37 protein-coding genes, 3 tRNA genes and 1 pseudogene (1 of these 41 only partly in view) are annotated in these 43,703 nt (G+C 34.6%); 27 read left to right on the top strand and 14 right to left on the bottom strand.

What is annotated here, in order from left to right; genetic code table 11:
- The first annotated feature begins 102 nt into the window (after nt 1–102).
- The 3 genes from ACGH6Q_RS05230 (at nt 103) to ACGH6Q_RS05220 (ending at nt 736) form a co-directional block, all read left to right on the top strand.
- Nucleotides 103–179 (top strand) — tRNA-Asp (locus tag ACGH6Q_RS05230).
- A gap of 8 nt (nt 180–187) precedes the next feature.
- Nucleotides 188–263, top strand: a tRNA-Trp gene (locus ACGH6Q_RS05225).
- 134 nt (nt 264–397) lie between these two features.
- Nucleotides 398–736, top strand: a complete 339-nt coding sequence (locus ACGH6Q_RS05220; protein ID WP_034914792.1) for a DUF413 domain-containing protein — start codon at nt 398–400, stop codon at nt 734–736.
- A gap of 5 nt (nt 737–741) precedes the next feature.
- Here ACGH6Q_RS05220 and ACGH6Q_RS05215 read toward each other — a convergent pair whose 3' ends face one another.
- From ACGH6Q_RS05215 to znuC, 3 genes are all read right to left on the bottom strand, one after another.
- Nucleotides 742–2,265, bottom strand: coding sequence for a YifB family Mg chelatase-like AAA ATPase (locus ACGH6Q_RS05215; protein WP_411592195.1), 1,524 nt, complete (start codon nt 2,263–2,265; stop codon nt 742–744).
- A gap of 123 nt (nt 2,266–2,388) precedes the next feature.
- Nucleotides 2,389–3,189 (bottom strand): zinc ABC transporter permease subunit ZnuB, encoded by an 801-nt coding sequence (znuB, locus tag ACGH6Q_RS05210; protein WP_085166028.1) that lies wholly within the window; start codon nt 3,187–3,189, stop codon nt 2,389–2,391.
- The gene (znuC, locus tag ACGH6Q_RS05205) at nt 3,182–3,964 is read right to left on the bottom strand and encodes a zinc ABC transporter ATP-binding protein ZnuC (RefSeq protein WP_411592194.1); all 783 of its coding nucleotides are present in this window, start codon (nt 3,962–3,964) and stop codon (nt 3,182–3,184) included. The genes znuB and znuC overlap by 8 nt, the downstream gene beginning before the upstream one ends.
- A gap of 93 nt (nt 3,965–4,057) precedes the next feature.
- Here znuC and znuA point away from each other — a divergent pair, with 93 nt between their 5' ends.
- The 8 genes from znuA to ACGH6Q_RS05165 all read left to right on the top strand — a co-directional run bounded on the left by znuA (nt 4,058) and on the right by ACGH6Q_RS05165 (nt 13,033).
- The gene (gene znuA / locus ACGH6Q_RS05200) at nt 4,058–5,008 is read left to right on the top strand and encodes a zinc ABC transporter substrate-binding protein ZnuA (protein WP_411592192.1); all 951 of its coding nucleotides are present in this window, start codon (nt 4,058–4,060) and stop codon (nt 5,006–5,008) included.
- A gap of 28 nt (nt 5,009–5,036) precedes the next feature.
- Nucleotides 5,037–6,386 (top strand): murein DD-endopeptidase MepM, encoded by a 1,350-nt coding sequence (mepM, locus tag ACGH6Q_RS05195; protein ID WP_034914784.1) that lies wholly within the window; start codon nt 5,037–5,039, stop codon nt 6,384–6,386.
- Between the two features lie 128 nt (nt 6,387–6,514).
- Nucleotides 6,515–8,848 (top strand): bifunctional glycosyl transferase/transpeptidase, encoded by a 2,334-nt coding sequence (mrcB, locus tag ACGH6Q_RS05190; protein WP_411592190.1) that lies wholly within the window; start codon nt 6,515–6,517, stop codon nt 8,846–8,848.
- Between the two features lie 11 nt (nt 8,849–8,859).
- Nucleotides 8,860–9,669: a bifunctional DNA-formamidopyrimidine glycosylase/DNA-(apurinic or apyrimidinic site) lyase gene (mutM, locus tag ACGH6Q_RS05185; RefSeq protein ID WP_411592189.1), complete on the top strand. Its 810-nt coding sequence runs from the start codon at nt 8,860–8,862 to the stop codon at nt 9,667–9,669.
- A 415-nt stretch (nt 9,670–10,084) separates the two neighbouring features.
- Complete coding sequence (gene tolB, locus ACGH6Q_RS05180; RefSeq protein ID WP_085166026.1) at nt 10,085–11,380, top strand: Tol-Pal system beta propeller repeat protein TolB; 1,296 nt, start codon at nt 10,085–10,087, stop codon at nt 11,378–11,380.
- Between the two features lie 160 nt (nt 11,381–11,540).
- Complete coding sequence (pal, locus tag ACGH6Q_RS05175) at nt 11,541–12,020, top strand: peptidoglycan-associated lipoprotein Pal (protein ID WP_034914778.1); 480 nt, start codon at nt 11,541–11,543, stop codon at nt 12,018–12,020.
- A 67-nt stretch (nt 12,021–12,087) separates the two neighbouring features.
- Nucleotides 12,088–12,825 (top strand): tol-pal system protein YbgF, encoded by a 738-nt coding sequence (gene ybgF, locus ACGH6Q_RS05170; protein WP_034914776.1) that lies wholly within the window; start codon nt 12,088–12,090, stop codon nt 12,823–12,825.
- A gap of 132 nt (nt 12,826–12,957) precedes the next feature.
- Nucleotides 12,958–13,033 (top strand) — tRNA-Lys (locus ACGH6Q_RS05165).
- A gap of 401 nt (nt 13,034–13,434) precedes the next feature.
- On the opposite strand, the pseudogene ACGH6Q_RS05160 reads toward ACGH6Q_RS05165, so the two are convergent.
- Nucleotides 13,435–13,641 (bottom strand): annotated as a pseudogene (locus ACGH6Q_RS05160) (IS3 family transposase); the annotation flags it as partial.
- Between the two features lie 15 nt (nt 13,642–13,656).
- Nucleotides 13,657–14,487, bottom strand: coding sequence for an IS3 family transposase (locus ACGH6Q_RS05155; protein WP_411592199.1), 831 nt, complete (start codon nt 14,485–14,487; stop codon nt 13,657–13,659).
- A gap of 262 nt (nt 14,488–14,749) precedes the next feature.
- Here ACGH6Q_RS05155 and ACGH6Q_RS05150 point away from each other — a divergent pair, with 262 nt between their 5' ends.
- Entirely contained in the window at nt 14,750–15,001 is a 252-nt protein-coding gene (locus ACGH6Q_RS05150; protein ID WP_034911286.1) for a YfhL family 4Fe-4S dicluster ferredoxin, read from the top strand.
- Nucleotide 15,002: 1 nt separating this feature from the next.
- Here the strand turns inward: ACGH6Q_RS05150 and ispH are convergent, their stop codons facing one another.
- The 5 genes from ispH to folE form a co-directional block, all read right to left on the bottom strand.
- Nucleotides 15,003–15,950 carry a 4-hydroxy-3-methylbut-2-enyl diphosphate reductase gene (gene ispH, locus ACGH6Q_RS05145; protein ID WP_065589775.1) on the bottom strand — a complete coding sequence of 316 codons (948 nt, stop codon included), beginning with the start codon at nt 15,948–15,950 and terminating at the stop codon, nt 15,003–15,005.
- A gap of 1 nt (nt 15,951) precedes the next feature.
- Complete coding sequence (gene lspA, locus ACGH6Q_RS05140; protein ID WP_411592187.1) at nt 15,952–16,437, bottom strand: signal peptidase II; 486 nt, start codon at nt 16,435–16,437, stop codon at nt 15,952–15,954.
- 90 nt (nt 16,438–16,527) lie between these two features.
- Nucleotides 16,528–19,335, bottom strand: a complete 2,808-nt coding sequence (gene ileS / locus ACGH6Q_RS05135) for an isoleucine--tRNA ligase (protein WP_411592185.1) — start codon at nt 19,333–19,335, stop codon at nt 16,528–16,530.
- Entirely contained in the window at nt 19,322–20,311 is a 990-nt protein-coding gene (ribF, locus tag ACGH6Q_RS05130; protein ID WP_174799196.1) for a bifunctional riboflavin kinase/FAD synthetase, read from the bottom strand. Before ribF ends, ileS begins: the two co-directional genes overlap by 14 nt.
- Nucleotides 20,312–20,490: 179 nt before the next feature.
- A complete protein-coding gene (folE, locus tag ACGH6Q_RS05125) occupies nt 20,491–21,150 on the bottom strand; it encodes a GTP cyclohydrolase I FolE (RefSeq protein ID WP_034911276.1) in 660 nt (219 codons plus the stop codon).
- 202 nt (nt 21,151–21,352) lie between these two features.
- Between folE and polA the strand changes: the two genes are divergently transcribed.
- The 6 genes from polA (at nt 21,353) to asnB (ending at nt 30,001) form a co-directional block, all read left to right on the top strand.
- Nucleotides 21,353–24,124: a DNA polymerase I gene (gene polA, locus ACGH6Q_RS05120; RefSeq protein ID WP_085165603.1), complete on the top strand. Its 2,772-nt coding sequence runs from the start codon at nt 21,353–21,355 to the stop codon at nt 24,122–24,124.
- Between the two features lie 281 nt (nt 24,125–24,405).
- Nucleotides 24,406–25,836, top strand: coding sequence for a glutamate--tRNA ligase (gene gltX / locus ACGH6Q_RS05115; protein ID WP_174799202.1), 1,431 nt, complete (start codon nt 24,406–24,408; stop codon nt 25,834–25,836).
- 54 nt (nt 25,837–25,890) lie between these two features.
- Nucleotides 25,891–27,504 carry a YdbH domain-containing protein gene (locus ACGH6Q_RS05110; RefSeq protein ID WP_296302897.1) on the top strand — a complete coding sequence of 538 codons (1,614 nt, stop codon included), beginning with the start codon at nt 25,891–25,893 and terminating at the stop codon, nt 27,502–27,504.
- A gap of 11 nt (nt 27,505–27,515) precedes the next feature.
- Complete coding sequence (locus ACGH6Q_RS05105; protein ID WP_034911268.1) at nt 27,516–27,701, top strand: YnbE family lipoprotein; 186 nt, start codon at nt 27,516–27,518, stop codon at nt 27,699–27,701.
- A 102-nt stretch (nt 27,702–27,803) separates the two neighbouring features.
- A complete protein-coding gene (locus tag ACGH6Q_RS05100) occupies nt 27,804–28,148 on the top strand; it encodes a YdbL family protein (protein ID WP_411592182.1) in 345 nt (114 codons plus the stop codon).
- A gap of 179 nt (nt 28,149–28,327) precedes the next feature.
- Nucleotides 28,328–30,001, top strand: a complete 1,674-nt coding sequence (gene asnB, locus ACGH6Q_RS05095) for an asparagine synthase B (RefSeq protein ID WP_034911264.1) — start codon at nt 28,328–28,330, stop codon at nt 29,999–30,001.
- A gap of 80 nt (nt 30,002–30,081) precedes the next feature.
- Here the strand turns inward: asnB and satP are convergent, their stop codons facing one another.
- Nucleotides 30,082–30,660, bottom strand: coding sequence for an acetate uptake transporter (satP, locus tag ACGH6Q_RS05090; protein ID WP_411578771.1), 579 nt, complete (start codon nt 30,658–30,660; stop codon nt 30,082–30,084).
- Nucleotides 30,661–30,889: 229 nt separating this feature from the next.
- Between satP and dnaK the strand changes: the two genes are divergently transcribed.
- Together dnaK and dnaJ are read left to right on the top strand one after the other, a co-directional pair.
- Nucleotides 30,890–32,806, top strand: coding sequence for a molecular chaperone DnaK (gene dnaK / locus ACGH6Q_RS05085; protein ID WP_065559975.1), 1,917 nt, complete (start codon nt 30,890–30,892; stop codon nt 32,804–32,806).
- Nucleotides 32,807–32,931: 125 nt separating this feature from the next.
- Nucleotides 32,932–34,059: a molecular chaperone DnaJ gene (gene dnaJ, locus ACGH6Q_RS05080; RefSeq protein ID WP_411592180.1), complete on the top strand. Its 1,128-nt coding sequence runs from the start codon at nt 32,932–32,934 to the stop codon at nt 34,057–34,059.
- A 202-nt stretch (nt 34,060–34,261) separates the two neighbouring features.
- On the opposite strand, the gene ACGH6Q_RS05075 is transcribed toward dnaJ, so the two are convergent.
- Entirely contained in the window at nt 34,262–34,465 is a 204-nt protein-coding gene (locus ACGH6Q_RS05075; protein ID WP_411592179.1) for a hypothetical protein, read from the bottom strand.
- Nucleotides 34,466–34,596: 131 nt separating this feature from the next.
- Nucleotides 34,597–34,833: a hypothetical protein gene (locus ACGH6Q_RS05070; protein WP_411592178.1), complete on the bottom strand. Its 237-nt coding sequence runs from the start codon at nt 34,831–34,833 to the stop codon at nt 34,597–34,599.
- 699 nt (nt 34,834–35,532) lie between these two features.
- Between ACGH6Q_RS05070 and ACGH6Q_RS05065 the strand changes: the two genes are divergently transcribed.
- The 5 genes from ACGH6Q_RS05065 (at nt 35,533) to csdE (ending at nt 40,921) form a co-directional block, all read left to right on the top strand.
- Complete coding sequence (locus ACGH6Q_RS05065; RefSeq protein ID WP_411592176.1) at nt 35,533–36,618, top strand: hypothetical protein; 1,086 nt, start codon at nt 35,533–35,535, stop codon at nt 36,616–36,618.
- A gap of 699 nt (nt 36,619–37,317) precedes the next feature.
- On the top strand, nt 37,318–38,313 hold the full coding sequence (locus tag ACGH6Q_RS05060) for a peptidase U32 family protein (RefSeq protein ID WP_065590577.1): 996 nt from the start codon (nt 37,318–37,320) through the stop codon (nt 38,311–38,313).
- Nucleotides 38,314–38,398: 85 nt separating this feature from the next.
- Nucleotides 38,399–39,277, top strand: a complete 879-nt coding sequence (locus ACGH6Q_RS05055; protein ID WP_065590578.1) for a U32 family peptidase — start codon at nt 38,399–38,401, stop codon at nt 39,275–39,277.
- On the top strand, nt 39,246–40,457 hold the full coding sequence (gene csdA / locus ACGH6Q_RS05050) for a cysteine desulfurase CsdA (RefSeq protein ID WP_065590579.1): 1,212 nt from the start codon (nt 39,246–39,248) through the stop codon (nt 40,455–40,457). The genes ACGH6Q_RS05055 and csdA overlap by 32 nt, the downstream gene beginning before the upstream one ends.
- Before the next feature lie 68 nt (nt 40,458–40,525).
- Nucleotides 40,526–40,921 (top strand): cysteine desulfurase sulfur acceptor subunit CsdE, encoded by a 396-nt coding sequence (gene csdE, locus ACGH6Q_RS05045; protein ID WP_174799211.1) that lies wholly within the window; start codon nt 40,526–40,528, stop codon nt 40,919–40,921.
- 42 nt (nt 40,922–40,963) lie between these two features.
- Here csdE and dolP read toward each other — a convergent pair whose 3' ends face one another.
- Complete coding sequence (gene dolP, locus ACGH6Q_RS05040; RefSeq protein WP_174799212.1) at nt 40,964–41,542, bottom strand: division/outer membrane stress-associated lipid-binding lipoprotein; 579 nt, start codon at nt 41,540–41,542, stop codon at nt 40,964–40,966.
- Nucleotides 41,543–41,782: 240 nt separating this feature from the next.
- Between dolP and ACGH6Q_RS05035 the strand changes: the two genes are divergently transcribed.
- On the top strand, nt 41,783–42,481 hold the full coding sequence (locus ACGH6Q_RS05035) for a DUF1266 domain-containing protein (protein WP_065590581.1): 699 nt from the start codon (nt 41,783–41,785) through the stop codon (nt 42,479–42,481).
- A protein-coding gene (locus tag ACGH6Q_RS05030) for a hypothetical protein (RefSeq protein WP_411592173.1) crosses the window boundary here: on the top strand, nt 42,478–43,703 show its beginning. It continues 1,498 nt past the right edge of the window; only the first 1,226 of its 2,724 coding nucleotides appear in the window; its start codon is at nt 42,478–42,480; its stop codon lies off the right edge, out of view. The genes ACGH6Q_RS05035 and ACGH6Q_RS05030 overlap by 4 nt, the downstream gene beginning before the upstream one ends.

Here is a 43,703-nt window from a genome sequence, read left to right as displayed (position 1 = left end):
AGAAGTGAAACGCCGTAGTGCCGATGGTAGTGTGGGTATTACCCATGTGAGAGTAGGGTGCCGCCAGACTTTTAAATTTAATATATACATACCAAATACGGTGGAGCGGTAGTTCAGTTGGTTAGAATACCTGCCTGTCACGCAGGGGGTCGCGGGTTCGAGCCCCGTCCGTTCCGCCACCTTATTTAGGGGCGTAGTTCAATTGGTAGAGCACCGGTCTCCAAAACCGGGTGTTGGGAGTTCGAGACTCTCCGCCCCTGCCAAAAAAATAATTGTTCTGTTTTAAATTTAATCATTTAGTCATTTTTGATAGAACAAATAAAAGAATTCTATTTACAGATTAACTTAGTCAATTATAATTCCTGCCCAGATACTTTTACAACCTAGAGGATAGAACATGGCTGAGAGTTTTGTAAGTCAACAACGTTTTTTTGATAATAAGAATTATCCAAGAGGATTTTCTCGTCACGGAGACTTTACTATTAAAGAAGCTCTTATTTTGGAAAAACATGGGTGTGCTTTTAAAGATCTTGATACAGAAGTTAGAAAACCTACTACAGCAGAAGAAAAATCATTTGTTGCCGTTTGTAAAGGTAAAAAGGAACCATCAACTGATTTCGAAAAAACTTGGCTAAAATATCTTTCTCGTATAAATAAGCCTAAACGCTTTCATACATTATCCGGCGGGAAGCCTCAAGTTGATACAACTGATGATTTTGTCGATAGTGACGACTAATTCTTTTAACCGATATTTTTGTGTAATTGAATTAATAATCGATCCATAGAACGATAACTTAATGCTTCTGAAATATGTTTTCGTTCTATATTTTCTGACGAATCTAAATCTGCAATTGTACGCGATACTTTTAATATACGATGCCACGCCCTAGCAGAGAGTCCTAATTTAATCAATGCTTGTTCTAAATATTCATTATTTTCATCTGATAATTTACAATAACATTGTATTTCATTTGCACTTAACTGACTATTTAATTTATTGTTTCTTTTAAACTGAATATTTCTTGCTTGTAAAACTCGCTGTTTTACCGTTTCGGTTGATTCATCGGAAGTCTTTTTTTGACTTAAGGTGCCTTTAGGCAATAAAGGTACTTCAATAGAAATATCAAATCTATCGAGAAATGGTCCTGAAAGTCGATTTAGATAGCGAATTGTTTGCTGGGGTGTTGTTCTATTGTGTGTTCCTTGATAATGTCCTGTAGGGCTTGGATTCATTGCTGCTATTAATTGAAACTTAGCAGGAAATTTTATTTTTGCGTTTGCTCTCGAAATGATAATTTCACCTGACTCAATTGGTTCTCTAAGAGCGTCTAATACTTTTCGGTTAAATTCTGGTAATTCATCTAAAAATAAAACCCCATTATGTGCTAGTGATATTTCTCCTGGTTTAGGTATTGTTCCTCCGCCAACCAATGCTGCTGCTGATGCGCTATGGTGAGGTGATCTAAACGGCCTCTTACGCCAGTTTTTAATTGATCCATTTGGACTAACTAGACTAGTTATTGCCGCACTTTCAAGTGCTTCTTGATCAGATAATTGAGGTAACAGGGAAGTCAAACGAGTTGCTAACATAGTTTTACCTGTTCCAGGAGGTCCAATTAATAGTAAATTGTGACCTCCTGCGGCTGCAATTTCTAATGCTCTTTTGGCTTGTTCCTGTCCGATTATATCTTGTAGGCTTGATAAATTATTATCAATATCTTTGTATTCACGATATTGGACTGCTGGCAAGTCAATTTCGTTATATAAATATTGGCATAACTCTAATAAGTTATTGGTGATTAAAGTATTGTTTTGGTGAATTAAAGAAATTTCAGATTGATTTTCTGCTGAAATAATTAGTGTGCGATTTTTCTTTTTAGAAGAAATAGCTGCCGGAATTGCTCCTTTTACTGCTCTAATATTACCTGAAAGAGCTAATTCTCCCAAAAATTCATAATGTAATAGATTATCTGTTGGAATTTGCTCTGTAGCGGCAAGAATAGCGATAGCTATTGGTAAATCAAAGCGACTTCCTTCTTTTGGAAGATCTGCAGGAGATAAGTTAACAGTTATTTTTTTTGAAGGAAAAGTAAAACCACTATTAATAATAGCACTTCTAACTCGATCTTTAGCTTCTTTAACCGTTGCTTCAGGCAGACCAACTAAAACAAAACCAGGTAACCCGTTACTAATATGAACTTCAACGTTTATCAACGGTGCTTGTATTCCAATAGATGCTCGAGTATAAATAATTGCAAGTGACATAGTTTTTAATTATCAACATATTGAATTGTACTATTATAGTATTAGAAATAGTTAACTGATTATTAAAGTCATTTTTATTAATGGGATATGTCACGCAATAAATAATCTAATTTTGCAATAATCTTAATTTTTTTTGTTTAAAGTTAATTTTGAAATAAATAATGATATAAAAAATAAACAAGTATTACTTAATACAATTGATGGCCCTGTTGGTGTGTCGTAAATAAAAGAAAATATTAGTCCTGTAATCACTGATAACATACCAATTATTATAGCAATTATTGCCATTGCCTCGGGAGTTTTTGAATAATATTTGGCTGTTGCGGCAGGGATGATAAGTAAAGATGTAATAATCAGAGCTCCAACAAATTTCATTGATAGACCTATTGTTAGCGCCAACAGTAGAGTTAAAAGCAATTTTGTTATTTGAACATTAATACCGTGACTAAAAGCTAACTCTTCACTTACAGTAATAAATAAAATGTCATTCCATCGCCAAAGCAATAAGGCACCAATAAATGCTACACAAGTAGTAATTTGATAAAGATCAGAATATGTTACTGATAATAGATCACCAAATAAGTATCCCATTAGATCGATTCGGATATTATTCATTAAACTAATTACAACTAAACCAAGAGATAATGCACTATGAGCTAAAATACCAAGTAAACTATCAATTGGAAGTTGTTTTTGAGCTTCTAACCAAAGTAATCCTAAGGCCAGTAAAAGAGTTACACAAATGACTGCATAAAATAAATTGATATTCAGTAAAAAACCAAAAGCGATACCAAGTAAAGCAGCATGGGATAGGGTATCACCAAAATAAGACATTTTACGCCAAACAACGAAAGTACCTAAGGGACCAGTTATGCTTGTTAAGCATAAACCAGCTAATAAAGAAGGTAATAGTAACTCAATCATTATTTTTTTTTCCATAACTAGACATAGCAATTTGCTTATGTTGATCAATAGTAGAAGTGCAGCAATCATGTTGATGATTATGATGATGTTTATAAACAGCGATTTGTGAAGCCCCATGTCGTCCAAAGAGAGAAATAAACTCAGGATCATTAGATACAATAGCAGGTGTGCCTGAACAACAAATATGATGATTTAAACAAATTACTTCATCTGTTTTTGCCATAACTAAATGAAGATCATGAGAAACCATTAATACACCGCAATTAAACTGTTTTTTTGCATCAGCGATTAGATCATATAATAATACTTGACCATTAACATCCACGCCTTGAGTTGGTTCATCAAGAATCAATAATTGAGGTTGCTTTGCTAAGGCTTGAGCTAATAATACGCGTTGCAATTCCCCACCTGATAATTGATGCATAGATTTATTAATCAAATATTCAGCTTTTACCATTGATAACGTATTAAAAATCTTTTCGGTATTTAATTGTTTATTTAAGTGCATAAAACGTTTAACAGTAATAGGCAGAGTGGTATTTAAATTAATTGATTGTGGTACATAACCAATTGTTAAATTGGTTGAACGCTTAATTGTCCCTGAAGTAAATGGAATTAAACCTAAAATGACTTTTACTAGAGTTGATTTACCTGCACCATTAGGACCAAGTAATGTAATAATTTGATTAAGATGTATTGCTAACGAAACGTCATATAATATTTTTTGATGGTCAATTTCTACTGAAACACTATCAAGAGAAATTAGTGGTGTCATATCGATAAGAGCCCTTGCCTACAATAATGTTATGTTATATTATAACAATTAATGTTTTTATTCTATCATACTTTTAAATATAGGATATATGGTGTGAAAAAATATATTGCACAAAATAGTAAACAATTAATCTGTTCTTTAATGATATTTTGTTCATTAATATTTATGCAAACTATCACTAACATAGCTAATGCGACAGTTATTTCATCTGTAAAGCCCATTGGGTTTATTACTGAAGCCATTGCTTCAGGAGTAACTGATAATGATATTTTACTTCCTGATAACGCATCTCCACACACTTATTATTTAAAGCCCTCTGATTTAGCAAAACTTAAATCAGCCGAACTTGTGGTTTGGGTCGGTGAAGATATGGAAGCTTTTATGCCAACAATTTTAAAAAATATAGATAAGCAAAAGCAAATTGAATTAATGGCTGTACCAGAAATCAAATCGTTACTTAGAACCAGTCATGATGATCACGAAGATGATCATTCTCATGATGAGGTCAATCAAGATCACCATGGTGAATATGATGAGCATATTTGGCTTTCACCTAAAATTGCTAAAATTATCGCACAATCAATTCATGATAGACTTGTTACGCTTTATCCAGATAAAAGTATATTAATTGATGAAAATTTAAACGAATTCATTATTAAACTCACAGAAACAGAACAAAACATTGCAAAAAAACTAATTACCGTACAAAATAGAGGGTATTTTGTGTTTCATGATGCTTATGGGTATTTTGAGGCACAGTTCGGATTAAAAAAACTAGGCAGTTTTACTATAAATCCAGCAGTTCAGCCCGGTGTTCAAAAAGTTTATGCTATTCAACAGGAGCTCAAAGAGCACCAAGCAGTATGTGTATTTCGTGAGCCACAGTTTAGCCCTGCAGTTATTGAAAAATTAGTGAGTGGAACAGATGTTCGAATTGGAGAATTGAATCCATTAGGAACGAGTATAACACCTTCAAAAGGTGCATATTTACAATTTTTAACAAATTTAACACAGCAACTGTTGGATTGTTTAGATAAAAATTAGTTTTAGTAATAAATAGTTAAGGTTAATTTTGGCAAGAAAAATAAAATCCTTCAGTATTGAAAAAAATAATTTTAAAATTCCCTATTTTTCAATATTGGGCGTTCTTTTTATTGTTATTTTATTTACTGCTCTGTGGCGTCCGCTCAATTTGGATCGAACAATTTATGTTCCTTTAACTCCTCAAGTTGAAACTACTGTAAATGATAATTCCAGCTCTATTGATGGTGATGGAAAAGTCGAGATAGTAAATGGGAAAATGGCTACCGTTGCTGAATCATCTGATGTTCCTGAAGATGAAATTGTTAAAGATGAATTAGATGATATCGTTGATGGTAAAGATAATGCAGTACAATATACTATTGTTCGTGGCGATACTTTGCATGATATTCTAATTCGTTATAATGTTAATAAAAATGATATCTATCAATTAACAACAAAATTTAAGCAACTTGCAAATCTACGAATTGGTCAACAAATTAGTTGGACAACTGATGATAATCATAATTTGCAAACTTTTAGTTGGACAATATCAAGCAATAATATTCGAATCTATGAAAAATCGGGTGATAAATTTATAGAAAGTTCTGAAACTGCTGAAGTCATCCCACAAAATATTGTTATAAAAGGTGACATTAAATCTAGTTTTGTTGCCGATGCTCGAAAAAGTGGGTTAACTAGTAATGAAATAGGTATTATTACTCGCGCTTTACAGTGGCGCTTAGATTTTCGTCGATTACAAGTTGGTGATAAATTTTCAGTTGCTCTAACACGGGAAATGCATGGTAAAAGCTTATCTAATAGTCAGTTGTTAGGTATTCGAATTAAAAATGGAAATAAGGATTATTATGCTATTTTAGCTGATGATGGTAAATATTATGATATTAATGGTAACAGCTTATCGCAGAGTTTTTTCCGTTATCCTTTAGCGAAAAAAGCACGTGTTTCTTCTGGATTTAATCCACGTCGTTTACACCCTGTTACAGGACAAATAGCCCCTCATAATGGGGTTGATTTTGCTGTATCACGTGGTACTCCTGTATTATCCGTTGGTAATGGTGAAGTAGTAATTGCAAAATATAGTGGTTCAGCGGGTAACTATATTGCTATTCGGCATGGTCGTCAGTATATGACAACTTATATGCACTTGGATAAAATTTTAGTTAAACCAGGTCAACAAGTTAAGCAAGGCGATAAAATCGGCCTATCGGGAAATACAGGGCGTTCTACTGGACCTCATCTTCATTTTGAATTACATATTAATAACAAGCCAGTTAATCCATTAACAGCAAGTTTACCTATTTCAGAAGGATTAACAGGTAAGTCGAGAAAGGCATTCTTTTCAAAAGTTAAAAGTATTAGCTCTCAACTAAACTTTTAAGTTTATATATTTGTTTTTATATTTAAACCTTTACTTACCTGGCCTTTTTAAAAAAGGTGGTCAAGGTGCCCTTAAAAATTATGTTATCATAAGCTAATTATTATTTAATAATAAATGTTAGGTGCAGTTTGAAAACATCAGCTAAAACAGAAAAAAAACGCTCTTCTAAAAAGGCCAGAAAAAATAAAAAGACTACACTTTGGCGACGATTTTTGACACTACTATTTAAGTTGTTTCTTGTCTTTGCTGCAGTGGCTATTATTTATGGTGTTTATCTTGATCAACAAATTAAAGAACGGATTGATGGAAATGTATGGGAGTTACCGGCTGCAGTTTATGGACAAATTATTGATCTTGAACCAGATAGTGAATATAGTCTAAATGATGTGGTAACAATATTAGTTGGTGCGCAATATCGTCAACAAGATACCAAAGCTACTCGTCCAGGCGAATTTATTGTAAGAAATGATGCGGTTGAAATTTATCGTCGACCTTTTACTTTTCCTGATGGTGAAGAGCAAGCTTTTAGAGTTAGAATAACTTTTTATGAAAATCGTATTGATCGTATTACTAATATAGATTCAGGTCGTGATTTTGGATTGCTTAAGATTGATCCTAAATTAATTACTATGATGCATTCTCCAAATGGAGAACAACGGCTGTTTGTTCCATTAAAAGAGTTTCCTGATTCATTATTACAAACATTAGTCGCAACGGAAGATAAACGTTTTTATGATCATCATGGCGTAAGTTTATATTCTATTGGTCGTGCGATTTTTGTTAATTTAACAACAGGTCGTACTGAAGGTGGAAGTACATTAACTCAGCAAACAGTCAAAAACCTTTTTTTAACTAACGAACGTAGTTTAAGTCGCAAAATACGTGAAGCTTATATGGCTCTTATTTTGGATGGACGCTATAGCAAAGAACGTATTTTAGAGCTTTATTTAAACGAAGTTTATTTTGGGCAAGCGGGTAGTGAAGAGATCCATGGTTTTCCATTAGCAAGTCTTTACTATTTTGGTCGCCCAGTTAATGAACTGACATTAGATCAGCAAGCGGTACTTGTTGGCATGGTAAAAGGAGCTTCATTATATAATCCTTGGACACAACCTCAACAAGTTATTGAACGTCGTAATGTTGTTTTAAAACTTGCTCAGCAGCAAGGTATTATTGATGATGAGTTGTATAATTTATTAAGTCAGCGCCCACTATCAGTTTTGCCCAAAGGTGGTGTAATTTCGCCACAACCAGCATTTATGCAAGTTGTGCGTAGTGAACTTAGAAAACAATTAGGCGATAAGGCAGAACATCTGTCTGGTATGAAGATTTTTACTACCTTTGATCCTATAGCTCAATCAGCTGCAGAGCAAGCGGTAACTAACGTAATTGAGAAACTGCGAAAATCAACTAATAAAGAATTACAAACAGCAATGGTTATAGTTAGCCGAGAAACTGGAGAAATTCGCTCTATCATTGGTAGTGCTGAACCTCGTTATCCAGGATATAATCGTGCTTGGTTAACTCAGCGAGCAATTGGTTCATTAGCTAAACCGTCAACTTATTTAACTGCACTAGGGCAACCCGACCATTACCAACTTAATACTTGGCTTGATGATAAACCTTTATCAATAAAGCTTGATGGTAATGGTTATTGGGAACCGAAAAACTATGATCGTAAATTTCGTGATCGTGTTATGTTAGTAGATGCTTTAGCACTTTCGCTTAATGTGCCAACAGTTAATCTAGGAATGGCATTAGGGCTTGATGCAACAAGGAATACTTTACAATCATTAGGTGTATCAACAGACCGTATATCTAATTTACCATCAAGATTACTAGGTGCTTTAGAATTAACACCGTTAGAAACGGCGCAGATGTTTCAAACGATAGCTAATAATGGTCAACGATCTCCACTTTCTATTTTAAGATATGTATTGACCGATAAAGGTGAGCTAGTTTATCAAAGCTACCCACAACAGCTTCAGGCTGTATCTCAACAATCGGCTTATTTAACCACTTATGCTATGCAACAAGTTGTTAACACGGGGACATCTCGTTCATTAAAAGCTAAATATGGTTCATTTAATTTAGCAGCTAAGACAGGAACAAGTAATGATTCTCGTGATAGTTGGTTTACAGGGATAGATGGTAAAAATGTTGCTGTTGTTTGGATTGGTTTAGATGATCATTCTCCAATGAAATTAACAGGAGCAACTGGCGCCTTAAAAATTTATAGTGAATATTTACAAAATAATCCACCAAAGAAATTAGTATTGCCACTACCTCAAAATATTTTTATGGTACCTATTGATAGTGATGGACAGTGGCAATGTGATGGAAGTGGTATTCGCTCTTTACCAGTATGGACAATTAACCCTCATAGCTTATGCTCAGCGAATAACCAGCCTAGGTCCGTTCAGCAGGCACCAACTTGGGTTACTGACCTATTAAATAACTAAATGGAAATTATATGCCTGAATTACCAGAAGTTGAGACAAGTCGTCGAGGTATTTTGCCGTATTTGAAAGGACAGATTATCGATAAAATTATTGTTCGACAACCTAAATTACGTTGGTCCGTTGATAAGGCTATAAGTAATGTGCACGGGCAAGTTATTTTAGATATAAAACGTCGTGCAAAATATTTATTATTACAGTTACCCAACAATTGGATCGTAATTCATCTAGGAATGTCTGGAAGTTTACGTATTTTAAAAAATCCACAAAAAGCAGAAAAGCATGATCATATTGATTTAGTTTTAGAAAACGGCGTTACTCTACGTTATACCGATCCTAGGCGTTTTGGATCTTGGCTTTGGGCAAATTCGCTAGACGAAATATCTCAATTACAACATTTGGGACCAGAGCCTTTAAGTGACGAATTTTCAGCTGAATATTTATTTGAAAAAGCAAGGAGTCGAAAAATTCCCATAAAAAGTTGGATTATGGATAACCATATTGTGGTTGGGGTTGGTAATATTTATGCTTCTGAATCGTTATTTATGGCAAAAATCAACCCTACTCGAAAAGTAAACTCCTTACAATTAAATGAATTTGAAAGGCTTGTAGCTGCTATTAAGCAAGTTCTTACTAAATCAATTAAACAAGGAGGAACAACACTCAAGGATTTCCTGCAGTCTAATGGTAAACCTGGATATTTTGCACAGGAGTTACAAGTTTATGGACGCGAAGGTGAACAATGTCTGATTTGTGGTACAGAAATAAAATCACAAAAAATTGGACAGCGTAATACTTTTTATTGTGAATTTTGTCAAAAATAGAAATACTTATTAAGCCAAAATTATCACTTTTGGCTATTTGTCAAATGGCTTTAACATTTTTAATACATCCCTTCTACCGCTTATATAAAAATATCTTATGAAACTCTTTAATCCTTACCTAAATAGGATTAGTATAAGCAATTAGATTTAGAATAATTATTTTTAATATCACTTTGATTATTATATATAATCAAACAATTAAATGATAAAAATCTTTTTATTTTAAAGGCTATAGACTTGTGACTAGATATCGACTATCTTTCTCAGGGTATAATTGTTAATGGTTTGTAAAGCTTAATATATGGAATTAATTAGAGACAGCATATGAATTCCTAAAAGCTTGGTTTTCTGTTTTTTATGATTTTATATTTTATTCAACTCTGTGTATCTTATTTTTATTAAGGAATTTAAGATGATCAAATTCGCCTCCCGCTTTTTGGCAACTTGTTTTATTTTACTTTTTACCTCAATGGCTAATTCTGAAGTTAGAATTATTATTACTGATGGAGTGAGCTCAGCTAAACCTATAGCTGTTGCCCCATTTAAATGGACAGGTGGTGGAGAACCGCCACAAGCCATTGAAGAAATTATTGCTTCTGATTTGCGTAACAGTGGTAAGTTCAATCCTATTGACGTTAATCAAATGCCTCAGAAACCGACAACAGCTTCAGAGGTTACTCCAACTGTATGGAACAAAGTTGGTGTTTCAGCTGTTGTTGTTGGCTCAATACAACCTGATGCGTCAGGAAAATATCTTATAAATTATCAATTAGTCGATACAGTTAATCGACCAGGTACAGTTTTAGCTCAAAATCAATTCTCTATTGAAAAGCGTTGGGTTCGTTATGCAGCTCATACTGCAAGTGATGAAATCTTTGAATCACTAACTGGTATTAAGGGAGCATTTAGAACACGAATTGCTTATGTTGTAAAAATGACTAAAGGGCCGTTTTCGCACGAATTAAGAGTGTCTGATTATGATGGTTATGATCAAATTACTGTTCATCGTTCTAAGGAACCATTAATGTCTCCTACTTGGTCACCAGATGGGAAAAAAATAGCTTATGTAACTTTTGAAGGGGGGCATTCTTCATTAGTGTTAAAAACTTTGGATAGTGGTGCTGTACAAACAATTGCATCTTTTCCTCAGCATAATGGGGCGCCGGCATTTTCTCCGGATGGTAGTAAATTAGCATTTGCTCTATCTAAAGGCGGTAGCTTAAATTTATATATGATGACATTAAGTAACAAACAAATTACTCAAATTACTTCTAGCCGTAGTAATAATACAGAACCATCTTGGATGCCGGACAATCAAACTATTGTTTACACTTCTGATCAAGCAGGTCGCCCGCAGTTATATAGTATTAATATAAATACAGGTGAATCGCAGAGGGTGACTTGGGATAATACGCAAAATCAGAATGCCAGAGTGTCACCTGATGGTTCGTTTATTGCAATGATATCAAGCAATAATGGCGAACAACATATAACTCGATATGATATGGATACAAAAACCTATCAACGTTTAACTGATACTTTTTTAGATGAAACGCCAAGTATTGCACCAAATGGTACAATGATCATTTATAGTTCATCTCAAGGGTTAGGTACAATTTTGAACCTTGTTTCTACAGATGGTAATTTTAAGGCAAGGTTACCAGCTACTGATGGGCAAGTAAAATTCCCTGCATGGTCACCATATTTATAAAGACAGCTTAAAAAAACAACTACATTGCAATTATTAAAATTGTGTAAAGTTTAAGGTCGTTATAATATATTACTCTAATCTTTTAGTCCCATAACGGGCGTTACTTAAAAGTTGGTTAGATATATAAATAGAATTTATTCAAACAACAGGAGTTTATACAATGCAATTTTCTAAATTTCTTAAAGTAGCAGCGGTTGCTTTACCATTAATCGCTGTAACTGCTTGCTCATCTAATAGCAGCCAAACCGTTAGTGGTAATTTAAATGGTGCTTTATCAAAAGAAGCCTTAGAGCAACTTCAAAAATTACAACAAATTAATACAGTTTATTTTGACTTTGATAAATATAATGTTAGATCTGAATATGCAACATTATTAAATGCACATGCTGAATTTATTCGTACAAGTAACATAAAAGTTGTTATTGAAGGTCATGCTGATGAACGCGGTACTCCAGAATATAATATCGCATTAGGTGAACGTCGTGCTGCTGCAGTTAAATCATATTTACAAGGTAACGGTGCTTCTGCAAGTCAAATGGAAATCGTTTCTTATGGTAAAGAAAAACCTGCTGTGTTAGGTCATGATGAAGAAGCGTATGCTAAAAATCGTCGTGCAGTAGTAACCTATGTAGGATACTAATAACATCTTATAGCGGCTGATTATTCAGCCGTTTTTAATTTTAAGTTTACACTGAGTCTTATATAATATGCATAAAAAAATACTCACATTACTTTTATTCCTTTTATTTACTGGTTGTGCAGCAAGTAGTTCCGACATTGATCAAACGGTTCAAGCACAAGGACAGCTATTGATTGAAAACCAACAAAAAATTAGCGATTTGCAAGCAGATGTAGATACTCTTCGTGGTCAGTTAGAAGAGACAAAATATCAACTTAATCAGATAATTGAACGCCAGAAAATGATTCTTCAACAAATGACTAATAGTTCAGGATTTTCTTCAAATACCGATTTTGATTTACAAGGAGAAGGATATAGTTCAAAAACATCTTCAGATCCTACTTTGTCCAAATCTTCATCAGATTTATCTGGATGGGTAACTACTGGCGATGATAAAGCGGATTATAATTTTATAATCCGATTTGTTAATGAAGGCAAGCAAAATAACGAGGTTATTGATGCCTTTAAAAAACATCTGAAATCTTATCCAAAGTCTAGTTATCGAGCTAATGTTAACTATTGGCTAGGTCAGCTTTTATATAAACAAAGTAAAAAAAATGATGCTTCATTTTATTATGCTACTGTAGTAAAAGATTTTCCGTCTTCTTCCAAAGCTGCTGATAGTCTTTATAAAGTGGGGTTAATTTTACTTGATAAAGGAGATACCAAAAAAGCTAAAACTGTTTTTCAACAAGTAGTGAATAAATACCCAAAAGATAAGAATGCGGTAGTGCTTGCTAATAAAAAGTTAGCGTCACTAAAATAAAATGTATAAATAATCAGCGATTAGAAAAATGTAGCAATAAAGTGGTTGCGTAGTAATACAATTGTAAGTATTATAGCACCCCGAAATTACTTATCGTTTCAGCTGTTAAGCGCACAGCCATTTTTAACAAATGGGTCGTTAGCTCAGTCGGTAGAGCAGCGGACTTTTAATCCGTTGGTCGAGCGTTCGAATCGCTCACGACCCACCATTATTGACCTTTAAAATTTAACCGATAAATTTTTTCCAATTAAAGCAAGCAATAAGTTTTATAAGTTTTTGGGGAAAATGGTCTTAGCAAAATATTGATAGATATTTTACAATAACTTCCTTTTTATATTGAATTAATAATATCAGCTGCGCCTAAATAAGAAAGAACTCTCTTTAGGTTTTATACTCCTATCTTTTGAATCGCTAATTACTTGCTGATTCTAAATAAATACATTTAATAGTATAAAAACTTTTGCTTAACACATCATATTTTATAAGAGTGCTGGGCTAAATTGGGATTTATCGGAATAAATGCCTGTATAACTATCCCCTAAAATAGTACAGCAAAAAAGTAGAAAATTCTCAATGATAAAAGTAAAAGGGGTGATCCTCGCCAAAATATTAGACAGTGCCCGCCTCTATCATTTTTTCGTTTTGGTAATATTGTTGTTCATATTGTTCAGGTGATACCCAGCCATTGGCTGAATGACGGCGTATCCGATTATAATAGATTTCAATATATTCAAATAGTGCTTTATTAGCCTGCTTCCTCGTTTTGTAGTAACAGTCATGAATAATATGTGTTTTGGTATGTCCACACTTTTTAGTACCAAAAAGATAAGGTCATCGATTTCTTTTGTATTCAATCGGCGACTGGTAATTTAATGTTGAATGAATTCGATTATAATTAAACCAATCCACATAGTGATTAAATTCCAATTTAAGTTGCGCCAGTGAATCAAAAATAGTATTTGACACAAATTCTGTTTTCACTGCTTTGAATGTGCTTTCTGCAATTGCGTTATCATAGGGGCAGCCTTTGCGACTTAACGACCGTTTAATTCCAAATGCTGTTAAACATTCATCAATTAAATGATTATCAAACTCTTTTCCTCTATCAGAATGAAACAACTCAATCGTCTGTAAGTTCATTGGAATTTGACTCATAGCTTGCATGACCAGTGCCGCTGTTTTATGCCTGCCAGCACTTCGCCCCACTATTTCTCGATTACTGATATCAACAATTACACAAAGGTAGTGCCAACGTTGTTTAACCCTTACATAGGTTAAATCGGTCACCAATATCTTTCGTGGTTGACCTATATTAAATTCTCGATTCAGTTCATTCCCCACCAGCGATTCATTGCTTTTTTCTGTATGAATACAATATTTTTTACAGGTGTATTTCGAAACCCAGCCATTTTTCGCCATGATTCGACCTATTCGGCGTCGAGATACGGTTATGCCTTGCTTTCTCATCTCTGCTTGCAAACGCCTTGTACCATAAGCACGATAATTAGTATTAAAAATTTCACCCACTATTTCACTCAGTGATATATCTTGTGATTGCTGCGTTAATTGCCGTTGATAATAGAAACGATTTCGGGTTACATTTAAACATCGACATAATGCACGTAAGCTGTATCGATGCTTATTATGTAAAATTAACTCGATTTTCTTCCCATTATCAACGCCGCTTGCTTTAGGATATCATTCTCCATTAACAAGCAAGGATAGTAACTGAAGAATGATTAGCCATCTATAATAGTGAAAGACTTCATGTTGAATATAAATACGAAAACAAGCAGTATGATTTTCTAAAAATTCTTTGCAAAGATTGAACTACTCAATAAGCGATAATGCGATCTTTATTCGGATTTATTGGTGATTACGCTATAATGGCGCTAATTTTTTAATTAGTAAAGTTAGAATAGCAATGGCGTTAAAAATAACCAATAAATGTATTAATTGTGACATGTGTGAGCCTGAGTGCCCAAATGAGGCAATCTCAATGGGGTTTGATACTTATGAAATTGATCCCAATAAATGTACAGAATGTGTCGGTTATTATGATCATTCGACTTGTCAGCGAGTCTGCCCTATTCAAAATGCCATTATTGCGGATCCTGAACATATTGAAACAAAAGAAGAGTTATTAGTAAAATTTGAGGGGCTTAAGTCTTCTTAACTCAGTTTAATTTAATATCAATTCGAAGTTCTTTTGGAATTTCAAAAGTGATATTTTCTAAAATGCCATCTGTCTCAATAAGCGATGTACAACCTAAGTTTTTTAAATGATCAATCACCTGCTGTACTAAAATCTCAGGCGCAGAAGCTCCTGCTGTTACGCCGATCGTATGTGTGTTTATTAACCACTCTTTTTGGATGTCAGATGCAAAATCAATTAAATAAGCTTGTTTGCTGTTTCGCCTTGCTAGCTCGGCTAGGCGATTTGAATTAGACGAATTTTTAGAACCTACGACTAAAACAATGTCTGCGCGTGATGATAATTGTTTCACTGCTTGCTGGCGATTGGTTGTGGCATAGCAGATATCATTTTTGCGTGGGCTGCGAATATTAGGAAAACGTTTTTTTAAAGCATCTATAATTTGAGCCGTATCATCAACGGATAACGTTGTTTGAGTGGTAAAGCAAAGATTATTTTCGTTTTTTACCTGTAGCTTTTTTACATCATCAATTGATTCGATTAAATAAATACCACCTTCGGGATTGCTATATTGTCCCATTGTACCATCTACTTCAATATGCCCAGCATGGCCAATTAAAATAACTTCTTCACCACGATAACTCGATCTAGCCACTTCCATATGTACTTTGGTTACAAGTGGGCAAGTGGCATCAAAAACACGGAGTTTATGTTGTTTGGCTTCCTCACGGATAGCTTTAGACACCCCATGCGCTGAAAAGATAAGAATTGAGTTATCGGGTACTTCGCTAATATCTTCAATGAAAATTGCCCCTAATTCTTTTAGGCGATTAACGACATAGCGATTGTGTACTACTTCGTGACGGACATAAACTGGTGCGCCAAACAATTCTAGTGCGCGTTCAACAATTGTGATAGCACGATCAACACCAGCGCAAAAACCGCGAGGATTGGCCAAAATAATTTGCATACTATACAGTCTTCTTTGGTTTTTTATAATTACTGAAAATAAATAGTCCAATACCAACGCAGATTGCACAGTCAGCAATATTAAAAGTTGGATAGTGCCAGTCACCAAAATTGACATCTAAAAAGTCAATCACAAATCCATGATAAAGACGATCAAATAAATTACCTAATGCACCGCCTAAAATCATTGATAACGACAAGTTCTCTAATTTTTGTTGGCGAGTGTTGCGGTATAACATACGTACTATCACGGCACTGATAATTAAAGCGATAGCAGCAAGCATCATACGTTGCCCTTCAAAAATGCTAAAGGCAGCGCCAATATTGCGTACATAAGTGATAGAGAAGAATGGCAAAAAATTCACTGATTCAAATAGCGAGAAATTATTTATAATCCAAAATTTACTTGCGATATCAATGATAAAAACAATGATTGCAAATAATAACCAGTAAAGTCCATTATCTTTTTTCATATAGTTTGTGCTCATTATTATGTTTCCGCCGACAATCGTCGGCGCAAAAGGTACTAGATTGCTTAAGGGATTGGCATAGCTCCATTTAATTTACTAAATAGGTTGCTATGCGAAATGCCTTACCTCGCCTTTGCCGTGAATGTTTTCTTCACAACGCTTACATAAATGTGATGTTGGCTCATTATCGATGGTATAGTGCCAGCAACGAGGGCATTTATCACCTTGTGCTTTAGCAAGTTCAATTTTTAGTCCTTGAATATCGCTTTGCACTGCATTTTCAGGTGCTTCTTGTAATGGTTTTACGCTAGCTTGTGATGTTAGTAATACAAAGCGTAATTCGTTTTCTAATTTAGCTAATGTTGCTGCAATATCTTTATCAGCATAAAGCGTAACAGCAGCTTCAAGTGCACCACCAATCACTTTATCATTACGACCTTGTTCAAGCACTTTATTCACTTCGCTACGAATGGCTAAAATCTGAGCCCAATATTCGCTATTTAATGCTTCGCTTTCTGGCAATGTAAATAGTGCTGTATACCACTCATCTTCAAAAACAAATTCTTGTTTATCAGCCATTGGCAGATATTGCCAAATTTCATCAGCAGTGAATGATAAAATAGGTGCAATCCAACGAACCATTGCTTGCGCAATATGATATAAAGCAGTTTGGCAACTGTGACGGGCAATACTATCACTTTTTGCTGTGTATTGGCGATCTTTAATAATATCTAAATAGAATGATCCCATTTCGATTGAGCAAAATTGCATAATACGTTGTACAACTTTATGGAAATCGTAATTTTCATAAGCCTGAATAATTTGTTCTTGTGCTTCTTTTGCCATACTAACTGCCCAGCGATCAAGAACAACCATATCTTCTGGTTTTACCATATCTTTAGTTGGATCAAATCCATTTAAATTCGCCAGTAAAAAACGTGCGGTATTACGAATACGGCGATAACTATCGGCAGCCCGTTTGATAATTTCTTCCGAATAACTCATTTCGCCTGAATAATCGGTCGATGCAATCCATAGGCGTAAAATATCAGCCCCAAGTTTGTTCATCACTTCTTGTGGTGTCACAATATTACCTAGTGACTTAGACATTTTACGGCCTTGACCGTCAACCACAAAACCATGTGTTAATACTTGTTTATAAGGGGCTTTATTATCAATTGCTGTTGATAACATTAATGAAGACATAAACCAACCACGATGTTGATCTGAACCTTCTAAATAAAGTTCTGCATCATGTCCTTCAAATTCAGGGCGTGCACGCACAACAGAAGAGAATGTTGATCCTGAGTCAAACCAAACATCTAACGTATCAGGTACTTTACGATAATCATCAGCATCAGGACCTAAAAGATCTTTAATATCAGCATCCCACCAAGCTTGAATGCCATCTTTTTCAACTAACTGTGCAACTTTTTCAACTAATGCTAGTGTATCAGGATGAAGTTCTTCGGTCTCTTTGTGAACAAACAACGTCATAGGTACACCCCATGTGCGTTGGCGAGAAATACACCAATCAGGGCGATTAGTAACCATAGTTTCAATGCGCGCTTGTCCCCAATCAGGGATCCAACGAACTTGTTTAATTTCTTTTAATGATTGCGTTCGCAGACCTTGTTTATCCATGCTAATAAACCATTGTGGTGTAGCACGATAAATAACCGGTGTTTTATGACGCCAACAACATGGATAGCTATGTTCAATATTTTCAAAGTGTAATAGTGCGTTATGTTCTTTTAACATTTCAACGACAACTTTATTCGCTTTAAAGACAAATAACCCATCGAGACCAGCGCCCGTTCCAGGCAAGTAACAACCATTACCACCAACTGGATTTGCCACTTCAAGACCATATTTTTGACCGACCATAAAGTCTTCTGTACCATGTCCTGGTGCGGTATGCACAGCTCCTGTACCTGCATCAATTGTAACGTGTTCGCCAAGTACAACTGGTTCATCAAAATCAAGGAATGGGTGTTTAAAACGTAACAACTCAAGAGCATTACCTTGGCAGCTACCTAATACTTTCCATTGGTCGATATTGGCACGTTGCATCACAGACTCAACTAAATCAGTTGCTAAAATTAAGCACTCTTTATCATTGATTTGAACAAGTTGATATTCAAAATCGGCATTTAAAGCTATCCCTCGGCTAGCTGGTAATGTCCAAGGCGTGGTTGTCCAGATAACAGCATAAATGGTTAAATCAGTATTGATACCAAATTTATTTGCTACAGCTTGATTATCAACAGCTTTAAATTTCACATCAATTGCTGGCGATGATTTATCATAATATTCAACTTCTGCTTCGGCTAAAGATGACATACAATCGGTACACCAATAAACAGGTTTAGCGCCTTTAACTAAATGACCGTTTTTTATCACTCTACCTAACGCACGGATAATATTCGCTTCGGTATTGTAGTCCATTGTACGGTAAGGGTTTTGCCAATCACCTAGTACGCCCATACGGATAAAATCAGCTTTTTGTAGTTCAACTTGTGAAGCGGCATAATCGCGGCAAATTTGACGAAACTCAGCAGGTGTTACTTTTACACCTGGTTTTCCTACTTGCTCTTCAACTTTTTGTTCAATCGGTAAGCCATGACAATCCCATCCTGGAATATAAGGGGAATTATAACCGCTTAACCCTTTTGATTTGATAATAATATCTTTAAGGATTTTATTAACGGCGTGACCAATATGTAGTTTTCCGTTTGCATAAGGAGGGCCATCATGCAGAATAAAGTTTTTTTTACCTTTTTTGACCAAGCGAATTTTGCGATAAAGTTCTTTATCGTACCAATTTTGTAACATTGCTGGTTCGCGTTTAGCAAGATCACCTCGCATTGGGAATCCAGTTTCCGGTAGATTCAATGTATTTTTATAGTCTGTCATGCTGATTTATTCCAGTTAAATGTGTTGATACTACTTTATTATTGGTTAATTTTGCACTGATCTTTTTCGCAGTGCAAATATCTTGTGTAATTTGTTGTTTTAATTCTGCTAATGAGTCAAATTTTTTCTCATCGCGTATTTTTTTGATGAACGTTATGTCTAAATATTGTCCATATATATTACCCGAAAAGTCAAAAAGATTTACTTCAAGTATTGCGGTTTTTCCATTAATAGTTGGTCTTATCCCAATATTGGCAATACCGTTATAATGCTGATTATTGCAGATATTTTTGACTTTAACAAAATAGACTCCTTGTAGTGCAGGCTTTTTTCGATGTAAGTGAATATTTGCTGTTGGAAATCCCAATTCCCTTGCTAAAGCATTGCCATGAACTACGCGACCTTGAATTGTATAATCACGACCTAATAGACAATGAGCCAATTCAAAATCACTATTCAAAAGTGCTTGGCGAATAGCAGTACTACTTATACGAAAATTATTCCAAACAAATGTTGGTATGCTTTCTACTACAAAATCATGATTTCGCGAATATTGTTGTAGAAGGTTGATATCCCCTTTACGTTCAAATCCGAACCGAAAATCATCACCAATTGTAATGTATTTAGCTTGTAGCTTATTGATCAACCAATCTTGAATAAAATGATCGGCAGACATATTGGCAAAAGTTTGGGTAAATGGAATAGCAATAATATAGTCGATACCTAATTTTTCAATAAAAATAACTTTTTCATGAAATGAAGTTAAACGTGACGGCGCATTATCTTGGGCAAAAAACTCTAGTGGTTGCGGCTCAAATAACATCACAACAGTGGGAAGATTGAGTTTTTTACCTTGTTTAATAATATGGTTAATTAATTGTTGATGTCCTAAATGCACGCCATCAAAATTTCCCAAGGTTAGAACACATTGAGAAAACTGATTTTTTAGATTAGTTATACCACGGATAATCTTCATGAAAACAATGTTATTTATATTAAGTAACCAAGAATTATACCAATCTTTCTTGAAGATGCACGCAATATAAAGTTAGATTTTGTCGCTTTTCTTCAAGCATTTTCACTGTTTGAGATAAAATGCTAAGTGACTCGGTCATACTTTAAACTGTTGTGATTCAAACATACCCATTTATAAAATTAATAATGGTTTAGTGCTCGCAAAAATTCTTGCCTTGTGCTTGGGTTTGTTTTAAACCCGCCTCCGAGGGCAGTTGTTGTTGTAATACTATTGGAGTCTTTAATGCCTCGGGCTTTAACGCAATAATGGGTTGCATCAATAGAAACCGCTACATTAACCGTACCTAGTAGTGTTTGTAGTGCCACTAAAATTTGTTGTGTTAATCTTTCTTGTACTTGAGGACGTTGGGAAAAAAAAGTTACAATTCGATTAATTTTCGATAAACCAATGACTTTATCTTTGGGAATATAAGAAACCGTTGCTTTACCGTCTATTGTGACAAAATGGTGTTCACAGACACTAGTTAGTGTAATATCGCGAACCGTTATCATTTCATCAACTTGCATTTTATTTTCGATTAACGTAATTTTTGGAAAATTTTCGTAATAAAGACCAGAAAAAATCTCATCAACATACATTTTCGACACGCGGTGAGGAGTTTGTGCAAGGCTATCATCAGATAGATCAAGTTCCATTAGCTTCATAATTTCACGAAAATGCGACTCGATTTTTGCTTTACGCTCATTATTATCTATAACTAGACGGCATAATGGTGTTTCAAGATTTTTAGCTGCAAGGGCTTCTTTGACTTTTTGCGCGGCAGGGCTTAATTGTGTCATTTATTACATACTCAAGCGAAAATGAATGCGTTATTATATAACACTCATTGCGCAATATACAGTTGTTTACACATGATTTTATACTGAAACATAGTGTTACCTGAAACTTTTTTACATTATATTGTTGACTTGGTAAGAATATTATTGCCAATTAGGTGTTATACTATCAGCCATTAAATTAAATAATGTTTAGGTAACCATAATGCCAAATAATACACCGATTATTTTAATTGATGGATCATCTTATCTTTATCGTGCTTTTTTTGCTTGTCCACCATTAACCAATGCTAAAGGTGAGCCTACAGGCGCTATTTTTGGTGTGGTTAATATGGTTCGTAGTTTAATTAATCAGTACAATCCTACACATATTGCCGTGGTTTTTGATGCAAAAGGAGGATCATTTCGCAATGAGCTTTATAATGAATATAAAGCCACGCGAGATGAAATGCCTGAAAATCTTCGTCCGCAAATCGAACCTATTCATACTATTTTGAAAGCCATGGGATTACCATTACTTTGTATTGAAGGTGTTGAAGCAGATGATGTAATTGGTACATTAGCAAGACAGGCTGAGAGGGAGAATCTAGAAGTATTAATCAGTACTGGTGATAAAGATATGGCACAGCTAGTGAGCGATAGAATTACATTGATTAATACGATGAATAATACCCAATTAGATTCACAAGGGGTAATAAAGAAATTTGGTGTTCCGCCAGAAAAAATTATTGATTATTTAGCTTTAAGAGGCGATTCGTCTGATAATATTCCTGGCGTACCAGGTATAGGTGAAAAGACAGCACAAAGTTTGTTATCTGAATTTGATGGTGTAGAAGATATTTATAATCGGTTAGACGATATTGAAAAATTGAAGATCCGAGGCGCTAAATCTTTAAAACAGAAATTGATTGATAATCAAAATGATGCCGATCTTTCTTATTTACTTGCAACAATCAAAACTGATGTTAAGTTAGATTTTTCCAATGAACAATTATTGGTAGGTGATATTGATGTTAAGGCTCTAGTTGAATTATTTAATTATTATGGTTTTCATCGTTGGCAAAAAGAATTAATGGCTGGTACTTTTTTAAATCAGCAGAAAAATCAAGTTATAGAAGGTGATGATAATTACTTCATTCAAGAAGAACAAACAACAACACAAAAAAGAGAGACTGATTACCAGTGTATATTAACTGAAAAGCAATTAGATGAATGGATCACAAAATTAACAAATAGCGGACTATTTGCTTTTGATACTGAAACAGATAATGTTGATCACGTGCATGCTAAATTAGTTGGTATATCATTAAGTGTTGAACCTCATCAAGCGGCTTATATTCCACTTTCTCATCAGTATTTAGGTGTTCCTAAGCAATTACCACTAGATGATGTATTAGCTAAATTAAAACCAATATTTGAAAATCCAGAAATCAAAAAAATTGCCCAAAATGCAAAATTTGATTACAGCGTGCTAGCAAATTATGGCATAACCATACAAGGGATTGCGTTTGATACTATGATTGAATCTTATGTATTAAATAGTACTGACCGTCATGATATGGATAGTTTGGCCAATCGTTATTTGGATCATAAAACCATTACTTATGATGAATTAACTAAATTTGATAAAATTCAGGTTACTATTGATAATATTGATGTGGAAAAAACCACACAATATGCTGCTGAAGATGCTGATGTTACCTTACAATTGCATAATAAATTATGGCCAGATCTTGAAAAAGATGAAAAATTAAAAGCTCTATTCACAGATATTGAAATGCCTCTCACCACTTTGATAGCAGAAATGGAACGAACAGGCGTTTTGATTGATGTCAAGTTATTAAATAAACATTCTAGTGAATTGAGAAAGAAATTAAACGAAATTCAAGAAACGTTACAATTGTTGGCAGGTGAAAAATTTAATCCAGCATCACCTAAACAGATTCAAGCTCTTTTATTTGATAAACATCAATTACCAGTTCTCAAAAAGACACCAAAGGGCGAACCATCAACCAGTGAAGATGTTTTGAGTGAGCTAGCTAATCAATACGAATTGCCACGCATGATCTTGCTTTATCGTAGTTTAGCTAAGTTAAAAAATACCTATACCGATAAATTGCCATTGATGGTTAGTCCTATCGATCATCGTATTCATACCAATTATAATCAAATTGGTACTGTAACTGGGCGATTGTCGTCAAATGAGCCAAATTTACAACATATCCCAGTGCGAAATGAAGAAGGGCGACGAATTCGCCAAGCTTTTATTGCACCAAAGGGATATAAAATTATTTCGGCAGACTACTCGCAAATTGAATTACGGATCATGGCGCATCTATCACAAGATAAAAGTTTACTTTATGCTTTTTCTCATGATAAAGACATTCACCGTGTTACGGCTAGTGAAATTTTGGGTAAAACTGAATCTGAAGTGACTTCTGAAGAGCGAAGACGTGCAAAAGCGGTTAACTTTGGATTAATTTACGGTATGAGCGCCTTTGGTTTATCCAAACAAATTAATATTGCGCGTAAAGAAGCTCAGTTTTATATCGATCGTTATTTTGAGCGCTATCCAGGTGTTCAAGCGTATATGGACCAAATTCGCCAACAAGCTGCTGAACAAGGTTATGTTGAAACCCTATCTGGTCGACGTTTATATCTTCCTAAAATAAAATCAGGAAGTGGTATTGAACGACGCGGTGCTGAGCGTGCTGCCATTAATGCTCCAATGCAAGGTACAGCGGCTGATATTATTAAAACAGCAATGATTAAGGTAAGCGAATGGATAAAAAGCTTGCCTGTAGGTAATATTAGAATGGTTATGCAAGTACACGATGAGTTAGTATTTGAAGTAAAAGAAGAATTAGTTGAGCAATATAAAGCCCAAATAAAATCGATCATGGAAAATTGTTACCAACTATCTATACCATTAAAAGTGGATGTAGGTGTGGGTGATAATTGGGATGAAGCACATTAATCATACTAAATTCGTACTAAATAATTCAGCCTTATCTGTCTAGTTAAGGCTGATATTATACTTAAACGTATACTTTCCTGAAACTTTTTAACAAGTTAAATTAACCTGTTAACTATAATGGAACTATTGCCGAAACCTTTCGGCGTGTTAGAATAAGCAACTAAATTGAATCGATACAAACATATTATTCTGCTTGTTAATATATGGCAGAATCAAAGGAAATGGTGCTGGTATTCGTGTTGTTGTTAAAGCTCTATTTTCGTTATTATTAGGATTATTTCATGAAAATCAAAACCCGTTTTGCACCTAGCCCAACAGGCTATTTACATGTAGGTGGTGCTCGTACAGCACTTTATTCTTGGCTTTATACTCGCCATGCAAAAGGTGCATTTGTATTACGCATTGAAGATACCGATCTTGAGCGCTCAACGCCTGAAGCGATTGAAGCAATAATGGAAGGTATGAATTGGTTAAAATTATCATGGGACGAAGGTCCTTATTATCAAACTAAACGCTTTGATCGTTATAATCAAGTCATCGATGAAATGTTAGCCAAAGGCACAGCTTATCGTTGCTACTGTTCTAAAGAACGTCTTGAAAAATTGCGTGAAGAACAGATGGCAAAAGGTGAAAAAGCGCGTTACGATGGGCATTGCCGTTGTGCTTCAGTACAACAAGAGCATACTCATGATGAGCCACATGTTGTTCGTTTTGCTAACCCTACTGATGGCACCGTTATTTTTAATGATTTAATCCGTGGTCCAATTGAGATTGCTAATAAAGAGCTTGATGATCTTATTATTCGCCGCACTGATGGTTCACCAACTTATAATTTCTGTGTCGTTGTTGATGATTGGGATATGGAAATTACCCATGTTATTCGTGGTGAAGATCACATCAACAATACACCACGCCAGATCAATATTCTAGAAGCATTAGGAGCGCCAATTCCTAAATATGGTCATGTATCAATGATTTTAGGGGATGATGGACAAAAATTATCTAAGCGTCACGGAGCGGTTAGTGTCATGCAATATCGTGATGATGGTTATTTGCCCGAAGCATTACTTAACTATTTAGTGCGTCTTGGTTGGTCACACGGTGATCAAGAGATATTTTCTGTTCCGGAAATGATTAGTTATTTTTCATTAGATGCGGTTAGTAAATCAGCCAGTGCCTTTAATACTGAAAAATTACTTTGGTTAAATCACCATTATATCAACCATCTTGATGCGGATTATGTTGCTCAACATTTAATTTGGCATATGAACCAACAAGGATATGATTTATCACAAGGTCCTGATCTTATCACTATTATTAAGTTATTTGGTGAACGTTGTAAAACGCTTAAAGAGATGGCTGAATCATGTGCTTATTGCTATCGAGATTTTGAAGATTATGATGCCGATGCGGCTAAAAAACATTTGCGCCCAGTCGCCAAACAGCCATTAGAAACAATTAAAGCAAAAATTGAAGCTATTGCTGACTTTGATTGGCAAATTGATAAAATTCATCATGCGATTGAAGCAACTGCAACCGAGCTTAATGTTGGTATGGGTAAAGTTGGCATGCCATTACGCGTTGCTGTAACAGGTATCGGGCAATCGCCATCGGTTGATGCAACTGTTTTTGCGGTAGGCAAAAAACGAGCGCTTGCTAGAATTGATAAGGCTTTGGCATATATTAATCAACGTGAGCAATCTCAAAATTAATATATTTACTGCAGGGAAATCCCTGCAACCCTTTTTGTCAAAGTGAGAACTTCTATGGTTCGCTTAAAAAAACGCTATTGGATCTTACTCAGTATCTTATTTTTCCTCATACTGTTTTGCTTGTTTGGATGGCATTATTGGCAGACTTTCAAGCAGAAAAATGGGATTATTGTCGATTGGCATGGTGCTAGCGTTGGCTTTAAAGGTCTTACTTTTGACGAACTTACTGTCAGTAAACCATCCCAAGTTTCTATAACTGCTAAAAATTTATCAATTTCATTATCGCAGTTAACTGCAAACAATTTAGATATTTATTGGCAACCCAATGAATCTGAAATAGCTTTAGAAACTATTGAAAACACGGTTGATACAACGACTGAAACGCTTAATCAATCTGATCCCGATCTCTCTTTGATTTCAACTATTATTTATTGGTTACCTAAAACGATTCATATAGATACACTGCGATTTTATGAACAAAATAAAGCGAGATTAGATTTAAAAGTTGATATAAGTAAACAGCAAGAAGCAATACAACTTAATTTATCAACCAATACCCAAGAAATAACACAATTGTCTGCCACTTTGTTGTTTAATCAACAGGCTTTGCGGATTGACATACAAAACGGCCTTTTTAAAACATCCCTAAATCAATTTGGTTTACAAAATAGTAATTTAGTCTTACCGTTTACTGGATGGCTATCTAGTCATCAATTGGAATTAATAACTTCGGATAAAGCATCAATTAGTTTAGAAAAAGCAAATCTTTCTGATGATTTAATCCTTGGTTCTTCCAATGGGGATTTCAATATTCAACTTAAATCAAACATTCCATTTGATAGTAACCAACTATCTGCTATAGCAACATTAACCATTAATAAACTCAATGGTATTTATAAAACTAGTGAAATCAAATCGGTTACAGGCGATATCAATATTATTATTAAAGATAACCAATTTACTATTTCAACACCGGTATTAAATATTCAAGAAGTAAATATGGGGATCGCTTTTGAAAAGATTAAATTAGTTGGAAGCTATTTAGCTTCGTTTAAAGCACCAAACAAAGGAACGGTTACATGGAAAAAAGCTCAAGCTAATATCTTCTCTGGTTTGGTTTTTATTGAAGAAAATAAATTGAATTTAGCTAAATTACCCCAACAATTTAATTTAAGGTTAAAACAGATACAACTAAAAGATATTTTTAAGCAATATCCTTCTGAAGGGCTTGCTGGTGATGGTGCAATTGATGGAGTTTTACCTATTACGTTATCAGAGATAAAGAAAAAGGGTGAAACAGCTTTAAAATTTGTCATTAACAATGGCAAGTTAGTTACGATCAACGAGGGTTATTTACAATTTGAAAATTCTGCTCTTAAAAGCTATGGGCAAAATAACCCCAATATGAAAATACTCACTGATATTATTAAAAATTTTCATTATACTAAGTTACAAGGCTCAGTTGATTACGCTAATGACATTGCCAAATTAAAATTGAATATTCAAGGCAGTAATTTGGATGTCGAAAATGGCAAAGCGGTTAATTTAAATATCAACCTTGAAGAAAATATGACTAAATTGCTCATGAGTTTACAGTTATCCGATCAAATTAGTGAGCCAATCCGTAAACGTATTGAAGCTTATTTAAAAAATAAATCTTCAAAATAAGGGGTTATTTTATGGTACGAAATGTTATTGCAATTATAATATTAGCAGGTGTATTAACGGGATGTTCACCAACAGTTAAAGTTCAAGCACCGAGTGAACCAATTAATATCAATTTAAATGTTAAGATAGACCATGAAATTAATATTAAGGTTGATAAAGCTTTAGATAATATAATCAATAAATCTGGATTATATTAATTAATAAGTTTTATTTTTATCTGTCTTTTTGATTATAAGTATTAAAAACCCATACTCACATTTAAATAAATAAAATATGATGTATTTATTAAGGAGTCTGTTATGAATATCTGTAAAAAAGCAACCTTGGCATTATTTTCAGTTATGTTATCTTTTTCTGCGTTTGCATTAAATTTAGATCAAGCAATAGATTCATTAAGCCAAGCCAAAGCTCAAGGGATAGTTGGTGAACAGGCTGATGGTTATTTAGGTGTAGTGAAAAACGAAGGTAACGCTTCTGAAATTGCGCAATTAATTAATCAGGCTCGTAAAGAACAATACCAAAAAGTATCAGCTGAAAGTAATGTCCCTTTAAATGAAGTAGAAAAAAAGGCCGGTAGTAAAGCGCAAGAAAAGACCCCAGCAGGTCAATATATAAAGCGACAAGGCCAATGGTTAAAAAAATAATTGCTACTTTTTTCAGTAGTAAGAAAAGTATAATCACATTATGCTTTAATTGTGTATAAATAATGTGTATTCTGTTTGTTTAAATATTTGTTTTATGTTTAACAAAATAAAAAAAAATTTATCTAGTTAGTTTTTACTTGTAACAGTATCGCTTATGCGATTTGAAATGGAGAAAATCAATGTGTTCGATTTTAGGTATTCTTGATATTAAATCAGATCCAGAACAACTACGAACAAAAGCATTAGAGCTATCATGTCTACAGCGTCATCGTGGTCCTGATTGGTCTGGTATCTTTGCGTCTGATAAAGCAATTCTTGCTCATGAACGTTTATCAATTGTAGATGTTAATACAGGATCTCAGCCTCTTTATAATAAAGATAAAACCCTAGTTTTAGCGGTAAATGGCGAAATTTATAATCATCAAGAACTCCGAAATCAGTACAAAGATCGTTATGAGTTTCAAACAGGTTCTGACTGTGAAGTGATTCTTGCTTTATATCAAGAAAAAGGTATTGATTGCCTTGATGAATTACAAGGTATGTTTGCTTTTATCCTTTATGATATCAATAAAGGCAGCTATTTTATTGGCCGTGACCATATTGGTATTATTCCAATGTATACAGGTCATGATGAAAATGGCACATTTTATGTTGCCTCTGAAATGAAAGCATTAGTACCTGTTTGTAAAACAATTGAAGCTTTCCCTCCAGGATGCTATCTATCTAGTACTGAAGGTGAAATCAAAACGTATTACAAACGTGACTGGATGGATTACGAAAATGTGAAAGACAATAAAACGGATATTAATGCACTGCGTGTTGCATTAGAAGAGTCTGTAAAAAGTCATTTAATGTCTGACGTGCCATATGGTGTTTTATTGTCAGGTGGACTTGATTCTTCCGTCATTTCAGCGATCACTAAAAAATTCTCAGCACGTCGTGTTGAAGATCACGAAAAATCAGAAGCATGGTGGCCACAGTTACACTCATTTGCTGTAGGTTTAAAAGGTGCTCCTGATCTAAAAGCTGCACAAGCGGTTGCTGATCATCTAGGTACAGTTCACCACGAAATTAACTTTACCATTCAAGAAGGTATTGACGCGATTCGTGACGTAATTTATTTCATTGAAACTTATGATGTCACCACAATCCGTGCTTCAACACCAATGTATTTAATGGCACGTAAAATCAAAGCAATGGGAATAAAAATGGTACTTTCTGGTGAAGGTGCTGATGAAGTGTTCGGCGGTTACCTCTATTTCCACAAAGCGCCAAATGCTAAAGAGTTCCATGAAGAAACCGTACGTAAATTAGCAGCACTGCATATGTATGATTGTGCACGTGCGAATAAAGCAATGGCGGCTTGGGGCGTTGAAGCTCGAGTACCATTCCTTGATAAAAAATTCTTAGATGTCGCAATGCGCATTAATCCAAAAGATAAAATGTGTGGTAGCAATGGCAAAATGGAAAAACATATTGTCCGCGAAGCATTTGAATCTTACTTACCTGCATCGGTTGTTTGGCGTCAAAAAGAACAATTCTCTGATGGTGTTGGTTATAGTTGGATTGATACATTAAAAGAAATTGCAGAAAGTAAAATTACTGATCAGCAATTAGAAAATGCAAAATTCCGCTTCCCATATAATACGCCAACTTCGAAAGAAGCTTATATGTATCGTGAAATTTTCAATGAACTATTTCCAGTTGAAAGTGCAGCTCATTGTGTACCAGGTGGTCCAACTGTTGCATGTTCAACTGCTAAAGCAATTGAATGGGATGAATCATTTAAGAATTTAAACGATCCATCTGGACGTGCGGCGGTTGGTGTTCATAACGACGCTTATAAAAAATAATTGATTTTAGCGATAATTATTTGATATAAAAAACGGGGAATATTCCCCGTTTTTTATTAACGATAGACTAAATTAAATTATTAATGCGCATCGCCTTTAGGTGCACCAATCGGTAAAATCGTACGACCAAATTGCTCATTAATCACTTCTGCCATTGCTAAATAAACAGCACTTGCTCCACAAATAATGCCTTCAAAACCTGCAATATGAATAATGCCATGGTTACCTGAAATATTACCAATAGCTAATAAAGCAAATAAAACGGTTAAACTAGCAAAAACAAATTGTAATGCGCGGTTGCCTTTTAATGTACCAATAAACATAAAGCCAGTAAAAATTCCCCATAACGCAAGGAAAATACCAACAAAAGTGGCATCAGATGGCGCTGTCGCTGGTGAAGTTGGTAAATACCAAATACCCACTAACGCAATCCAAAAGAAACCATAAGAAGTAAATGCCGTTGTACCAAACGTATTACCTTTTCGAAATTCTAAAATACCAGCAATGACTTGCGCAAGGCCGCCATAAAAAATACCCATTGAGACAATTACTGTCATAGCAGGAAAAAATCCAGCATTATGAATATTCAATAAAATTGTTGTCATACCAAATCCCATTAAGCCAAGAGGGCCTGGATTTGCAAGTTTTGTTTGTTCCATAAGGATCCTATAAATTAAGTAAGATGATTAAAGAGCGGCAATAATAAGTGTAGAAAACGCTATAATCAAGGTTTTAGAAAAATAATTTTTTTGTACCCCCTTGATATTAATAATAACGTTCCCATTTATGTGAAAACAAAAAACATTTCTTTGTGAAGTAAGGGCTTGAAAATTAAAATTTAAGACTTATATACAAGAAATAAAATACAGGTTTTGAGGAGAAAAGATTATGGGTAAAATTATTGGTATTGATTTAGGTACAACAAATTCATGTGTTGCTGTAATGGACAATGGTCAAGCAAAAGTATTAGAAAACGCTGAAGGCGATCGTACAACCCCTTCTATTATTGCTTATACACAAGATGGAGAAATCTTAGTTGGTCAACCAGCAAAACGTCAAGCAGTAACCAATCCACAAAATACACTATTTGCAATTAAACGTTTAATTGGTCGTCGTTTTGAAGATGCCGAAGTACAACGTGACGTTAGCATCATGCCATATAAGATCGTAAAAGCTGACAATGGCGACGCATGGGTTGATGTTAAAGGTCAAAAAATTGCACCGCCACAAATTTCTGCTGAAGTATTGAAAAAAATGAAAAAAACAGCAGAAGATTATCTTGGTGAAGCAGTAACTGAAGCGGTTATTACTGTTCCTGCTTATTTTAACGATGCACAACGTCAAGCAACTAAAGATGCTGGTCGTATTGCAGGACTTGATGTAAAACGTATCATCAACGAACCAACAGCCGCAGCGCTTGCTTATGGTTTAGATAAAGATGTAGGTAACCGAACTATTGCGGTTTATGACCTTGGTGGTGGTACATTTGATATATCTATTATCGAAATTGACGATGTTGATGGCGAAAAAACCTTTGAAGTATTAGCAACAAATGGTGATACTCACTTAGGTGGTGAAGATTTTGACTCACGCTTAATCAATTATTTAGTTGACGAATTTAAACGTGAACAAAACTTCGATCTAAAAAATGATCCGCTAGCAATGCAACGACTAAAAGAAGCGGCAGAAAAAGCGAAAATTGAATTATCATCAGCGCAACAAACTGATATTAATTTACCTTATATCACTGCTGATGCAAGTGGTCCAAAACATTTAAATATTAAAGTGACTCGCGCTAAATTAGAATCATTAGTAGAAGATTTAGTTAAACGTTCAATGGATCCTGTAAAAACAGCATTACAAGATGCAGGTCTTTCTGTTTCTGACATTAAAGACGTTATTCTTGTTGGTGGGCAAACTCGTATGCCAATGGTTCAAAAAGCGGTTGCTGACTTTTTTGGTAAAGAGCCACGTAAAGATGTAAACCCTGACGAAGCGGTTGCTGTTGGTGCGGCTGTTCAAGGTGGTGTACTTGGTGGTGATGTTAAAGATGTATTATTACTTGATGTAACTCCATTGTCTTTAGGTATTGAGACTATGGGTGGTGTAATGACAACTTTAATTGAAAAGAACACAACTATTCCAACAAAACATAGTCAAGTGTTCTCAACAGCTGAAGATAATCAATCAGCAGTAACCATTCATGTATTACAAGGCGAACGTAAACGTGCGGGTGATAACAAATCATTAGGTCAATTCAACCTAGACGGTATTCAACCTGCACCTCGTGGTATGCCACAAATTGAAGTTACTTTTGATATTGATGCTGACGGTATTTTACATGTATCAGCTAAAGACAAAAATACTGGACGTGAACAAAAAATTACGATTAAAGCCTCATCAGGATTAAGTGAAGAAGAGATTCAAAAAATGGTTAATGATGCAGAAGCAAATGCCGATGCAGACCGTAAATTTGAAGAACTAGCTCAAACTCGTAACCAAGCAGATCATCTAGTTCATTCAACACGTAAACAAGTGACTGAAGCAGGTGATCAGTTATCAGCTGATGATAAAAAAGCAATTGAAGATGCCGTAAGTGCTTTAGAAACTGCCGCTCGTGGCGAAGATAAAGCAGAAATTGAAGCAAAAATTAATGCATTAATGGAAGCTTCTAAAAAATTGCTTGAATTAGCACAACAACAAGCTCAAGCAGCTCAAGGTGCAGAAACAAATAGTGGAAGCTCTAATGCGCAAGATGATGTTGTTGATGCAGACTTCAAAGAAGTTGATGATGACAAAAAATAATCATTAATTACTATGTTTTTTAATGAGTTATTCCAACGAGTTTTAAACATGTAATACATTAAACGGGCGCGAGGTAACTCAAGCCCGTTTAGTTGTTTATAAAATCATAAAAATAAAGGTTAATTATGGCGAAGAAAGATTATTATGAAACATTGGGCGTCAGTAAAAGTGCCAGTGAAAGTGAGATAAAAAAAGCCTATAAACGCCTAGCCATGAAATATCATCCTGATAAAAATCAGGATAACAAAGCCGAAGCTGAAGAAAAATTCAAAGAAGTAAAAGAAGCTTACGAAGTCCTAACCGATCCGCAAAAAAAGGCGGCTTATGATCAATATGGCCATGCTGCTTTTGAACAAGGTCAAGGCGGTGCAGGAGGATTCGGAGGCTTTGGTGGATTTGGCGGCGGAGCTTTTGACGATATATTCAGTGATTTCTTTGGTGGTGGTCGAGGTCGTGGACAAACCGTATCTCGTGGTAATGACTTACAATATAATATCACACTAACATTAGAAGAAGCTGCCGCAGGTGTTAGTAAAGAAATTAAAGTTCCAACGTTAGTAAGCTGTGATACTTGCCATGGACAAGGAACCGAAAAGCCTTCTGATGTGGTAACGTGTAACACATGTCATGGTGCCGGTGTTGTACAAATGCGCCAAGGCTTTTTTGCTGTGCAGCAAGAGTGTCCAACTTGTCATGGTCGTGGTAAAGTAGTTAAAAATCCATGTAAAAAATGTCACGGTGAAGGCCGAGTACAAAAAACAAAAACATTATCTGTTACTATTCCTGCTGGTGTTGATACAGGAAATCGTATCCGACTTTCTGGTGAAGGTGAAGCTGGATTAAATGGTGCGCCATCTGGTGATTTATACGTACAAGTGCAAGTTAAATCACATGCTATTTTTGAACGAGACGGTACAAACTTACATTGTGAAATTCCAATTAATATTGTATTAGCATCACTTGGTGGCGAAGTTGAAGTGCCAACACTTAATGGCAAGGTCAGCTTAACAATTCCTGCTGAAACACAAACAGGAAAAATGTTCCGACTACGAGGTAAAGGCATAAAATCGTTGCGTGGTAATGCTGTCGGTGATCTTTACTGCCATGTTGTAGTTGAAACACCAGTTAATTTAACCAGTAAACAAAAAGAGTTACTAAAAGAGTTAGGTGAAAGCTTTAAAGCTGATAAAAACTCTACACACAGTCCCAAAGAAAAAAGCTTCTTTGACAAAGTGAAAAAGTTTTTTGGTTAATTTGATATAGTAAAAGCACGATTGAACAGTAAAATCACTTGTTCAATCGTGTTTTAGCCAACATTAACACCTCTACACCCATCCCTATTTATTCACAAAAACAAAAAACTTTTAGGCAAAAATTAGTTAATGCAGGTATTAACTTTATTAAAGTTTTTGGTGTTTTTTAGCCAAATTAACCGTTTATGCAACTATTTCGTTTTTACTGCGATCCTGTTTTTTGCTTGCGATATTTTTCGGTTAAAATTGCGACATAAAACTTACCGTCAGTTTCTCGGGATAGATGTAAAGCGTATGGTTTATAGCTCCATATTTTATCCCCTACTATGTTTTTATATTCTTCTTTACCATATTTTTGGGTTAATTCTTTATAAACTTTCTGCTCTATTTCTGCTGTGTATGTCATTTTTTTATAAACATTGAACACAACTAATTTGGTAGGGTTACGCTCTAAGTCATCTTCAAGTCTAATTGTTAATTTTTCGTCTTGATTGTTGGCATTTAAAGTTATTTCATAGCTTTTGATTGTGCCTTCGACTATCGATTTTTTCCTATTTTTGATGGCGGTAATCGCATTTTCATTTCACTAATTTTTATGTCATTTTCAGAAAGGTGATATTTGTTTTTGAGTAATTCAACCAGTTCCAGTTCGGTTATTCCAAGCTTAACCCCTGCAAGTTCAAGATTTTCCGCCTGCTCTTTTGTTAAACCATCAGCCCAACAGGTTGGGATACAAAATAACAAAGTGAATAATAAAAAGTATTTTTTTAACATTGTTTAGTTTGAATAGTATAATGAATTATGAAGTTATCATTTTATTTTAATAAAATAATAAATTAGAAGCTAGCAAGTGAAAAAATAAGTATGGTGCAAAAAGTAAGCAAAATAAATTCCTCAATCAAACTGATTATTTATACAAAAGAAATACTTAAGGAAGATTATTTTATCATAATATTGGCATTAGAATGCGCCGATAACGAAGCGAGGATAAGCTGACAAATATAAAAATCTTTCAATATGTTAAAATATTCTCCAGAAGCTTAATTGCTATAACTCATCCTCGCCAAAAAATTTCTTCAAAAAAATAGTTAGAGCTTTAACAAACAGCAATGCTCTCACTGATTTAAAAAATCAGCTTATTAAGTAACTAAAAATAAGAAACTAAATAAAATACTTGAATAAGTAGTAGATAGGATGTGATGCACTATAATTCTAAACACTGGCAAATCTATATCTTGAATCTTTTTAGAACATTTTCAAAATAATTTGAAGTTAGCACTAAATTACAACAAGATAATGCTATTGATTTAACACTTTAGTCTAATATTGATAATCATATTGCTGAATATTATATCATTAATATTTTAATTAATTATCTTATTAGATGATTAATAGTTATAAAATTTAAATGAATATAGTGTATTATTAATGCTATTTTTGTATGATTTTTATTGAGTTAAGAGGGTAATGTATATGTTTTTCAAAAAGTTTTGGAAAAAATCACCACCTGATATTAAAAACACACCAAAAGAGCAACAAAGCACACAAGATTATTTAAGTGCGATGATTCGAGATTTTTGGCAACAAGTAAAAAATTCTGAACAATCTCTTAATGAACTTGATATTTTAGATATAATGAAAAATATTAATAATCTATTAGATGAAAATCAGTTAGATGTCATTGCTGAAATTACTGTAGGGGATACTAAGAAACATAAAATTATTTTTACTGCGGATGGAAAAATTGAACGCTTCGAATATGTAATAGAAATTTTCCGACAGGCACCTGATCTTCAGTTTTTCGAAGTAGAAGCATTTCGTCAGCGCATTAATAATGTAGATACATTTGTTATAACATCTAAAGAGAGTTCTTTTTCATTAGGTGCAACTGATTTATTAATTCAATACAAAGAAAGTCGTCGTAAAATATCTATCGGTATTATGTTTGCTAAGACAGTCCCTGAAGAGATGATAAAACAGGCAGAAACGATGGCATTAATCTATCTCGATCATCTATTAGGTGAATATGATTTTGCTGTTAGAGTAGAAGCTGTTAAGTTTTTAAAGATAGATCAGAGTGCTACCACAATTCCTGCTAACCAATTTGTAACTATTTTTGATCGGTTATGGAAAGAAGATTTAAAACATACCGGTATATTTAATATTCAAGAAGATCAATGGATTGTATTTGAATTAACAGATCTTAAAATGTTAGTGCATCGTAATGAAGCGGCTAATTCTTTGTTAGGACATGAAAATTATTGTTATGCACTTAATGTTATAGTTGATGTTGATAGTAAAGAGACACTTTCACTTGTTTATGAATTAGAAGATGCTATTAATCTTGCTTTACGTGCTGATGAGAGGGGAATTCATTGCCAAAACAGTTTTAGTGAAGGTGTAAGAAATATGCTATGGTATGTAGGAAATAAACAGTCAGTACTCCAATTAGTTAAACAAATAACAAACCGATATAATACATTATCAGTTAAAATTGAATGTGAGTTCGATCCTTTTTGGTTACAGTACTTACGCTGGGTTGAGTGTTATCAAGCATAAAAAGTATCTATGATTAATGGATACTTTTTTGCACAATAACTATTGTAGCAGGGGATGTTGAGATACTATTCTAAATTTTGTGTATTTACCTGTTAAAGGTGACGGTTTATATGGTTACCAAATTCTGTAATAAATGGACTCAATGCATTTTCCCTGTTTTAGAGGACATAGCACATTTTTTAGAAGCTTGCTGTATTGCTGAAATAGATAACTTTTTAACCGATCGGTCGGGAAAACTTACTTTCATTAGGAAACCACAGCGCAAATGTTTTTCAGCTATATCGTTTAATACTAAATTAATCATCCAATAACTTAGGTTGATAATATTAAGAGCTCATGACAATTGGATTGATTTAGTGGCTTGTAGTTCTTTTGCCCATGTTTTTGTTCCTTGATGGGCATACATTCTTTTATGATTTCTTCCTGAAGCTGTGATTTTAAATTCAATTCGGCAATTATCTGTTTAAGTTTGTTATTTTCGGTCTCAAGTTCTTTTAAGCGTTTGATATCTGAACTTTCTACTCCACCGTATTTTTTCCGCTATTTATAAAAGTTAAATTACCCATATCATATTTTCGGCAATGGTTATAGTATACTATCCATTTTTTAAGCATAACCACCGCTTTCTATTCGCATTACCCTCTGAATTATTGCATAATACAGAGGGTATAAACTATAAAAATTGAGTTAGGAATAATTATGGAACTTCTTTGTCCAGCGGGATCTTTACCATCATTAAAAGTGGCTATTGATAATGGCGCTGATGCTGTTTATATTGGTTTGAAAGACGATACCAATGCCCGTCATTTTGCTGGTTTAAATTTTAATGAAAAGCGATTGATTGAAGCTTCAGATTATGTACACAAACACGGCAAAAAATTGCATATTGCTATTAATACTTTTGCCCATCCAGAAAATTTTCAGCGTTGGCAATATGCGGTTGATACTGCGGCTAATATTGGTGCTGATGCTTTAATTATTGCCGATCTTGCTATGCTTGATTATGCGGCTGAAAAATACCCTAATCTTGAGCGTCATGTTTCTGTACAAGCGTCGTCGACCAATGAGGAGTCGATTAAGTTTTACTATAATAATTTTCAGGTACATCGCATTGTTTTGCCACGCGTACTTTCAATGCATCAAGTTAAACAGTTATCACAAGTGTCCCCCGTTCCACTCGAGGTGTTTGCTTTTGGTAGCTTGTGTATTATGGCCGAAGGTCGGTGCTATTTGTCATCTTATTTGACTGGCGAATCCCCTAATACCGTTGGCGCTTGTTCACCTGCCAAATTTGTTCGTTGGGAAGAGACCGAAAAAGGACTGGAATCAAGGCTGAATAATGTGTTAATTGATTGCCATAAAAAAGGCGAAAATGCAGGCTATCCAACGCTATGTAAAGGACGCTATTTTGTTGGTCAGGAGCTCTATCATCCTATCGAGGAGCCAACAAGTTTAAATACCATTGAGCTATTGCCTGAACTGTTTGCCGCAAATATTGCATCAGTCAAAATAGAAGGCCGTCAGCGTAGCCCTGCTTATGTTGAGCAAGTCACTAAAGTGTGGCGACAAGCCATCGATCGCTATAAAGCCAATCCGCAATCATTCCAAGCCGAACAACGCTGGATCGATACGCTTGGTTCGGTGTCAGAAGGCACACAAACAACATTAGGCGCTTATCACCGTAAATGGCAATAAGGTGTGAGTTAGCAATAGGTAATGTGCTAACAGCATCAACGTAAATCATTGAGAAAGATCTAACATAAATATAGTGAGCAAAACCATGAAATACGCATTAGGACCAGTGCTTTATTATTGGCCTAAAACTGAAACAGAAGCGTTTTATTACGCCGCTAAAGAGAGTCAAGCGGATATTATTTATATGGGCGAAACGGTTTGTACCAAGCGCCGTGAAATGAAAGTACCAAACTGGATTGAATTAGCAAAAGAGATTGCTAAATCTGGTAAACAGGTAGTGCTTTCTACATTAGCTTTACTTGAAGCACCATCAGAATTAAATGACTTACGGCAATTGGTTAATAATGGGGAGTTTTTAGTCGAAGCAAACGATTTAGCTGCCATTAATGTTGCGCATGAGCATAAATTACCCTTTGTTGCAGGTCCGGCTATTAACTGTTATAACGCTTTAACTCTAAAATTATTACAAAAACAAGGTATGGTTCGCTGGTGTATGCCGGTTGAGCTTTCTCGTGATTGGTTGAGTAATGTGCTTAAACAGTTTGAGAGTTTAAATATTGCACGAAATTTTGAAGTTGAATTGTTTAGTTATGGTTATTTACCTTTAGCTTATTCAGCTCGCTGTTTTACCGCAAGATCGGAAGATAAGCCTAAAGATAAATGCGAAACTTGTTGTATTAAGTATCCTGTTGGACGTGAGGTGTTTTCACAAGAACAACAGAAAGTATTTGTGTTAAACGGCATTCAGACTCAAAGCGGTTATTGTTACAATTTGGGAAATAATCTAAAAGAGATGAAAGGATTGGTTGATATCGTTAGAATTTCACCACTTGGTATTGAAACACTTGATATTATTAAGCAGTTTAAAGCTAACGAAGATGGATTAAATCCACTGCAAATTGAACATAACCGAGATTGTAATGGTTACTGGAATGGGATTGCCGGACTTGAACTTACCCAATAAGCATTTTCTGCCTGAACAGTTTCGGGCAAGTTTTCCTGCACTTAATAGTGAAAGCGTATATCTTGATTCGGCAGCAACAGCACTTAAACCGCTAGCAATGATTGATGCGACACTTGCGTATTATGCCCAGAATACTGCTACTGCAAAACGTAGTTTATACCAAGATGCTTTGCAAGTAACTGCAAAAATTGATAAGGCAAGACAAAATGTTGCCGATTTGGTTCACGCTAATAGTAGTGCTGAAATTATCTGGACACGAGGTGCAACCGAGTCAATTAACTTAATTGCGCAAAGCTATGCTCGATCGTTGTTACAACCCAACGATGAAATTATTGTGAGTGAATTAGAGCATCATAGTAATTTGTTACCTTGGTTGATTGTGGCTAAGCAAACGGGGGCTAAAGTCGTTAAGTGGTCGTCGGATGTTAATGAGTTATCGTCGTTAATGTCAGCTAAGACCAAGATTGTTGCAGTGACTCAAATGTCAAACGTCACTGGATTTTGCCCTGATTTAGCTACAATAAGCAACATTGTTCATCAATATGATGCGGTTTTAGTGGTGGATGGTGCGCAAGGTGTTGTTCATCATGCAATTAATGTTAACCAGTTAGATATCGATTTTTATGCCTTTTCTACCCATAAATTGTATGGTCCAACGGGGCTTGGCGTTTTATATGGTAAAAAGGCATTACTTGAGCTAATGTCGGTTTGGCATGGTGGCGGTAAAATGCTAAAAAGCGCTTCGTTTGATGATTTTATTCAAGAAGATCTTCCTTATAAATTTGAAGCTGGTACGCCTAATATTGCAGGTATTGTTGGTTTTAATTCCGTACTTGAGTGGTTAAAAAGTTGGGATAATAAGCAAGCTGAAAACTACACAAAACAGCTAGCTTATTATGCAAAATCACAACTAAACCAATTTGCCGATATTCAATTTTATAGTGTGGATGATAGCCCGATAATCACTTTTAATATCAATAATATTCATCATAATGATATTGCTATTTTGTTAAGTGAACAAAATATTGCCATCCGTACTGGTGAGCTTTGTGCCCAGCCTTTGATGAATAAATTAGGATGCCACGGAGCGGTTCGTGTTTCATTGATGCCATATAATAATCAGCAAGATGTGGATAAATTTATTTCAGTATTGCAAAATGTAATTGAAATATTAGTGTGATTTTATACTGAAACGTATAGTTTCCTGAAACTTTTTTACAAAAATTTAATCGTAAATAGGTCAATATTATGCTATCACAGCAAAGCTTAGCCGAATTATTCGCAAAGCAACATAATTGGCAAGATCGTTATCGACAGTTAGTGATGTTAGCAAAGCAATTGCCTGATTTTCCTGAAGAGCAAAAGACAGCTCAAAATCAAGTCAATGGCTGCGAAAACCGAGTTTGGTTGACTTATCAAAAACAGACAGATGATACCTATGTTTTTAGTGGTGATAGTGAAGGTCGAATAGTGAAAGGATTATTGGCAATCTTAATTATTGTTGCTAATAATAAAACAGCGCAAGAAATTGCAACGCTCGATTTTCAATCCTTATTAAGCCAATTGAAAATTTCTGATGAGTTAAGCCAATCTCGTTTGCAAGGGCTTACTAAATTAATTGAGCGTATTAAATCAGTTGTATAAAAAAGGGGGCTAATTCGCCCCTGTCTTTTATATAGTCAATATTTAATCTTCAGTATACGTATATAGTGTGATAACTTTTTTTACACCACGGACTTTACTTGCAATTTCGGCTGCTGCTTTACCTTCTTCTGATGTAACAATACCAATTAAGAAAACTTCGCCGTTTTCAGTTACTACTTTAATCTTGCGAGCTTTTGTTTTGGCATCTAAAACTAACTGAGATTTAACTTGAGTCGTTATCCATGTATCATTGGTAATAGTCCCTGCACCAACAGGCTCTCCAATACGAATTTGGTTATAGACTTTTTTTACCCCTTCAACTTGGTAAGCAAGACTTTCAGCTTTTTCAACTTGTTCATTATTTGCTTGTCCAGTTAACAGAATATTACCACCATAAGCACTAGTAACAATACGAGAACCAATAAAAAATGGTCCATTATTTTTTATTTTCATGCTCATGCGTGAACTAAGTGTTGTATCATCAACTTGAGTACCCGCAGTACGAGGATCGGTTGCAACTTTTGCCGTAGCCCCTGCACCAATTCCTATAAAGGCAGCAACGCAGCCTTGTAATGTTAATGCGCAAGAAATTAACATTACTATTAAGCTAACTTTTTTCACTATAACTCCTTATGATTTATTACTCTGTAATAATCAAATTTCAATAAATTGTTTGTATTATGCCTTGTAGATATTGATTTGCAAATAATTTTATGATTTATGCTAGCTTATAGCAGTATTTATATTTTATTAAACTTAACCACACCATAGATTTCTGTTTGAATTTCAATTGTTATTTTAGTGTAAAATCTGCTATCTTTTGATAATAAATAAAATAAATTAGATGATTGGAATACAAATATGAATCAAGATTGTGTCGATTGGCTATATGGTTTATCTGCACCAATGGTTGTAATAAACATAGAAAATGGAGCAAGTTATACTTCGCCATTTTTTTATCCAGATCGAGATTTTGTTGATATGAAAGAGAGTTGGGGGATTGATTCCCGTGAAACTTTACTTAACTGTGTGTTCGACATGGTTGATGATGGGCACGCTTCAGCATTGTCTAAATATTATTTGATGTATTCTCGACTTTCCGAATTTGATTGGTGTGACCATTATCAAGAACAAGATGACTATCAAAAAGTTTTGCTTGATTTTGTCAAACAAACCTTTCCTGTGTGCGGTACTGCAGGTATCCGTAGTTGGGATTATGCTCGAATGGGATATATCTTACGAAATGGTATCACTAATAAATATATCACCGAACAAGAGGCCTTATGGGTTTTTTCTCGAATAGGACTCCGTTGTCAATATTATTATAGAAACTGGCACCATTACTTTTCAGGCTGGTTTGTTGGCTATCAATATTGGATATCACTCAATAGCAAAGAAGACTTAGAAACATTACGTTGCGAATTGACTCGAGCATCACGCGCTCATACCATGGCAAATTTACATGAAGATAAAGATGCCCCACATAATCGTTTATCTTGGTATATAGATATTGAAGAACTAGAAAAACCTGAGTCACTAATGGAGTATGATTGGTCATGAATGAAAATATTTGGCAACTGTTAGGCATTGAAAAAACAACCGATCAAGCGGCTATTCGTCAAGCATATCGAGCACAATTACCTTCATATCATCCTGAAACTGATCCCGATGGTTTTAAAGCATTACGCGAAGCCTATGAGTCAGCAATAAAATATGCACAATCGCCCGAAACAATGGCCGATGAACCTAAGTCTGAATCAGAACAACAACAAGAAGTATCAGTATCTTTAACAGAAAAACAGCTTAAAGCCAATGAAATTTGTGAGGCTTATCAAACATTATTAGATGATCCTCGACGCTGTTTTAATGTTAACGAGTGGCAAAAATTTATTGGTTCATTTTATGACTACTCAATGGTAGTTATTGATTCTGTAAAATGGCGATTGTTAGAAATAAGTTATGAATCAAAAAATATATCAGAGTCATGTGTCAAACTATTAGCCGATAGTTTACGTTGGCGGCAACTGCTAATGATTCAATTTACCGATGATTTTGAAAAGTATGATAATTATTTAAATCATATTGATCGTGGTGATTTGTTCAATTACACCTATTTACCGACAACAAGTAAAACACTGCAAAATGTAACTATCGATTATATGTACTATACTAGGTGGTTATTTTTGGAGCGTAGATCTGAGGATATTTATGCATTCTTATCACAAGATACGGTCATTTATCTTCCTGATGATAAAAATTTGATGCTTAAATTTTCCTATTGGCATTGTATAGCTAATATAAAAAATCAAGCTATTTTGGATTACGCTTTAAAATGTATTTCCCAAAATGATCAAGATGAAAATATCATTATCGAATGGAAATATATTGCCGCTATTCAATATACGTTACTTGATAATAAGCAAGAGTCCTTACAATCTTGGCTAGATCTTTATAGTTCTGGTCATTATCAAGATAAAGCAGCCAGCTGGATAGCTGGTTGGTGCGAATATTATAATAAAGATTATTTCCCATTATTAATCATGGCCCTTAATAATTCTTACTGTATTGATATAGATAACACTGAAAATTATTTAAATGCAATACCTCAGCTAACAGCAACAACTGTTTCACGATTGGCGGAACTTGAGGCTAGTGATTATTCCCCTGAAATAGCCAATTTTATTGATTGGGCGTTAAATGTAAATTGGAATTATAGACAAGTTTTATCCATGCTGTTACTTGATGACGGTACCAATCGATTGTATCGCTTATATCGCCATGC

Source organism: Gilliamella sp. BG2 (assembly GCF_046635645.1).
GTDB lineage: Bacteria > Pseudomonadota > Gammaproteobacteria > Enterobacterales > Orbaceae > Gilliamella > Gilliamella bombi.
This window is presented reverse-complemented; position numbering and strand designations above follow the sequence as displayed.

Excerpts from the sequence above, each read along its gene's own strand:
- polA (WP_085165603.1), top strand. The coding sequence starts at position 21,353 with ATGCCAAATAATACACCGATTATTTTAATTGATGGATCATCTTATCTT.
- ribF (WP_174799196.1), bottom strand. The coding sequence starts at position 20,311 with ATGAAGATTATCCGTGGTATAACTAATCTAAAAAATCAGTTTTCTCAA.
- gltX (WP_174799202.1), top strand. The coding sequence starts at position 24,406 with ATGAAAATCAAAACCCGTTTTGCACCTAGCCCAACAGGCTATTTACAT.
- pal (WP_034914778.1), top strand. The coding sequence starts at position 11,541 with ATGCAATTTTCTAAATTTCTTAAAGTAGCAGCGGTTGCTTTACCATTA.
- ACGH6Q_RS05065 (WP_411592176.1), top strand. The coding sequence starts at position 35,533 with ATGTTTTTCAAAAAGTTTTGGAAAAAATCACCACCTGATATTAAAAAC.
- dnaJ (WP_411592180.1), top strand. The coding sequence starts at position 32,932 with ATGGCGAAGAAAGATTATTATGAAACATTGGGCGTCAGTAAAAGTGCC.
- ACGH6Q_RS05105 (WP_034911268.1), top strand. The coding sequence starts at position 27,516 with ATGGTACGAAATGTTATTGCAATTATAATATTAGCAGGTGTATTAACG.
- ACGH6Q_RS05215 (WP_411592195.1), bottom strand. The coding sequence starts at position 2,265 with ATGTCACTTGCAATTATTTATACTCGAGCATCTATTGGAATACAAGCA.
- ACGH6Q_RS05220 (WP_034914792.1), top strand. The coding sequence starts at position 398 with ATGGCTGAGAGTTTTGTAAGTCAACAACGTTTTTTTGATAATAAGAAT.
- mutM (WP_411592189.1), top strand. The coding sequence starts at position 8,860 with ATGCCTGAATTACCAGAAGTTGAGACAAGTCGTCGAGGTATTTTGCCG.
- lspA (WP_411592187.1), bottom strand. The coding sequence starts at position 16,437 with ATGAGCACAAACTATATGAAAAAAGATAATGGACTTTACTGGTTATTA.
- csdE (WP_174799211.1), top strand. The coding sequence starts at position 40,526 with ATGCTATCACAGCAAAGCTTAGCCGAATTATTCGCAAAGCAACATAAT.
- ACGH6Q_RS05075 (WP_411592179.1), bottom strand. The coding sequence starts at position 34,465 with ATGACATACACAGCAGAAATAGAGCAGAAAGTTTATAAAGAATTAACC.
- asnB (WP_034911264.1), top strand. The coding sequence starts at position 28,328 with ATGTGTTCGATTTTAGGTATTCTTGATATTAAATCAGATCCAGAACAA.
- ispH (WP_065589775.1), bottom strand. The coding sequence starts at position 15,950 with ATGCAAATTATTTTGGCCAATCCTCGCGGTTTTTGCGCTGGTGTTGAT.
- folE (WP_034911276.1), bottom strand. The coding sequence starts at position 21,150 with ATGACACAATTAAGCCCTGCCGCGCAAAAAGTCAAAGAAGCCCTTGCA.
- znuC (WP_411592194.1), bottom strand. The coding sequence starts at position 3,964 with ATGACACCACTAATTTCTCTTGATAGTGTTTCAGTAGAAATTGACCAT.
- ybgF (WP_034914776.1), top strand. The coding sequence starts at position 12,088 with ATGCATAAAAAAATACTCACATTACTTTTATTCCTTTTATTTACTGGT.
- ileS (WP_411592185.1), bottom strand. The coding sequence starts at position 19,335 with ATGACAGACTATAAAAATACATTGAATCTACCGGAAACTGGATTCCCA.
- ACGH6Q_RS05055 (WP_065590578.1), top strand. The coding sequence starts at position 38,399 with ATGAAATACGCATTAGGACCAGTGCTTTATTATTGGCCTAAAACTGAA.
- ACGH6Q_RS05060 (WP_065590577.1), top strand. The coding sequence starts at position 37,318 with ATGGAACTTCTTTGTCCAGCGGGATCTTTACCATCATTAAAAGTGGCT.
- ACGH6Q_RS05110 (WP_296302897.1), top strand. The coding sequence starts at position 25,891 with ATGGTTCGCTTAAAAAAACGCTATTGGATCTTACTCAGTATCTTATTT.
- csdA (WP_065590579.1), top strand. The coding sequence starts at position 39,246 with ATGGGATTGCCGGACTTGAACTTACCCAATAAGCATTTTCTGCCTGAA.
- dnaK (WP_065559975.1), top strand. The coding sequence starts at position 30,890 with ATGGGTAAAATTATTGGTATTGATTTAGGTACAACAAATTCATGTGTT.
- znuB (WP_085166028.1), bottom strand. The coding sequence starts at position 3,189 with ATGATTGAGTTACTATTACCTTCTTTATTAGCTGGTTTATGCTTAACA.
- ACGH6Q_RS05035 (WP_065590581.1), top strand. The coding sequence starts at position 41,783 with ATGAATCAAGATTGTGTCGATTGGCTATATGGTTTATCTGCACCAATG.
- ACGH6Q_RS05150 (WP_034911286.1), top strand. The coding sequence starts at position 14,750 with ATGGCGTTAAAAATAACCAATAAATGTATTAATTGTGACATGTGTGAG.
- ACGH6Q_RS05100 (WP_411592182.1), top strand. The coding sequence starts at position 27,804 with ATGAATATCTGTAAAAAAGCAACCTTGGCATTATTTTCAGTTATGTTA.
- satP (WP_411578771.1), bottom strand. The coding sequence starts at position 30,660 with ATGGAACAAACAAAACTTGCAAATCCAGGCCCTCTTGGCTTAATGGGA.
- ACGH6Q_RS05070 (WP_411592178.1), bottom strand. The coding sequence starts at position 34,833 with ATGTTAAAAAAATACTTTTTATTATTCACTTTGTTATTTTGTATCCCA.